The 57,671-nt window shown below is 47.4% G+C and carries 46 protein-coding genes; 6 read left to right on the top strand and 40 right to left on the bottom strand.

Annotation, left to right across the window (positions count from 1 at the left end; all coding sequences use genetic code 11):
* Window positions 1-605: 605 nt before the first annotated feature.
* From ACG2F4_RS15565 to ACG2F4_RS15480, 18 genes are all read right to left on the bottom strand, one after another.
* Window positions 606-1,622, bottom strand: a complete 1,017-nt coding sequence (locus ACG2F4_RS15565; RefSeq protein ID WP_395261807.1) for a RimK family alpha-L-glutamate ligase — start codon at window positions 1,620-1,622, stop codon at window positions 606-608.
* Window positions 1,623-1,849: 227 nt separating this feature from the next.
* The gene (locus tag ACG2F4_RS15560) at window positions 1,850-3,103 is read right to left on the bottom strand and encodes a sugar-transfer associated ATP-grasp domain-containing protein (protein ID WP_395261806.1); all 1,254 of its coding nucleotides are present in this window, start codon (window positions 3,101-3,103) and stop codon (window positions 1,850-1,852) included.
* Complete coding sequence (locus ACG2F4_RS15555; RefSeq protein ID WP_395261805.1) at window positions 3,066-4,175, bottom strand: sugar-transfer associated ATP-grasp domain-containing protein; 1,110 nt, start codon at window positions 4,173-4,175, stop codon at window positions 3,066-3,068. The genes ACG2F4_RS15560 and ACG2F4_RS15555 overlap by 38 nt, the downstream gene beginning before the upstream one ends.
* Window positions 4,176-4,194: 19 nt before the next feature.
* Window positions 4,195-5,325: a hypothetical protein gene (locus ACG2F4_RS15550; protein WP_395261804.1), complete on the bottom strand. Its 1,131-nt coding sequence runs from the start codon at window positions 5,323-5,325 to the stop codon at window positions 4,195-4,197.
* 16 nt (window positions 5,326-5,341) lie between these two features.
* A complete protein-coding gene (locus ACG2F4_RS15545) occupies window positions 5,342-6,595 on the bottom strand; it encodes an EpsG family protein (RefSeq protein WP_395261803.1) in 1,254 nt (417 codons plus the stop codon).
* Complete coding sequence (locus ACG2F4_RS15540) at window positions 6,592-7,728, bottom strand: glycosyltransferase (protein ID WP_395261802.1); 1,137 nt, start codon at window positions 7,726-7,728, stop codon at window positions 6,592-6,594. Before ACG2F4_RS15540 ends, ACG2F4_RS15545 begins: the two co-directional genes overlap by 4 nt.
* A gap of 119 nt (window positions 7,729-7,847) precedes the next feature.
* On the bottom strand, window positions 7,848-8,741 hold the full coding sequence (locus ACG2F4_RS15535) for a glycosyltransferase (RefSeq protein WP_395261801.1): 894 nt from the start codon (window positions 8,739-8,741) through the stop codon (window positions 7,848-7,850).
* Complete coding sequence (locus ACG2F4_RS15530) at window positions 8,731-9,564, bottom strand: glycosyltransferase family A protein (RefSeq protein ID WP_395261800.1); 834 nt, start codon at window positions 9,562-9,564, stop codon at window positions 8,731-8,733. Before ACG2F4_RS15530 ends, ACG2F4_RS15535 begins: the two co-directional genes overlap by 11 nt.
* Window positions 9,565-9,858: 294 nt before the next feature.
* Window positions 9,859-11,010, bottom strand: a complete 1,152-nt coding sequence (locus ACG2F4_RS15525) for a glycosyltransferase family 4 protein (protein WP_395261799.1) — start codon at window positions 11,008-11,010, stop codon at window positions 9,859-9,861.
* 44 nt (window positions 11,011-11,054) lie between these two features.
* Window positions 11,055-12,041, bottom strand: a complete 987-nt coding sequence (locus ACG2F4_RS15520) for a glycosyltransferase (RefSeq protein WP_395261798.1) — start codon at window positions 12,039-12,041, stop codon at window positions 11,055-11,057.
* 408 nt (window positions 12,042-12,449) lie between these two features.
* A complete protein-coding gene (locus tag ACG2F4_RS15515; RefSeq protein WP_395261797.1) occupies window positions 12,450-13,646 on the bottom strand; it encodes a glycosyltransferase family 4 protein in 1,197 nt (398 codons plus the stop codon).
* A gap of 255 nt (window positions 13,647-13,901) precedes the next feature.
* Window positions 13,902-15,203 (bottom strand): protoporphyrinogen/coproporphyrinogen oxidase, encoded by a 1,302-nt coding sequence (locus ACG2F4_RS15510; protein ID WP_395261796.1) that lies wholly within the window; start codon window positions 15,201-15,203, stop codon window positions 13,902-13,904.
* A gap of 24 nt (window positions 15,204-15,227) precedes the next feature.
* Entirely contained in the window at window positions 15,228-16,148 is a 921-nt protein-coding gene (locus ACG2F4_RS15505) for an NAD-dependent epimerase/dehydratase family protein (protein ID WP_395261795.1), read from the bottom strand.
* 44 nt (window positions 16,149-16,192) lie between these two features.
* A complete protein-coding gene (rfbC, locus tag ACG2F4_RS15500; protein WP_395261794.1) occupies window positions 16,193-16,750 on the bottom strand; it encodes a dTDP-4-dehydrorhamnose 3,5-epimerase in 558 nt (185 codons plus the stop codon).
* Window positions 16,751-17,522: 772 nt separating this feature from the next.
* Window positions 17,523-18,827: a protoporphyrinogen/coproporphyrinogen oxidase gene (locus tag ACG2F4_RS15495; RefSeq protein WP_395261793.1), complete on the bottom strand. Its 1,305-nt coding sequence runs from the start codon at window positions 18,825-18,827 to the stop codon at window positions 17,523-17,525.
* Between the two features lie 41 nt (window positions 18,828-18,868).
* Complete coding sequence (locus tag ACG2F4_RS15490) at window positions 18,869-20,140, bottom strand: methyltransferase domain-containing protein (RefSeq protein WP_395261808.1); 1,272 nt, start codon at window positions 20,138-20,140, stop codon at window positions 18,869-18,871.
* A gap of 322 nt (window positions 20,141-20,462) precedes the next feature.
* A complete protein-coding gene (gene rfbF, locus ACG2F4_RS15485; protein WP_395261792.1) occupies window positions 20,463-21,296 on the bottom strand; it encodes a glucose-1-phosphate cytidylyltransferase in 834 nt (277 codons plus the stop codon).
* An 84-nt stretch (window positions 21,297-21,380) separates the two neighbouring features.
* Window positions 21,381-22,412: an NAD-dependent epimerase/dehydratase family protein gene (locus tag ACG2F4_RS15480; protein ID WP_395261791.1), complete on the bottom strand. Its 1,032-nt coding sequence runs from the start codon at window positions 22,410-22,412 to the stop codon at window positions 21,381-21,383.
* Window positions 22,413-23,113: 701 nt separating this feature from the next.
* Between ACG2F4_RS15480 and ACG2F4_RS15475 the strand changes: the two genes are divergently transcribed.
* Window positions 23,114-24,805: a PQQ-dependent sugar dehydrogenase gene (locus tag ACG2F4_RS15475; RefSeq protein WP_395261790.1), complete on the top strand. Its 1,692-nt coding sequence runs from the start codon at window positions 23,114-23,116 to the stop codon at window positions 24,803-24,805.
* Window positions 24,806-25,055: 250 nt separating this feature from the next.
* On the opposite strand, the gene ACG2F4_RS15470 is transcribed toward ACG2F4_RS15475, so the two are convergent.
* From ACG2F4_RS15470 to ACG2F4_RS15445, 6 genes are all read right to left on the bottom strand, one after another.
* Window positions 25,056-25,850, bottom strand: a complete 795-nt coding sequence (locus tag ACG2F4_RS15470) for a sugar phosphate nucleotidyltransferase (protein ID WP_395261789.1) — start codon at window positions 25,848-25,850, stop codon at window positions 25,056-25,058.
* Between the two features lie 138 nt (window positions 25,851-25,988).
* The gene (locus ACG2F4_RS15465) at window positions 25,989-26,156 is read right to left on the bottom strand and encodes a hypothetical protein (protein WP_395261788.1); all 168 of its coding nucleotides are present in this window, start codon (window positions 26,154-26,156) and stop codon (window positions 25,989-25,991) included.
* 239 nt (window positions 26,157-26,395) lie between these two features.
* Window positions 26,396-28,192: an ABC transporter ATP-binding protein gene (locus ACG2F4_RS15460; RefSeq protein ID WP_395261787.1), complete on the bottom strand. Its 1,797-nt coding sequence runs from the start codon at window positions 28,190-28,192 to the stop codon at window positions 26,396-26,398.
* 289 nt (window positions 28,193-28,481) lie between these two features.
* Entirely contained in the window at window positions 28,482-29,882 is a 1,401-nt protein-coding gene (locus ACG2F4_RS15455; RefSeq protein WP_395261786.1) for a nucleotide sugar dehydrogenase, read from the bottom strand.
* The gene (gmd, locus tag ACG2F4_RS15450; RefSeq protein ID WP_395261785.1) at window positions 29,845-30,945 is read right to left on the bottom strand and encodes a GDP-mannose 4,6-dehydratase; all 1,101 of its coding nucleotides are present in this window, start codon (window positions 30,943-30,945) and stop codon (window positions 29,845-29,847) included. Before gmd ends, ACG2F4_RS15455 begins: the two co-directional genes overlap by 38 nt.
* Window positions 30,946-31,001: 56 nt before the next feature.
* Window positions 31,002-31,955: a GDP-L-fucose synthase family protein gene (locus ACG2F4_RS15445; protein WP_395261784.1), complete on the bottom strand. Its 954-nt coding sequence runs from the start codon at window positions 31,953-31,955 to the stop codon at window positions 31,002-31,004.
* A 584-nt stretch (window positions 31,956-32,539) separates the two neighbouring features.
* Between ACG2F4_RS15445 and ACG2F4_RS15440 the strand changes: the two genes are divergently transcribed.
* Window positions 32,540-33,523, top strand: coding sequence for a sigma-54-dependent transcriptional regulator (locus tag ACG2F4_RS15440; protein ID WP_395261783.1), 984 nt, complete (start codon window positions 32,540-32,542; stop codon window positions 33,521-33,523).
* 305 nt (window positions 33,524-33,828) lie between these two features.
* Window positions 33,829-35,241: a DUF5343 domain-containing protein gene (locus tag ACG2F4_RS15435; RefSeq protein WP_395261782.1), complete on the top strand. Its 1,413-nt coding sequence runs from the start codon at window positions 33,829-33,831 to the stop codon at window positions 35,239-35,241.
* Window positions 35,242-35,970: 729 nt separating this feature from the next.
* Here ACG2F4_RS15435 and ACG2F4_RS15430 read toward each other — a convergent pair.
* The 13 genes from ACG2F4_RS15430 to ACG2F4_RS15370 form a co-directional block, all read right to left on the bottom strand.
* Window positions 35,971-36,981 (bottom strand): sigma-54 interaction domain-containing protein, encoded by a 1,011-nt coding sequence (locus tag ACG2F4_RS15430; protein WP_395261781.1) that lies wholly within the window; start codon window positions 36,979-36,981, stop codon window positions 35,971-35,973.
* 1,169 nt (window positions 36,982-38,150) lie between these two features.
* Complete coding sequence (locus ACG2F4_RS15425; protein WP_395261780.1) at window positions 38,151-39,209, bottom strand: hypothetical protein; 1,059 nt, start codon at window positions 39,207-39,209, stop codon at window positions 38,151-38,153.
* 423 nt (window positions 39,210-39,632) lie between these two features.
* Window positions 39,633-40,388: a ribonuclease III gene (gene rnc, locus ACG2F4_RS15420; protein ID WP_395261779.1), complete on the bottom strand. Its 756-nt coding sequence runs from the start codon at window positions 40,386-40,388 to the stop codon at window positions 39,633-39,635.
* A 5-nt stretch (window positions 40,389-40,393) separates the two neighbouring features.
* The gene (fabF, locus tag ACG2F4_RS15415; RefSeq protein WP_395261778.1) at window positions 40,394-41,638 is read right to left on the bottom strand and encodes a beta-ketoacyl-ACP synthase II; all 1,245 of its coding nucleotides are present in this window, start codon (window positions 41,636-41,638) and stop codon (window positions 40,394-40,396) included.
* 24 nt (window positions 41,639-41,662) lie between these two features.
* Window positions 41,663-41,902, bottom strand: a complete 240-nt coding sequence (locus tag ACG2F4_RS15410; protein WP_395261777.1) for an acyl carrier protein — start codon at window positions 41,900-41,902, stop codon at window positions 41,663-41,665.
* 176 nt (window positions 41,903-42,078) lie between these two features.
* Entirely contained in the window at window positions 42,079-42,828 is a 750-nt protein-coding gene (gene fabG / locus ACG2F4_RS15405) for a 3-oxoacyl-[acyl-carrier-protein] reductase (protein WP_395261776.1), read from the bottom strand.
* Window positions 42,829-42,932: 104 nt separating this feature from the next.
* Window positions 42,933-43,820, bottom strand: coding sequence for an ACP S-malonyltransferase (gene fabD, locus ACG2F4_RS15400; RefSeq protein WP_395261775.1), 888 nt, complete (start codon window positions 43,818-43,820; stop codon window positions 42,933-42,935).
* 3 nt (window positions 43,821-43,823) lie between these two features.
* Window positions 43,824-44,816, bottom strand: a complete 993-nt coding sequence (locus ACG2F4_RS15395) for a beta-ketoacyl-ACP synthase III (protein WP_395261774.1) — start codon at window positions 44,814-44,816, stop codon at window positions 43,824-43,826.
* 15 nt (window positions 44,817-44,831) lie between these two features.
* Window positions 44,832-45,818 (bottom strand): phosphate acyltransferase PlsX, encoded by a 987-nt coding sequence (gene plsX / locus ACG2F4_RS15390; protein WP_395261773.1) that lies wholly within the window; start codon window positions 45,816-45,818, stop codon window positions 44,832-44,834.
* A gap of 25 nt (window positions 45,819-45,843) precedes the next feature.
* Window positions 45,844-46,023: a 50S ribosomal protein L32 gene (gene rpmF, locus ACG2F4_RS15385; protein ID WP_395261772.1), complete on the bottom strand. Its 180-nt coding sequence runs from the start codon at window positions 46,021-46,023 to the stop codon at window positions 45,844-45,846.
* Between the two features lie 19 nt (window positions 46,024-46,042).
* Entirely contained in the window at window positions 46,043-46,567 is a 525-nt protein-coding gene (locus ACG2F4_RS15380; RefSeq protein ID WP_395261771.1) for a YceD family protein, read from the bottom strand.
* 31 nt (window positions 46,568-46,598) lie between these two features.
* On the bottom strand, window positions 46,599-47,258 hold the full coding sequence (locus ACG2F4_RS15375; protein WP_395261770.1) for a deoxynucleoside kinase: 660 nt from the start codon (window positions 47,256-47,258) through the stop codon (window positions 46,599-46,601).
* A 197-nt stretch (window positions 47,259-47,455) separates the two neighbouring features.
* Window positions 47,456-48,739: a glucose-6-phosphate isomerase gene (locus ACG2F4_RS15370; RefSeq protein WP_395261769.1), complete on the bottom strand. Its 1,284-nt coding sequence runs from the start codon at window positions 48,737-48,739 to the stop codon at window positions 47,456-47,458.
* 255 nt (window positions 48,740-48,994) lie between these two features.
* Here ACG2F4_RS15370 and ACG2F4_RS15365 point away from each other — a divergent pair, with 255 nt between their 5' ends.
* From ACG2F4_RS15365 to ACG2F4_RS15355, 3 genes are read left to right on the top strand one after another with little or no spacing between them, the layout of a single operon-like run.
* The gene (locus ACG2F4_RS15365; RefSeq protein ID WP_395261768.1) at window positions 48,995-49,936 is read left to right on the top strand and encodes a polyprenyl synthetase family protein; all 942 of its coding nucleotides are present in this window, start codon (window positions 48,995-48,997) and stop codon (window positions 49,934-49,936) included.
* A gap of 10 nt (window positions 49,937-49,946) precedes the next feature.
* On the top strand, window positions 49,947-50,744 hold the full coding sequence (locus tag ACG2F4_RS15360; protein ID WP_395261767.1) for a UDP-2,3-diacylglucosamine diphosphatase: 798 nt from the start codon (window positions 49,947-49,949) through the stop codon (window positions 50,742-50,744).
* Window positions 50,737-53,097, top strand: a complete 2,361-nt coding sequence (locus ACG2F4_RS15355) for a penicillin-binding protein 1A (protein WP_395261766.1) — start codon at window positions 50,737-50,739, stop codon at window positions 53,095-53,097. The genes ACG2F4_RS15360 and ACG2F4_RS15355 overlap by 8 nt, the downstream gene beginning before the upstream one ends.
* 191 nt (window positions 53,098-53,288) lie before the next feature.
* On the opposite strand, the gene ACG2F4_RS15350 is transcribed toward ACG2F4_RS15355, so the two are convergent.
* The 3 genes from ACG2F4_RS15350 to ACG2F4_RS15340 all read right to left on the bottom strand — a co-directional run bounded on the left by ACG2F4_RS15350 (window position 53,289) and on the right by ACG2F4_RS15340 (window position 57,178).
* Window positions 53,289-53,708 (bottom strand): F0F1 ATP synthase subunit epsilon, encoded by a 420-nt coding sequence (locus ACG2F4_RS15350; protein WP_395261765.1) that lies wholly within the window; start codon window positions 53,706-53,708, stop codon window positions 53,289-53,291.
* 71 nt (window positions 53,709-53,779) lie between these two features.
* Entirely contained in the window at window positions 53,780-55,279 is a 1,500-nt protein-coding gene (gene atpD, locus ACG2F4_RS15345) for a F0F1 ATP synthase subunit beta (protein ID WP_395261764.1), read from the bottom strand.
* Between the two features lie 162 nt (window positions 55,280-55,441).
* Window positions 55,442-57,178: a Na/Pi cotransporter family protein gene (locus ACG2F4_RS15340; protein WP_395261763.1), complete on the bottom strand. Its 1,737-nt coding sequence runs from the start codon at window positions 57,176-57,178 to the stop codon at window positions 55,442-55,444.
* Window positions 57,179-57,671: the final 493 nt, after the last annotated feature.

Raw genomic sequence — 57,671 nt, 5'->3', positions numbered from 1 at the left:
AACTGCTGTTATAGAGCCATTCAAACAGTATCGAGAGCACACAAGAAGCTTATATAGAGTACGCTTGATAAAGTTCCGAATTTTCTAAGAAAGGGAGAAAACCTAAAGGAAGGGCCAACAATAATCAGGGTAACCCAAGCAATTAACCTGAGTTCTACATAGTGATCTCACCCAGAATGCCTGTTTCCCTTGAAATGGCAAGAAAACAGTCCCTCCTTGAGGAGGGTGGGGCAATCGTGTGGGTCTGGCGATTGGATCGGGAGGTTCAGGCCACTAACATAGAATAACACCCCTCCCGCCTTCGGCGGCGCTCCCCTGAAGGGGAGATTAAGCCCTGCCCCAAAAAATTAAGAAACAATGTTAAAGCTGGAAACTATATCGAACTCATGTTAATTATTGAGATTGGGCAGAACTTAGGTCTTTTGATGTTTAGTTGGGTATCCAAAAAACCACAAACATTTTATCCCCAAAAGGAGCGTTCATTTTTTCTTCACATAAAAAGAGGGACTTTGCAAAAGGGGTTTCGCAAAGCCCTCAAAAAATCCACCTCTGTTTTAAAATGTAGCTGGCTAAAAGTTTTGCAATTCCCTATTCAATCAACGTAATCAACCTGCATTTTTAACCAGGCTTTCAACCATCCATCCCTGGGCATCAAATCGACCTTGATGCCAGTTTAATTGCCGGTCCCAGTATCCTTCACAGTTGTAGTACACTTCTTTAACAAATCCGTAACTCAACTCGACTATAAAGGGACGGTTTTCCTTGTCATACACGTAATCGATCGCCAGACATTGACTTTGTACCTTTTCGGCAACCTCCTGCGACAGGCGGATGGTCTCCTCATCAAAATGTTTTTTTTCAAACAGCACATGGCCGCTTCCGGAAGCCCTGAAATCTCCCTCACGGACCAACCGTTTAATGGCAAAGGCCTTGCCGTCAATAACGATCACCCGGATATCATAATCATTGCCGGGAATAAAATCCTGGAAGTACACGTATCCCTTTTCAGGACCGATTATTCGAGCAAATTCCGTGGTTCTCGCTAATCGCAGTATCCCCTTGGTCACATCCCACCAGCTGGTTTTTCCCTTTCTGAATTTATACCAGCGGTCCTTGAGATTTGCCACTTTATCATACTGGCTAAATCCACGGGAAAAAGCCCGATGGACCAGCCTGGCAGCTTCAGACCGGTTATTCACCAATTTTACGTGGGCTGACCCGGCCCCTCTGCGGAGCTTAAACACCTTGGGAAAAGTCGTATTTTCGACCCAGTTCAGCGCCTCTTGCTTGTTGTAAAATACATAGGAGGGAACCGCCGGCGCCCCTATTGCTTCCAGCAGATATTTTTGTCCGACCTTGTCGTCAAAATGCCATCCGGTGTAAAAGTCAGGAAACACTTTTTTGCCGGCGGTTTGCAGCGCAAAAATCAGCTGTTTGGCAAAAAGTACATCTTCGGCCCTTGCCTGGTTGAAGTGCCACATAAGGGCATCGCAGTCTTCCACCTGCTCAATAATATCAGTGGAGTAACAGTTTACAATCTTGTAATTGATATCGTGTTCTTCGCAGTATTCGATCCATTTGGAACTGAAATCGTCTTGCTTTTGATGGATAGCTATTTTCATTCTATTGCTCCAACTACTGTAGATTTATTATTCTGATCATACGTACTCGTGGAGTTCATCGATATCCGCATGATAATTTGGAGAAATCTGTTGTTAAATCTGCGGTTCTTTTAACCTGGATTATTACACAATAATTTACAGTATCAATGAATATTGCTTGTGAACAATCCAGGTTAAATGTATTCAATGACTCTGTCCGGTGTTTATACTCGCAGTTCGGCGGTCTCTTACAGGTTCATACATTCCGGTTCGTCGAAAATGGGGCCGAACCGCGCTTCAATAGCCCAGAAAAACGGGTTGTTTGCATTCCACTCGATCAGTTTTGGTTCTCCTTCCGCGTCTACAAACACATCCCATCCAATTATCCTGGTATAGGGAAAATGGCAGTGAGCATCCCGGCAAAATGCGGTGATTTTTGGTATAAAGGGAAGATTCAGATCAGCATATCTTGTCCCGGTATCGGGATGCCTGTTGTTCACAGGTATTCCGTTCCCCTCATACGCTTTTGGTGATACGGTGCCGTCAGGATAGACAAAAATCCAGTTTCCTCCCTGGGAGGCATTGTCAACCCGGTTTCCACCAATGCCAAACCGAATAATAATAAACTTGATTTTTATCTCTCCATCTTGCGTTAGGTAACTCATAACTCGAAATGTATTGACGGAGTGAGGATATAGGCTGCTCATTTCCGGGTGCTGCTTAACCACGTTCTGGAATACCAGGTCGGCTCCAGGAGATAATTCCTGTAAATCTATCTCTTGGGGATCTTTAAACATTATTTCATTTCCACTCCGACCGCTAACGGGCTTTATAATGATTTCTCCAGGCTGGTCGCGTAATATCTGCAGCGCCTCATTCTTAGTTTTAAATCGACCCTCTTCATCAAAGTAGAGACCGTTAGCACGAACAACTATCGATTTTACAATTGAGCTATTAAATATTTTGTGATCTAAGGCCTTCGCTTCGCTAAAGCGCATATACTTTTCAGGATTCATCTTAGGCAACAGTTTAAAACGATAATACTCGTCGGGAATCCATCCTTCTTTGAACTCGCCCCTCAACTCGGTATACAGGGCCAGCCAGGGCCAATACGCCGGGCTATCAAAAACGTCTCGACAGTAGGTTTTAATGGTCTTTATCATCTTTTGATCAACTATCTGCTGCCCGTTTCGAGTAATCACCCTCTCCCTAATCTTCTTTGCTTCATCTCTTGACATCCTGTATCTCAGATATCCGGACCAAGATTTGTTGATCCGCTCAAGAAACATTTTCCCCCTGTACAAGGCTCTGGATGTTAAACTGTATTGTCTTTTCTTTTCCATTCTTATTCTATCACTTGTATATCCGTGTAATGACTCTCCTGATTGGGTCAGCATCAGCTCCTTCAGCGATGCGACAGGGAGGGTACCAATGCTACTCAATAGCCACTTCTGCCTAGTCCAATCATTGTAATGCCCAGTGGTTGGTTTTGCAATATTCAATTACTTCATCCGTAAATTCTCCGAAAAAGGGTTTTCCTCCATACTGGGAGAACCGGATGGTATGGCCTTGCGTGTTAATTTCAATGACCTTCCAATTGCCCTCTCTGTCGCGGGTAACATCCAGCCCAATAATTCTTGCGAAAAAAACATCTCCGGCCACATCCAGGCAGAACTGCTTCAGCTCCTCATGGGCGGGTACCTGGATGTCAAATGTATAGCCCGTATCCGGGTGTTCGGTATATTTAGTTCCATATTTATCAACCGCATACCTGTTTAAAAAACCATTTTCGCGGATTCTTGTATGGATCCCCCCCGAGGTCTCATTATCGAGTGAACCGCCTTTTCCCATGCGCAGTGCCATGCTGAGCACATGAGGGGTATTATCTTTTACTGATTTATAGATATAGACCCGGATAGTATTTAGCCCCACCGGATTAAATTTTTCAAAAAAATGATGTTGCAAAACTCGCTCCTGCACAACAAAATCCTGGCTTTCCCTGCACCTGTGAATTAGTTCCTCCGCACTTTTAACAATAAAAACATCCTGGCCTCCAAATGAATCTACGTTGGGCTTCATTACCACCGGGAATGAGAGTGTACCTGCCTTTTGGGACAGCTCGTCAAAATGAATCTCCTTTAAATCAGAATCCAGGTATCGACCCTCTATCCCGTGAAGAAAACTTTCAGGAAATGTTCCATCGGGAAACCAGCGGTTGTAAAAACTTTTATGGCTAAAAAAATGAGCTGACTCATTATCCATTAATGTAGGCTCGATATCGGATACAAAAATATCTTCGGGAACCATTCGTGCATCCGATTTTCCAGACATGTTGGCACATATTCTCAGTGTATCCAAATCAACATTTTTTCTGAACACCGCCCACCTGTTTTTATGTTCGGCTTCCACCTGTTCATCGCAGGCCGTTCGATAGGTTTCGTTGGCACTGAACACCCGTTCATGCCGTTGAGACCAAGACTTCTCCGCCCCCCGCTTCCTGGAATAATAAAATAGAAGATTCTTTAGCCGCTTTTTGATGGGCAGGTCTGTATTTGATAAAATCGTTTTTATCATTTTGCATCTCTTTTGTGGTTTAAACCCGCTGTTCAATCAATTTTCCCAGCTGAACTGAATTCATAAACTCTACATCTGGCCACCTTTCGGTGATTTCCCGGAGCAGCTTTTTCATCAGCACCAGGTTCTCGTCCCTGTTTTTTTCATCGATAAAGCCGATATAGTTTAACCGGTGAGAACAAATTATAGCCGGTTTCCCCAGTTTGAAGGCAACAGCAATATCCTTCAGGCATCGGTTTACCTGGGCTGCTTTATCCTTGAACAGGCTTGGTTCAAACATTGCATTTCGGGTTAAATATATTTGACCTTGGCTGTTTTGCTGTCCCAGATAGTGCGTATTAAGCTGAATTGTGCCGTCATAAAGCGGCTCCTTCATTTTTCTGCGTCCCTGGTAGTAGTGCACTCCCTTTTGGGATATGAGCTCGTCATAATCCGGACTCCAAATATGGTTGGGCGGAATAAAGGAGGCAGACCTGAATCCAAACAGGTCCTCAAACAGATCCAGGCCCTCTGCGACTATTGATAATTTTCCCCCCTTGTCGGCCGCAGATGAGTACCTCAAAGATTCGACATACCTGTTACCTCTTCCGGGCTCCCCTTTTGGAATACAGCCGGGCATTCCATGTTCAAAGCCAAACATGGCGTCCCTGTCCCGTTCCTGGAGAGCACTCATAAACATCGATACATTCAGGTGTTCCCTGCCGTGAGACTGGGGATAAAACAGGCCGGCTTCCATTCCCTGATTCCAGTAATCAAAGCAGTTTGAATGACCGGGATATTTTTGGAACGTCTCAGTCACAGGCTCATAAAAGTAATCACTGAATCCGGCGCTTTTAATACGTTCAAAATCGGGATTGGCCACAAGCACATTTGCAGTCAGAACCGCCGGGTTTCCGTGGCAATCCCGGAATTGGTTCAAGAGCTCAAACAGTAATTCCAGGTCCTTTTCGCTTGCCAGGCTGTCATAGCGTTCATAGGCGATTGTGTCTACCCTGTACCCGGCCTGCAGGCATTGCTCATATACCTCCCTGGAGGGCATCCTGATACTTCCCCAGTCATCTGATTCTATCACCACAATTTTCCTGTCGGTGCGCCATCCCGGAATATTGACCAGGTATCTGCCCGCGGTTTTTCGAATTTTCTTCAGCATTTCCATCCCGTTCCGCCTACAAAATCAAGGTTTTCAGTGCATCATTCAGTGAAATGTGGTCCCCGGTCAGAAACAGGGCGATGACCGGGTTTCCAAGAATAGCCGTGGCACTCATGGAGTAAAGTCCGATCCTGAACGCCACCACCACAAACAGTAACAGGGCCGGAGTCGCAAGCGCGATGAACCGTTTCATCACGACCTCATCTTTTCTGTTTTGAACATACAGTGTTATCAAAGCCATGGCGCAGAGATTTGCAATAGTGACATATCGCGACCCGGAGGGAATCAGGCTCAAAATATTTGCCGTACCATAGAACAGCAGGATAAACGAGAACATGTTCATCCACCTCCTGTTTTTCAGGAAAAAGTTTTTGCCCTTCAGGTATAATACGACCAGGAATCCCATTACCGACCATTTCAAGGCTACAGTATAAAATCTGGCATACCACACGGGACCTCCGCCGCCTTCCCCGCCCTGACCTTCTGATTCAACCAGATAGCTGTCTGTTCGTTCATAGAGTATCTCCGGGGCATAGGTTTGCATAAAATTATTTATGACGGTCAGGTTAATCTCTGAAATAAAAAATGTGGAGATAAAAAACAGGAAATACAGCGTCACCCGGTTCCCCAAAAAGATATACCCATACAGGAGTCCAACCGGAACGATAAATGAGAAGTGCATCAATATCGAGAGGGAAGCGACAGCAAGTCCCGACCTTTTCTCTTCAAACAGGTAGGGCAACAAGCCGTACAGAAATATGTGTGTGGCAGTCCACATCCGAAATCCGTTCATGTACCAGACCGGTACTATAAGTGCAAAACAGATCAACAGGAGATACGTAATCATGCGTATCTTCCCCTGCAGTTGCTCCAGTACGTACCAGATATTCCGGGAATAAAAGAAGCCAAAAATGGTTCCGAACACCAGGGTAAGCACCACCTGGCTGCCAGATACTCTTGAAACGACAAGGGCTATCAGCGTTCTGAAGATATCGAGCTCCCCGCTCTCCAGGTAGTAATCCAGGGCGCCGCTCAGCGACAGGCTCCTCTCGTGCAAAATTTGGACCTCTTCAACATAGCGGACGATATCACTGCCCTGGCTTTCTGTACCTATCGCAAAACAGAGACCGTAAAATGCCACAAATGCCCATAGTATATTCTTTCCCCAGCTGCTGCGATAATTTCTAAATGCAGAAACAAGCGCAAGCAGTGGCCAAACTAAAAACAGGATGGCGGAATAAAAGCCCGTTTTCCCTTCTGAATTATTCATACGCCTACCTTCTGTTGACATAAATCTAAAAAGTTGCGACACACGTTCTCTATCCTGAATTGGTCCATATCTCCAAATTCATACTTCCTGGTATAGTTTCCACTGAGGAATTCGTTAATTGCATTTTTATCAATATCGGAACTCGTTACAGAGAGCACCGGCCGGCCAGCCAGGTAGTAATCAATTAATTTGCTTGGACGCTGCAGAGAGGTGCTGTTTTCAAAGTTTACCAGGAAATCCATCGTTGAGAGCACTTTCAACAGTTCACTGCGGGGTATGTAATCACGAATTTCAATGGTCCCCGCACTCCGTTCAACATACGGCTCCACGAGGGATCTGCTCCTCGTATAGACAATGAACTTGTAGGGATGGCCAATACTGGTCAGGTAGTCCAGGAAAGCCCTGGGATCCCGCCCGCCCGGGATAAATCCACCGGCATAGGCAAAGGTTGGAACCGCGTGCTCGCGATACCGGACCGCCTCTGTTCCAGGGGCTTCAAACTGAAATCCCTGGGGAATCACCCTGATTTTGTCCCGGAATTCCGGGTAGTATCCCTCTTTGGCGTCTTCGATCGGCACGGTGATGAAATCCGCCTTGTTGCAGAAGTATTTTTCCACGTATTTGAAATAGAACATCTTGTTGAACGAGTCGAGCACAGCTCCCATATAGGGATCTCCACAGTCGGCCACCCAGGTGCCGGCCACCGGATCTTTTTCATCCCATGCCCAGGCCACCCCCCAGTGAATCGGGTGTGGAACCGCGATGGATATCAGCAGGTCGTATCCCGCCTCGTTCTTTAGTGCGCGTTTTACTTTAAACGCCAGCTCAATATTGGGATATTCAAACAACTGAAGAGCCCCCCTGCGCAACGCCCGTTTAAAAAGTGTGGTTATACCGTTCGTCCCGTTCATATCTATGTCGGGCAGCCGTTTATCTCCCAGGTCTTTAATGGTTACCCCGAACTCCTCTTCAAATGGAATGTGATATCTGTCATTTTTCAACGTCAACAACGTAACGTCATGCCCCTGCCGGGCGAACTCCTTCACAAGCTCCGTGGCCCGGAATGAGCGCGGCGAGTTCACCGGGTAAAACGAACTGCTGATAATAAGAATTTTTTTTTCATCTGAAAGCATGTTAAATCTTGATAATTAGATATTCTGAAAACTATAGCTCATTATTAGGCTTCTTTGTTTCAACCAGTCAGATTTTTAAGTAGATGGCACCATTTCGAACATTATGTATACTTGCTTTTTTATTCCCTGACTTTATGCGGATCTTTTAACTTAAATAGCAATAACAAATTCCCATATAGCTGAACCACCAGTTTGATAAAGTCGATGTATAGTACAACAAATCGTTCATATTTTTTTGAAATCTGTGGGTTCTTTCGAAAGAGTCTTTGGAAGGCTCCTTTCAAACTACTAAGCAACACTTTGAGTTGTCCACACTGATATTTTTCTCTTGTAATAATTGATCCCCAACAGATATGCCTATAATGTTTTTTTAATAATGCCCGCAGAGTTTTTCTGGCCGGATGCCTTATGATCACAGATTCACCGTATTGCATATCATATCCCTTGCCCACGCATCGTTTAGAAAATTCCCAATCACCACCTGATTTCAATGTTGAATCAAATTTTCCAGCTTTATAGAAGATCGATTTCTTAATAATTAAGTTTGCCGTACAGCTTTTCCCGTTGGGTACCCACTCTTTTTGACGAAAAGCAAAATGTTTATCATAGATATAAGCATGTTTTGCACCATCCTCTGCTAAAAAAACTTCGATTTCACCCCCAATCAGATCACAATTGGTATCCTCAAACATTTTTTTTGCATTACTCAGCCATTGTGTATCAGGAATACAATCTGAATCTGTAAATGCCAGTATACTTCCATTTGCCACGCTTGCACCTGTATTTCGGGCAGCATATGATCCAGGATTAGGCTCTTCAATAATTCTTGCATTCCTCGGTAGATTTAACCCGTCTGGTAATGGAACCGTGGAAGCATTATTAACTACCACAATCTCATATAATTCCTGATCGAGACTTTGTTTTTGTAATGCACTCAAACACAATTTCAGGGTTTCCCAATTATTGTAAACAGGAATTATTACAGAAAATTCAGGTGCTGATTTAGCTTTCATGGGGACCTTTATTCGTTTTTAAAATATAGATTACGGCAGAAATACGATGATAGAAATAAAAGAGCGGATTTACCTTATTTCTAATTAAATCAGGTACGATCTTCAGAGTCCCCAGTAGCGCCTTAACCAGTGCTAACGGACCGTTTAGCCGACAATCCACACCACCTGTTACCCATATCAGGCGTTTGTCATATTTGGGAATTTTTTTGACGGTATTTTCATACGGATGGTGCACGATATATTCAGGAAAATACCGCACCGTTAATCCCGCATCGATACAGTCTTGCACAAACAGGCGTTCATCCGAACCGATCAATAGCGGCTGTCCGGCACCAAACCGTTCATCAAAACGGATCTTTTTTTCTTTAATTTTCGGAATCCGAAATCCCATTTCTACCGTTCCCACCGAAGGCGCATCCTGGTAGGTAATGCTCTTCTCCGGGTACCGTTTATAAGGAGGCTCTCCCGGACCGGTTTGTATCTTAAACAGGGCAACATCCACCTCCGGATGCTCCTCAAATACCCTCTCCAGAGTCTCAAAATTATTCTTCGCATAGGTAACATCGTCATCCGCAAAAAGACCGATATCGCCATCAGCAAGTCGGATCGCGTTATTTCTAGACTTGGTAACACCCCTGCCGGGGATATGGGAAACCCGAATATCCTCTCGCTCAAGAAAGGAAGGCGTACGTCGGTACTGCTCATCGGTATACTGGTGTGAAACGATGTAATAAATCCCTTCCTGCTGTCCCAGGATCACTTTGTCCAGATTATAGATCCCAGAATCAATTGTAGAAATCAGTATGTTAATGGTTCGCTTCAATTTAGGTTCTCATTTCACTCTTTATGTTGGAACAGTAACTGTTGAGATACTCTGTCTTCAACAGTTACCTTGAATATCAGTATGGACCACCAGTTCATAAACATTCTATACAGATCCGTTTTCTACCAAAATACATTACCCTATTCTTGTAGAATGTGCGATCTCTGGACCATAACTCTCTTGAACTCCATGAGCACATTTTAAACAGGAATTATAATAGAAACTTGTGCCATGTATATCCTATTTTATTATTTTCTAGAGTAAGTTTATTCAGTCTGTTTATAAAACCTATTATTAAATTTCCTCGAAAATCCGATTTATCCTTTGCCGCATCACCTTATTGGTATACGACTTTTTAACCGTTGCTTGTGCTTCTTCTCCCAGCTGTTCCCGCAGTTCACTATCACAAATTAACCGCTCAATACACGCTTTTAGCTCATCGTTGGCATACTCAGGTACCAACAGTCCGTTTTTCCTATGCTGAATCACATCAGGTATGCCGGCATGAATAGTAGAGACTACCGGCTTTTTGAGGCACATCGCTTCCAGAATTGAGACAGGTGTTCCCTCCATATCTCCATTCGCGTCAGTTCGACTATTGAGCACAAAAATATCTGCTCCATTCAGCAAATCTCGGACCTGTTCCTGGGATACTCTTCCATAAAAGGTGATCTTGTCATTATGGCCTCGTTCCCTGGCCAGCGCTTTGGTTCGCTGAAGCTCTTCCCCATCTCCCGCAATATGCAGCTCAATATTTGGATAGTTGTCCGCCAGTTCCGAGAAAACTTTAACCAGGTCCGGAACCCCCTTCGTACTGGCGATTCTTCCGGAATGGACGATTCTGATTGCATCCGACGACCGCCCATTCTTTTGAATGACAAATTTTTGGGGATCGACCGAACACGGAATCACGTGTACCTTCTCCAGCCAGGGTTCCAGCTCCAGGTTTTCAATCATATGCCGGCTCACGATGATGATTCCCGAAGCGTATTCAAAAAGTTCGGGCAGCTTTTTTTTGTAGGATTCATTCTTCAACAGCCGGGAGGCATCGTGTCCGTGAAAGGTGACCACCAGCGGGATGTCGAACGCCCTGGCCAACCCCATGATCTCAACAGCATTTGGGCCAAAATGCGCGTGAATAGCACCGATATCCCCCTTTTTTAACAATTTACGGAGCCTCAGGTATGATCGGAATCCCATCTCAAAATCGGTATTCAGCCACGTCCGTATCGCTTTTCCTGCAACGCGGCCTATCCATGACTTCGGTCTTTTTACCAGGTGTTGATTAAATATGGAATAATCAAACCCGTGTGGATTCGTAAACTCCCGTGCCAGCAGGTGAACCTCAAAGTTCTGTGCCAGATCGCGGGCCTGCTGGTATACAAACGTCTCGCTGATCAAACAAAATGCGCGATTATATACTATTATCTTCTCTTTGGTTTCCATTATAATCCGTCTGTATTTACCAGTAAAAAGATGCTTTAATACTACTATGCCAATCTAAGACTATTAAGAATTTTGGATTTTAAAAGACTCAACGCCCTATATGGATGCAACAAATATCCCATCGATGGAACCAGTTGATTTGCATATTTCATTTGTGGGAAGTACCTGTATCCAAAAGCTCTATATATTTTCAGAAAAGCCTTTGATCTTTCTTTTTTTGATTCAATTTCGTTAGCATACATGTAAACATTCATCGCCGACTTTTTTAGTCCGATTTTCTTAATTAACTGCTTTTTATTTGGTGCCAGCGTCAATGCTAGATCCAATAATCGTTTTGCGTCATTTATCCAGTTATTAATGTGATCACTAGTCTGGCTAGTGATGGAGCCTTTATGTTTTCTGAAGCTCGCTTTTACATCCGGCACGTCCGCCCGTTCGCCTGCGGCCATGCATTTAAATTGGGCGGCCACATCAATATAGTGGTCATATTTGGGTTCGAATCCGCCCACCGATCGCAGTATCTCCGTATTAAACAGCGAGCTGCAGAAAAAGATATTGATTTCTCCGCGGTACCAGGACAAAATAAAATCATCCAGCTCGGCCCCGTCAGCCCTGTTCTCATTTTCCCTCAATATATTATCGTGCTGGTCTATCACCCGGCTCCCACTCATAATCAGTGCAAGCCCTTTTCGATATTCGGCGCCCTCCATACAGGTTTCAATAAAATCAACATCTATGCGATCGTCATCGTGGTACATGTGGAAATAGTCGCCCCGGGCTTTATCCAGCAAAAAATTCCAGTTCCCGTAGGCTCCCAGGTTCTCCTGCTGCTGGTAAAATTTTATCCGGGGATCGGAAAAAGAGCGGACAACTTCCGGAGTCTCATCGGTTGAACAGTTGTCAGAAACCAGTATTTCGATATTCTCATAGTTCTGCCTGGTGGCGCACTCCAGCGTTTGGCGCAAGTATTTATCTGCCCGGTTATAGGTCGGAATAGCGATCGTGATAAATGGCTTGCTGTATTTATTCATGTTCTCTCTTTTCTTTTATTTGTTAACCAAACTACAAAAGGTTCAGCGCAAAAAGTATTAATACTTTTTCATAAAACCGGCACCTCTCATCTCCGGATAAAATATCAATTGACCTGCTTAATATTTAACCGTATCCCCTAATGTTAATTACATTTAACTTACTGCTTTTAATAAAATTAAATAATCAAATAGAAGATCACATAATAATTTACGGATGGACAATTTTTCTACAGCAATACCCTATCAATAGTAACCGGGAGATTAAGCTGCATTTGCATTTTTTATCCCGGTACAGCGGAGTATAGACAATGATATACTGAACATTTTTTACCTCATAGAATTCTTGTATTCAACCAGCTTTAAAAATTTCAGCATGAATTCTCATAGCCATAATTCGGTCGGTCTTCCTCAAACTGATATACATTTTGATGCTTTTTCAACTCCCGAATCCAGACATATCCTTCTAAAGGATGAAAGAAATATCTCGTTATTATGCTCAGTTTCAACATAATATCGCGCTTCTTTTCCATACTTCCTGCGCAACTCATCATTGGAAAGAAGACGATTTAATGCCTCTTCAAGATCCAACAGGCCTTCAAGTCCCGTTCCTTTATGTTGACCGATAGTAATTCCATATCTCTCTACTAATCCCCCCCAATCTTCGTAGCTGAGTACCGGCGTCTCTAGAGCAAATGCCTCTAAAACCGATACAGGTGCTTCTTCATGTATAGAGGTGTTCACAAGTACCCAGGCCGAAGATAACAGTTTCAGTTTCTCCTCACCGGTTACATGACCCAGCATTTTTACATTTTCGGGGACTTCTCCAAGACTCCAGCCATTGTTCCCGTTAAAATGATTTTGTCCAAGCATGAGAAAATTAACATTAGGGAACTTTCTTGCTAATTCTATAAATACCCATGGGCGTTTTATCGGATCTAGGCGACCCAAAAAAATTACCGTTGGCTTGCGAGCTTTTTCAATTTCAACATATGTATAGTCCAATACAGATGGATTTGGAAGAACATATTCTGATTCCGGAAGACCATACACCGCCTCATTACTTTCTCTCATATATGGCATTTTGTTAGCAAGTTTAACCTTCGGTGGTTTAGGAAATTTACGGTTCGCATATTCAGAGAGTTGCTGTGTATTTTTTTCATAGATTCCAGCAGGCTTTACATCTTCTTTACCGGGAATCTTAAGCGACATTATCTTATCAACATCCTGTGGGGACCATGGATCCCTCACCCAAACTACAATAGGAGTAAATGGTAATGCATTGAATACACCTCTATAGCTAATTCTGTAATCAATAGTCAAAAGAATATCAATTCGACTGAAAAACATTTTACTAAAATTTTGTAATCGATTGCCATTTAAGGGCACGTAAGGGATATCTTGCGACACTTTTTTTTCACTTCCATTACCTATTTTATCAGCAGTTAGAAAACATACGTCGCAATAACTTTCGGGATGATTGCTCAGCACCTGGGCAGCTCTTTTAGCTGCCCAGCCAAACCCTCCGACCCGGCCGATACTTGTATCAAAAAATTCATTTGCAACGATACCAACTTTAAGAGGAATACCTAACTTGGTAAAACTCATATTATAAAAGATATTTTTTTTAGTATAAGTGTTTTGCAAAGTTGTTCTTTTAGTTATTTTCGTTTTCGCAGTAAGTATTTTTCACATTTACTAATTACAAACAACTGTATCGTGCATGATTAGTATGGTCAAACCCTCACTTCGCTCTTTAAAAATCTAAGTCAACTTTTCTACACAACAGACAAAGTTTTGATACTACATCATACAGAAATGTCTTATAACAAGGTTTTTTCTATATAGGATTAAACACGAAATTCAGTTCAACATTTGACTGGCCGCGTTCTCTCCGCTCCTGAACGCCTGGTCGGTCCAGATATAGCCCCAGTCTCCGTAGCGGCCGCAATAGCGTATCCCGATATCATCCAGGTAGCCGTGGACCGTCTCGAGGGCCTGCTGCCGGTCAAGATCAAAAATGACGTTGGCATAGGATATAAAGCCCGTGCTTTTATGAAGAATAGTATCCTCTTCGCTGATCAACCCGCACCGCTTGAGGTCGGCGATAACCGGCTCGATGCAATCTTCCGGCTTGCGGTCTACCGGCCGGTATTTGTCGGAAAAGTAGATCTCGGCCTGGATGCTTCCACAACCGTCCGGGACCGTATTTGGTGACATCAGGTGGGGAAAACTCAGCCGCGTAAAGATGATATCCGGGTCGTAGAAATAGGTCCATATCGCCTCGGTAAAGTCGTCGCGGTCGATCCCGATGTTCACCAAAATACAGCTCGTACAGGCCAGCTTTGCGCCGGCTTCGGCCACATCGGCGGGTACATCCTCAATGATATTGCCCGTCAGCTCCGGCAGCGGTATCGACGAAAGAACCTCATCATATTCGACGGTTTTTCCATTACCGAATCGAATCAGCTTATTTTTGGCATCAATACCCGTGACTTTGTGATTCAGCTTGATGTCGGCCAGTTCGGTAAATTTATCCAGGTAATGGGCGAATCCACCCTCTGTCGGGTACCTGAATTTGTCAATGTAGTGGACATCGGGCGTTGCCGGTTTTAACGCTCCTTCGAGTACCTCTTTCATATCGGGCTGATACAGGCGGGGGCCCAGCCAGTCGATATCCATATTTTCGGCCTCCACCGTGTGATACTTTTTGCCGTACACCATGGGAAAGGTTTCTGCGAAGGTTTCCCCGAACTTGGCATACAGCCACTCTTTGTAATTGGTGATATTCCCGTTGGATTTGTGCTTCGCCTCGATAAAGTCATCCAGTACCTCAACAATCAGGTCCTCAGGCAAACCGTACAGGTTGCACTGTGCCGGGTGCTTGATCCAGTGGCCCTGCCAGTAGTTATTCACTGAGGCCTTCACTGTTTCAAACTCCTGGTCCACGTTTTCAGCCAACAAGTCGCGGATGCGTTCATCCTCGGTAAATGAAATATGAGGTCCGTCGTCAAAAATAAAACCGTCTTCCATCTCGAACGATGCGGTGTGCCCCCCGATATATGAATTTTTGTCGTACATGCGGATCTCCTGATCCACCCCTTCCTGGCGCAGCCTGTAAGCGGCCCCGAAACCGGCCATTCCTGTTCCCAATATGCAAATCATATTATCGCTATTTTTAATTGTTTTTTATTGTGATGTTGCAACATTTAATTCCTTTTTCCACCATTCGATCGTGTCATCTATGCCGTCCTCGAGGTCAAAATGGGGAGTCCATCCCACCTCATCCCGAAGCCTGGTTATATCTGCAAGTACCACCGGGGAGTCAAATTTGCTCTCGACCGGTCCGTAGTGCAGCAGGTCTGTTCCATCCAGCTTTTCTCCCGCCAGGTCGACAATTTCGCGTAACTTGACGGCCCGCCCGGAACCGATGTTAACAGCGCCGGTTACCTCGCTTGCCAGCAGTGCCACCAGGGCATCCGCCACATCTGCAACATGGAGATAATCTCTCATCTGGTTGCCATGGGAGAAGTTTGCCTGCTTGTTCATCAACAGCGACCGGATGGCGTATGCCACAAGCCGATTTTCGGCCTCGTGGGGACCATAGACGAAAAATATTCTGCCGGTGACGTAGCTGAGTCCCGTTTTGGCGGAAAATTTTTCGAGGATGTTATGTACAGACGTTTTACACTCACCATAGATCGATTCGGGCTGTGTTGGGGTAATCCCTTCGCTGCAATACCCGTACTTCCAGTCGTACTCGGTACAACTCCCCCCGAAAACGATTCTCTCTCCCCCGTTTTCAGCAAACCTGCGCGCCAGGTGCAGCGTGGCTTCGACCCATTCAATATTATGCCCGGATGTCATTCGTTGTTTGGGATCGTCATACCAGGCCAGGTGTAGCAGCCCGGAAGCCTTCACACGCTCGCAAAGAGCGGCAACCTGGTAAGCATTCAGCAGGTCCACCGAATGCCAGGTAACATCGGCCCGGAGGTCCCTCGTGTTGTCTTTTGAAGTGACAGCGTGGACATCGTATCCGAGATCCTGAAGAAATGGGATGGTGTGGGTACCGATAAAACCGGTAGCCCCGGTAAGAATAATTTTTTTCATGATATTGCAATATTGGCGTTCAAAAAAATTGGCAGGCGTCTGTGTTATACTTCCACCGTTTTATTGTTCCTGGAATCATCGAAAAGCGGCCAGCTTCTGTCTTTTCTGGAAATCACCTCCGGTTCCGCCGGCCACTTGATATTAAATTCAGGATCATTCCACCGGATCCCCTTTTCCGCGCCGGGAGCGTAGAATTCGGACACCGGGTAGTATACCTCGGTATCATCTTCGAGGGTGAGAAAGCCGTGGGCAAAACCCTCCGGCACGTAGAGCATTCTGCGGTTATCCTGATTGAGTTCGACCCCGATCCATTTCTTAAAGGTTGGAGAATTCGGACGCATGTCGATGATCGCATCAAATATCGCCCCCTTTGTACATTTAATCAGCTTGGCCTCCTGGTGAGGTTCCTGCTGGTAGTGCATCCCTCTGAGTGTATGTTTTTTTTGACTGTATGAGGTATTTGCCTGGACCACCGGAAATTTGATTCCATTATTGGCAAACTCTTTTTCACAAAATGCCCTCGCAAAGAATCCCCGGGTATCAGCATATCTTTCCAGCTCGATTATGTATGCGTCCTTTAGATCCGTCTTTTTAAATAGCATGGTTTTGTCTGAGATAATTATAGTTTGGCTGTTCTGCATTCAGCTAATATGCCGATGCCAGTTTTAAAACAGATGTTTTATCTTTGACAGGGTTAGTCAACCCGTTTTGTCACTCTAAATGGTTTTTGCGAAGGTTACCGAGACGCCCACAAAGGCAATAGTTACCCCGTGGCCGGTCTCGGACCAACGCTACAAGTGCATGTGTGCCGAATTTCTTCGACGGCAAAAGCACATCTCTCTTGATGTATAGCCAGTCTCGTAAATTCGGTGTCTCAATATTTGCACTTGTCAATATGTTGAAGCCGTTGCCAAACCCCTTGGCTTTCAAAGCCTCTTGTACTGTTGAAGCGACCTTCTCGTCTCAATCCACCAATATTAAATCAAGAAGCGTGCCAGTTTTGCAACATTTTCTTAAATCGCCATTGAGAGCGATTAAACACATAATTTTATCTCGTGCCGGACTCTCACCATTAATTCGATTGTTGATTCCTTCTATCAGCAGAAAATGCACCGAGTAATTTTTACGCAAACATTGTGTAAAAATTACCCGGGGTTTTAAATCTATGCTGCTGAAGCGTTTGGCCCATTTCCCCCAGATCTTTTTATCCTATTGGATCAAGCCAAAAGGAACAGCTCTACTGGGAGGATCGCTTTTTTTTCTATTGAGGTTTCCAATCATCTTTCCCGGTTATTTTTTTTAAAGATTTAAAAACGAACAAAAAATTGCCGTCGGAAAGGTTAAAACCAGAATCAATGTGGCGTCAAGTTTTGTTCACGAGGGTATGCCGGCTGCCGCCTCTTCCCCGCTTTTGAACGCCTGGTCGGTCCATATGTAGCCCCAGTCTCCGTAGCGGCCGCAATAGCGTATCCCGATATCATCCAGGTAGCCGTGGACCGTCTCCAGGGCCTGCTGCCGGTCGAGGTCAAAAATGACGTTGGCATATTTGATGAACAGCGTGCTTTTATGGAGGATCGTATCCTCTTCGCTGATCAATCCACACCGCTTGAGGTCGGCGATAACCGGCTCGATGCAGTCTTCCGGCTTGCGGTCTACCGGCCGGTATTTGTCGGAAAAGTAGATCTCGGCCTGGATGCTTCCGCAGCCGGGGGGAACATTATTCGGCGACATCAGGTGGGGAAAGCTCAACCGCGTAAAGATAATATCCGGGTCATAGAAATAGGTCCAGACCGCCTCGGTAAAATCATCGCGATCCACCCCTATATTTACAATGATGCAGCTGGTACAAGCCAGCTGCTCTCCCGCCCTTGCCACATCCTCCGGAACGTCTTGTATAATATTTGTAACAAGTTCCGGCAGGGGTATGGATGAAAGAACCTCATCATATTCGACGGTTTTCCCGTTGGCGAAGCGGATTAGTTTATTTTTGGCATCAATACCCGTTACTTTGTGATTCAGTTTGATGTCGGCCAGCTCGGTAAACTTCTGCAGGTAATGGACAAATCCACCCTGCGTAGGGTACCGGAACTTGTCGACGTAGTGAACATCGGGCGTGGACTCCACCAGGGCGCCCTGCAACACCTCTTTCAGGTCGGGCTGGTAGAGGCGGGGCCCCAGCCAGTCTATATCCATCTTTTCGGCCTCAACCGTGTGGTATTTTTTTCCGTACACCATCGGGAACGTCTCTGCAAAGGTTTCACCGAATTTGGCGTAAAGCCACTCCTTGTAGTTACTGATCTGGCCATTGCTCCTGTACTTGGCTTCGACAAAATCGTCAATCACATCAACCACGAGGTCGGAAGGCAGCCCGTGAAGATTACACTGGGCCGGGTGCTTGATCCAGTGGCCCTTCCAGTAGTTGTTGACCGTGGCCTTGAGCGTCTCATACTCGTGATCGATATTTTCGGCAAATAGTTGTTGCAGCCGTTCGTCGTCGGTAAAGGAGATATGGGGACCGTCGTCAAAAATAAACCCGTCATCCGTTTCGTAGGAGGCGGTGTGTCCGCCGATGTACGGATTTTTATCGTACATGCATATTTCTCCCCCGACCCCCTCCTGCCGCAAACAATACGCAGCCCCGAAGCCGGCCATACCTGTACCCAAAATTCGAATCTTCATTCTCTCGATTTAATTTATCGCTATCTTGTTTGTGTACTGATTCAGTCAACAATATGAACGTGCGGGATCGGGATAATAAACTTTCCTCCCCAATCACGTATAAAACTGTTTTGATCGATTATCTCCTCTTTCAGGTTCCACGGCAGAATCATCAGGTAGTCGGGCTTGTCCTCCCTTACCGTTCCCACTTCCTTAACCGGGATGTGCGTGCCCGGGAGGAATTTCCCCGCTTTATTGGGGTTGCGATCCACGACATAGTCAATTATGTCGGTTCGCACCCCGCAATAGTTCAGCAGTGTATTTCCTTTGGCCGCCGCTCCATATCCGGCAATTCTCTTTCCCTCATTTTTGATTCGGATCAAGGTCTCCAACAGATCGCGTTTAAGCTGTTGGACATCCTGAGAAAAATGATAGTAGGTAGAGAGTTGATCGAGCCCGGCTGAAATCTCCTTGTCATGCAGGGCTCTAACCGATGGCTGCTGCTCATGAGAGCTGTTCTTGTGACAGGCGTAGATACGCAGCGATCCGCCATGGGTCGGTATCTCATCCACATCGAAAATGTTCATCCCGTGGTAATCAAATATGGTCCTGACCGCCAGGAACGAAAGGTAGGAAAAGTGCTCGTGGTAGATCGTATCAAACTCATTTTCCCGAATAAGATTTAACAAGTGAGGGAATTCCAGCGTGGCCACCCCTTCCGGTTTCAGCAGCGTTTTTATCCCGCCCACGAAACTATTTATATCCGGTACGTGTGCAAGTACGTTGTTGGCGACAATCAAATCGGCACGCCTGTTTTGAGATGCCAGCTCTTCCGCCAGTTCCTTGCTGAAAAACTCCACTAAGGTGGGGATCCCCTTCTCTATTGCGGCCTGGGCCACATTTTCTGCGGGCTCAATGCCAAGGATCGGGACATTTTTGCTGAGAAAGTTTTTCAGCAGGTAGCCGTCGTTGCTGGCCAGCTCCACCACAAAGGAATTCTCGGAAATGTTGAATCGATGGGTTACCATTTCAACATAGCGGCGGGCGTGCTCCAACCAGGAATCGGAGTAGGAAGAAAAATAGGCATAGTCGGAAAAGATCTCCTCGGGCGACTCATACACCTTTAACTGTACCAGGTAACAGGAAGAACAGACCATAGCCGTGAGTGGGAAAAACCGTTCCGCCTGGTCCAGCTCACTCGCTTTAAGATAGGAATTTGAAAGCGGAGACATCCCCAGATCTACAAAAATATCTGTAAGAGGTTCGTTACAAAATCGGCAGCGCGTGGTATGCGCTTTCCGTTCTACTCTATTTTTATTATTACTTTCAACCATTGATGCTTGCATGATGCTACTCCCGTTGATTTTATTTGGCAGTGTTTCATTTTGATAATTATTTCCTTTCAAGATTCAATAAATCGTTTTTTGTCATCACTTCAGATCCACTTATTGTTACTGTATTGCTAGAAGTTTTGATAAAGCAACGATTTTGAAAATGTATCTGCACCGGTGTGGTTATTGGTTAAATCGTGTATACTTAATTATCTGCAGGGCATAAAGCCCATTTTTATTTCATGTGACCGTGGCAAAATATTTCCCGCGATTTTAAAATCCCCGGGATCATGACACAGCCCAAACCCGGGCTTCCTTGATCCTTTTACTGATAGTTTTCAACCAGTTCGTCGATCACCGTATCATTCTCCAGTGCCTTCGGTTCATCCCATACTTTCCACGGCGGATTTTCTGTATTCCATATTCCGTCGAGCACCTTTTTATCGCGCAGGGTATCCATCGGGTGCCAAAAACTGTCGTGCTTGAAGGCCACCAGCTGTCGATCCCGGGCCAGGTTTCTCAGCGGATCATGCTCCCATACGGTCTCATCGCCCTTGATATAGTCAAAAACGCCCGGTTCCAGTACAAAAAAACCGCCGTTGATCCAGGCGCCCGCCCCGATCGGTTTCTCCTGGAAAGAGGTGATCTGCACGTCTCCCTCATCCAGCTTGAACACGCCAAAGCGACCGGGCTCCTGCACGGCCGTCAGCGTGGCCAGGCATCCCTCGCGCTTGTGGAATGCAACCAGTTCTTCGATATTCACATTGCTAACGCCGTCTCCGTAGGTCATGCAAAAGGTGTCGTCCCCCACATACTCCTGCACGCGCTTTAACCGTCCCCCGGTCATGGTTGACTCTCCCGTGTCAATAAGGGTGACCTTCCAGGGCTCCACATCATTTTGATGGATCTTCATGTCATTCTTTTTCATGTCGAAGGTCACATCCGAGCGATGTAAAAAATAATTGGCAAAGTAGTCTTTGATCATCGACCCTTTATAGCCGCAACAAATAATAAACTCGTTGATCCCGTAGTGGGAATAAATTTTCATGATATGCCAGAGTATCGGCTGCTCTCCGATCTCCACCATCGGCTTTGGCCTGATGTAGGTCTCTTCGCTCAACCTGGTTCCGTATCCTCCTGCTAAAATTACTGCTTTCATCCTGTGGCACCCTTGCTTTTTTGTTAGTATTGCGTTGTATTTTACTATTTTTTTGCCCGGTTCAGATCGTCTCTCCCCGGCAGCTCACACCCAAAACAGCTCTTCGTCAACCTGTTCGGTCTCCAGCAAAAAAGTCAGCTGCTTCAACCGCGTATACGGCCGGTCGTTGAACAGGTCCGGGTCCAGTTCAATTTTGGAAAACACCTCGTAGAGCTCCTCTGCCCCTCTCTTTGCATCATACTCACAGGAAAACCCCGGCAGGTTTTCGTTGATCTTGTCAAACGAAACCCGGTAGCTCCGGTTGTCTCCCCCGCTATCGCCAAACGTGACTTCACAGCCGGTAAACACCTCACCAACGATCTCGGCAATCTCTTTAACCCGGTAGTTTTCGCTGGTGTCTCCCACGTTGAATATCTGGTTGTGAACAGCCTCGCGCGGTGCATCCAGTGCGCAGCCAATCGCCTTGCAGATATCCCGGACGTGGACCAGCGGTCTCCAGGGCTGCCCGTCACTGATCATCTTTATGACCCCGGTCGTCCATGCCAGGCCCGACAGGTTGTTCAGCACAATGTCAAACCGCATGCGCGGCGAGGCCCCGTAGGCGGTGGCATTGCGTAAAAAAGTGGGCGAAAAGGTGTCATCTGCCAGCTTCGTCACATCGCGTTCGACCAGTGTTTTGCATTCGGCGTACGCCGTCTGCGGGTTGAGCTCAGACTCTTCCGTCTTGTAGCTGTCGTCTCCCACCCCGTACACGCTGCATGAGGAGGTGTATACAAACCGTTCAATCCCGGCCTGCTTGCACAGTTCCGCAATCCTTACACTCCCCTTGTGGTTGATCTTAAAGGTGATTTCGGGGTTTACCTGCCCCAGTGGGTCGTTCGACAGTTCAGCCATATGTACAACAGCATCGTAACCTTCAAGGTCTTCCAGCTGTATGTCTCGTAAATCTTTGTTTATGTAGGTTGGATAGGTCTCCGCACTCCCGTTCCCGTTATAGAGCCAGCCGGAACGATAAAAGCCAGTATCGAGGCCGGTAACCTGATGACCCCTGTCAATAAGATATGGACCCAATATTGAGCCTATGTACCCGTCTGTTCCTGTTACTAATACTTTCATTTATAATCTCTTTTGAATTTGAAATTTTCCTGATGATATAAAAGTTGGAAACGGTGGGGCACTCTTCGCTTCCCACCGCTGCTCCAACTCATGTTTGCCTCTCTATATACACTAAGCGAGTGCTCTCTCTTTGATGAACAGGCAATCGATCAAATTCAGCTCTACTCTCTTGAACTATTTGCCGATTGTTTTCTTTAAGCATTAACTCTCTCTTTCTGACTCTCTCTGCTTTATGATGTTTATGCTATTGCTCTCTCTGTAAATAGTTATTCAATAAGCGTGCCAGTTCGTCAATTTTTTATCTAATCCCCGTTCATTGTTTTTAAATCCGTATTTACAATTTAAGATCCTGTTTAAACGTCAATCTTCTGCATTGACCATATCGTCGATCGGGTAATTTTTACGCGGCTGTTGAGTAAAAATTACTCGACCCGCGGGGTCCTCCCATCAACGTTGCCGCGGAGTCTTTCGAATTACCCCTGCGTACCCGGCTCTTCCCGCTCCAGCATTGCTTTTTTCAGCATTTTGTTCATCTCATACGCTCTTGATAACAAGATTGGTATAACTATTGCTGATTATTTAATAGTAATAGTAGTAGAGAGAAAAACTGTTCTTAGAATTTTTTTTAACGGGTATACAATTCCCAGTTTTAATAAGGCGCCTAAACTAGGCTTCCGGCTACACTACATTCAAGAGGCATCATGAAAACAAAGAAAAACTATATTCTCGCATTTTCTGTATTTGGATTAATATTACTTTTCCTATTCAGTGGGTATATCATCGGGTATCACAATTTCCCTCCCTCCCAGTTACTCCGGAAAGTTGAAATAAAACTGATGGGCCACTACCTGGATCGCATCCAAAATCCAACATCGAAACCGGAATATTACGAATCAATTTTTCTACGTCTCGACAGTAGGGAGGCGAGCCTCCGGGAGCATCTTACCCGAAACGGCAGGGGAGGAGGACTCACCTCTTTTGGAGATGCGGTGCTGCTGTTGACCTATGACGGGCAAATTTTTGCCGCACGCTCGGCAGACAATATCCAAAAAACGGGTATCTCTGTGCCAGATAATGGATTTTTGGCATATAAACAGGCAGCCGAATCCGACCAGTTCAGCCACCTGAACCACAATTTTGGACTCTACCGGTATAACGATATCCTCTTTTACGAAGCGCCGGGCAACCGGGGGCTAGCCATCTCTTATACCGAATTTGACAGTACAGAAAACTGCTACCGCAACACGGTGGCCACCCTGCCTGTTGAACCTGGCACTCAATCTGTTGAACAGCTGTCCGCCCGTCCGGGAGACTGGGATATCATATACCGGGCGCAACCCTGCCTGCCTTTTAAAAATATAAACAACGCCCTGGAAGGGGGGTTGGCCGGGGGACGGATTGCATTCCGGGCGCCCTCCACCCTCTACCTGGGCAACGGCGATTACCACTGGGATGGAATGTATGCCCCAAAGGCCATTGCTCAGGACCCCGGCGTTGACTACGGGAAAATCATGAGTATAGACCTGCAGTCGCGAGAAAGCCGGATCATCGCTTCCGGCATCCGCAATCCACAGGGATTGGCCCTCGATAACGAAGGCACGCTGTGGGAGGTGGAACACGGACTGCGCGGAGGTGACGAGCTGAACCGTATTGAGGAGGGCAACAACTACGGCTGGCCTGTCGAAACCCTGGGCACACAGTATTCCAAGCTTCCCATACCCGGGGAGCAATCGCCCGGGCGCCATTCCCGGTTCGTAAAGCCGATCTTTTCCTGGATCCCGTCGGTGGCGATATCCAACCTGACCCTGACAGAGGGATTTCACGAGAGCTGGGACGGCGACCTGCTGATGGCCTCGCTCAAAAGCATGAGCTTGTTCAGAATTCGCATAGAAGAAAACCGTGTGATGTTTACCGAAAGAATTGAGATCGATGAACGCATACGATACGTACATCAACACACTGACGGGCGACTGGTATTGTGGACCGACAGCAGCAAGCTGATATTTCTTACCCCCCACCCGTACAGAGATCATTTTGTGACCGACTTTTTGGATAGCAAAAAATATGAACCCGGCCTGAAAAAAAGGCTTAAAATAACCATCGACGGCTGCCGGCAATGCCATTCCATTGATCCGGACAACCATGAACATGCGCCCAGCCTGGCGATGCTGTTTGATGCTGAAATTGGTTCTGCCAGCTATTCAGACTACTCTTCGGCCCTGGAGGCGAAAAAAGGTACCTGGAACCGTACAACACTGAAGGCGTTCCTGTCTGATCCCGAGACCTTTGCCCCCGGTACAACCATGCCCAGGCCCGGCATTAATGATGACACTGTCATGGAGGGAGTTATTGACTTTTTAGAAGCGGCCAGTACTAATGGTACAGGACTTTAACCCTTTTTGCCGCAAGCACAGTGGCCGGGGATCAAATTTTGTTTGGGACCGTAAGCTAATATTGATGTAAGGCAAGTGTGATTCTCCGTCCACCCAGTGGATTTATTCGCATAACCAGGAGTCGCTCAAAAAATTTTGGTGGCCCTTTCCCGTGGTAGAGATATTCCTTTTTGTGTGAGCAAAAGGAACCCAAAAGCGCCCACAGAGAAGAGAGTAGTTATCGGTTATTAGTTATGGGCAGTCCTGGCTATTACATCCCAATTTCGCCGCGCAACGCCCTTCTCAACCCGGAGAGGGTCCCGATATCGATATATTCCCCGTCTGTAAACGTTATCGAATCTATTGTCAAACCGCTATCCAGGGCATGCTTAAAGATATCTCCAATAAATATCTCTCTCCTCTTTTCGGATTTTAACCGTTTGATTACACCGGTATCCGCTGCGATCTCGTGTAGATATCTTGTAAAGGCGGGAGTCCATACAGCGATAGCCCAGGCATCGGTCAATTCCGGGTGGTCAGGTTTAATGACAATATCCTGCACCCGCCCCTGCTCGTCGGCTGCTACCAAATCGGCCCCGTGTGGGTTGGTGGCGCGGAACAATCCCAATACGACCTCCGCGCCTGTCTGTTGCTGCCTTTCCAGCAGGCTGACAAATGCACTTTTCGGCTTGAACAGAATATCAGGAAATCCGAGGAGGACCATGCTGTCTTTGGCGAACGGGTATGCAAGGTCGATTGTGTGATAGGTGCCCGGGGTCGGTTCTGTAACCAGATAGGCCAGCGGACAACCTGGTTCTGTGCCCATCCCCAGGTACTGGGGAATATCCCACTTCCCCTTGCGGATAATCATATACACCTGGTCGGCACCCGCTGCTGCACAGCTTTCAAGCAGACCGGCAGTCGCCACTTTTATCTCCGGACTTTTTCCCGATCTATGATCCTCCACACCGACCGGAAGGATCTCTTTGCTGCATGGAATCGGTGAAATACGTGAGGCGCCCCCGGCAGCGGGAATAATTCCCGTAATGCGTTTTTCTTCGACCATTGGAATAACGTTGGGTATCATTTAAAATCCAGGGATCTCTTCTGCTTTCCCGGACACCTTAAACAGCTCTTTAATTACACTGGGTTGAACCTTTTTAAAAAACTTGTAGCAGAAAAGCCCTCCGGTAAACTGCTGCAGTTATTGCAGTTGTGGCTCGTGCGTTGCAGGCAGAGGATCCGCATCTTCTGCAAGCCAGTCGCTCAGATCAGTATCCATGAGCTTCTCAAGTTCTATAATATCCAGCCTTAACAAATGGGTAATCAGCTCTTTGTGCTCATCTTTAAACTCAGGTTTTACCTTGAACATCCGGGTGACTTTTCAGTATTCTGGCAAGTGTGGTGGTGCCGCATTTTTGGGCACCAATAATCATAAAATTCACTCTCATGTCTGTATCTCCAGTTTTTTTCTTTTATCTCGTGTTGTTGCCGTCAATTTCAACACCTGCTAACCAATTGTTCAGGTGAATTACGTCTATACAGGTCTCCTTCGACAGGAGAATATCCTCCTCCCTAAATGACAATACCCCCGGGGCCGTGATTGAACTGTTACGCCTCCAGGGCCATTTCTCGAAAGAGCGTACTCTTTTCCACCAATTCATTATAGGTTCCCTCCTGCACGATTTCCCCCTCCTCCATGAGGTATAGCCGGTCGCAGTTCATTACGGTTGTCAACCGGTGGGCAATCATGATGATCGTTCGTTCCCCGATCAGGGATTCAATCGCCTTGGTGACCTGCTGCTCGGTGATGTTATCCAGCGCCGAGGTCGCCTCGTCCATCACCAGTACTTCCGGATTGTGATAAAGCGCCCGTGCGATGCCCACACGCTGCCGCTGCCCCCCGGAGAGACGGGCCCCGTGCTCCCCGATAATGGTGTCCAGCCCGTCGGGTAAATTTTTGAGCAACCGGCCGAGCTGAGCCGACTTTATCGCCCGGGCGATCTTTTCATCGTCAATTTCATGTTCCGGCAATCCAAAAGCGATATTACGGCGCAGCGTATCGTCTGCCAGGTATATGGATTGGGGGATATATCCAATATTCTGCTGCCATCCCGAAAGATTCTTGTGGATATCGGTGCCGTCAACGGTAATCGTCCCTTTTGTTGGTTCCATTAGTCCCAGCAGCAGATCCACGATTGTTGTTTTGCCGGCACCCGACTCCCCGACAAAGGCGATCGCCTTTCCTTTCGGAATAGTCACCGAAATGCCGTTCAGGGCCTGCTCGTCACTCCCCGGATAGCTGTAGTGCACATTTTTGACTTCAATATGATCCCTGAAATCTATTTTCGTTGCTTTTTCGCGGTCTTCCAGGAACTTCTGCGTCTCTTTCTCCAGCATTTTCAGGTCATCGTAGACGGGATCCAGGGAAGCAAGGTTGTACTGAAGCCCCGTGTACATGGAGCTGATGGATTGAATAGCCGGCATGAGTCGTACAGTGGCCATCGCAAAAAGCGTCAACGTCGGAATAATTGCGCTCATGGGCCGCCCCTGCACCACCATAAGAACGGAGATCAACATCATCCCGATTACGGCCGTGGTTTCCACTACGGGTCTCGGTATCTGTTTGATAAACCGGGTATAGGTGTTCAGCGTGGCACTTGCACGCGCCTCTTTACTGAACTGGTTCATAAATTCGGCCTCCCTGTTCAGGATACGGGCATCTTTAAGGCCGCTGATCCCTTCATAAATTGCCTTGATCATTTTACCCCGGTGTTCGAGTTCCTCCTCGCCGTACTGTTTCATCTTGTTCTGTGTAAAAAAGATAAAAGACCCGGCGCCGAGTCCCGACAACAGCAGCACCACAATCGTTATGAGAGGCTCGTAGTAGAACAGGAAACCAAGGATCGTGAGGGCCATGACCCCGTCTCTCCCGATTTTCAAAAAGCCCTGAATAATATTGTTTACGACAATATTGACCTCCCCATTCACATTCCGGACCAGCTCGGATGAGTTCCTGTTTAAGTGAAAGGTGTAGGGCGCCTGCATATAGGTATCCATCATCCGGCGGCTGACCAGGTATTTGCGATTAAATAAAAACCGGGATTCCACATACCCATAAAAAACGATATACGCGCTTTTAATAATGAACATAAGCACAAGTGCTACAGAACCGAATAAAAGCAGGTCCTGCGCATTCTCTATGCCCAGGTACATTAAAAGTGGACCCAGCAGCTCATACTCCAGCACGCGATCCGGCACGGCTACAATAGCCACAAAAGCCGGTATCATGCCGATGCCGGCAATTTCCAGAAGGGCCGCCACGAGCATCATGATAAAGAGTATCGTGATCTTGAGCTTGTCGCCCGGGGGCAGCATGTAAAATAGTTTTTTCAGGATTTGTCTCATTCTAATATTGTTTTTATGCTGTAGTTAATAGTTAAAGATTTTGCATAGCTCTCTTAAAATTGTTGCGAACAGCAGTTATTTACTGATGTTAACGCTACTCCTGATTCCCATACTTGTTGATAACATCGCATTTATAATTTGCTGCAGATCACGCAAACTCTGGTACTGTTCGGTCTTCTCTCTCGATGTTACTATAGCAGATCCATCCTGCCGGCGCTTTTTGCTCCGGTCTATCCTGCCCAGTACATTGTCCAGGTCGCAATGTACGGTAATGGGTTAAAACCCCGCATTATGCCTTCCATATTTGATCTTCGGCTTTCGGCTGAATCTCTTTCAGGGCATTTCGGGTATCCACAATGATATCGTTCCACTCCACCAGCTCCCGGTAATTGATGTCTGAGTGGTTTGTTGAAATAATGACCGCGTCAAAACCGGAAATGGTCTCCTTATTCCAGCCGACCGACTTCATTCCGGTCCATTCGTCGTGCTCCCTGGTCGGCCATATTTCCGGGATATAGTGATCATAATAGGAAACATTTGCCCCATATTCCTTAAGCAGGTCCATCAGCTTGAAGGTCGGGGATTCCCTCAGGTCATCCACATCGGGCTTGTAGGCCAGCCCGATAACCAGGATATCACTTCCGTTCACCGGCAGCTTATGGGCATTGAGCGCTTTAATCGTCCGCTCAATCACGTACCGGGGCATACTGGTGTTGATCTCCCCGGCAAGCTCAATAAAGCGCGTGTGCTGTTCATATTCGCGCGCCTTCCATGTCAGATAAAAGGGATCGATCGGGATGCAGTGTCCTCCCAAGCCAGGTCCCGGGGTGAATTTCATGAAGCCAAACGGCTTGGTGGCCGCCGCATCCAGCACCTCGTGAACATCGATGTCCATCTCCTGGAAGACGACCTTCAGCTCGTTGACCAGCGCAATGTTGACAGATCGGAAGATATTTTCCGTAAGTTTGACCGCTTCGGCCGTTTTATTGTCGGATACCGGAACTGTTTCCACAACAATCGCATCATATAACGTGGTGGCGATCTCCAGGGCCTCTGCTCCATCTGCGCCAACCACTTTCGGAATTTTAGCCGTATTAAAGTCGGGATTGCCCGGGTCTTCCCGCTCCGGGCTGTAGGCGACGAAAAAATCCTCTCCCGATTTCAGCCCGGAGCTTTTCTCCAGGATCGGTATAATCAGCTCGTCGGTCGTTCCGGGATACGAGGTAGACTCCAGGATAACAAGCTGTCCCCTGCGCAGATGTTTTGCAATACTTCGGGTGGTAGCTTCCACATATTGCATGTCCGGCTCCCGGTAGGCGTTCAACGGGGTGGGAACGCACATCAATATCGCATCCATGTCTGCGAGCTTCGCAAAATCGAGCGTGGCAGAACAGGTATCGGAGTTTGCCAGTTTTCCCATCATTTCGTACCCGAGATGCTTGATATACGGGGTACCTTCCCTTATATGATCGATTTTGCCGGAATCCACGTCAAAACCGGTCACGGGGAAGCCCACTTCGTGAAAAGTCCACAGCAGCGGCAGCCCCACATATCCCAGCCCGATGATCCCTACCTTTGCGGTTTTGAGCTCAATGCGTCTCAGCACATCCTCTTTAAGCGTAATAATATCATCGCGTTGGGTAACCTCAACGTCATTGTATGTATTTTGCAATTTTTGAATAGTCTTCATTGTTATTGTTAATTAAGTTAATTTTTTCCTGGTCTTCTTTGACCATCTCCTCAATAAGTTCGTCGAAGCTGTATTTGGGAGCCCATCCCAGTTCATTGCGTGCTTTACTGGCATCGCCTATCAGCAGGTCCACTTCCGTGGGACGAAAATAGCGTGGATCAATCTCAATAATCGTGTCACCGGTATCGGCATTGACCCCCTTTTCCTCGACCCCTTCACCAATCCACCGGATCGGAATTCCGGCATGGCGAAATGCCCGCTCACAAAACTCCCTTACGGTGTGGGTCTCCCCGGTGGCCAGCACATAATCCTGCGGGTCGTCCTGCTGCAGCATCAGGTACATCCCCTCTACATAATCTTTTGCATGTCCCCAGTCTCTCTTGGCTTCCAGGTTGCCAAGGTACATCTTTTCCTGGTGTCCGGCTGCAATGCGGACTGCGGCCCGCGTTATTTTGCGGGTGACAAAGGTTTCTCCCCGTTCCGGCGATTCGTGATTAAACAGGATGCCGTTCACGGCAAACATGTCGTACGCCTCCCGGTAGTTTATGGTGATCCAGCAGGCATACAGTTTGGCTACGGCATAGGGAGAGCGGGGATAAAACGGGGTCAACTCGTTTTGCGGAACCTCCTGTACCTTACCGTACAATTCGCTTGTGGAAGCCTGATAAAATTTTGTCTTGCCCGTCATTCCGAGGATCCGTATCGCTTCCAGCAGGCGCAGCACGCCCAGCGCATCGGTGTTGGCGGTATACTCGGGGGCATCAAACGATACCTGCACGTGACTCTGGGCTCCAAGGTTGTAAATCTCGTCTGGCTGCACATCCTGGATGATGCGGATTAAATTTGTGGAATCGGTGAGGTCCCCGTAATGCAGGTAAAACGGCAAACCCTTGGTATGGGGATCGTGGTAGAGATGATCTATTCGTCCCGTGTTAAAAGAGCTGGAGCGCCGTTTTATTCCATGCACTTCATACCCTTTGTTCAACAAAAATTCTGCCAGATAGGACCCGTCCTGCCCGGTTATACCGGTAATTAATGCCACTTTATTTGATTGTGCTCCCATAATGATCTCACTTTGTATTTTTTTATATCTACTACTAATTAATTCCAGATCCCGCGTCAGGTTTCAAGTTTAAGCTCTTTAAGCTGGTCCTCATGGTCAACGAACCAGCGGTAGGTGTCGGCAAGTCCCGCCTCCAGTTCTTTCCTGTGATGCCAGCCGGCCGCATGGATGCGCGAGACATCCAACAGCTTTCGGGGGGTACCGTCGGGCTTTGAAGTATCCCAGTTGATTGCCCCCCGGTGGCCGACAATATCCTGTACCAGTTCGGCCAAATCTCTGATCGGCAGATCCTTGCCGGTTCCTACATTGTACATCGGGGCGTCGAGATCTTCTTCCACTGCAAACAGGATCGCCCGCGCAAGATCTTCCACGTACAAAAATTCGCGGCGGGGCGAACCGGTTCCCCATAATTCCACCGGCTGATGGCCATTTTCCTTAGCCTCGTGAAATTTTCGGATCATCGCCGGTACAACGTGAGAGGTCTCCAGGTCAAAATTATCGCGCGGTCCATATAGATTAGTGGGCATCAACGCCACATAATCCCTGCCATATTGTTTTCGGAGCGCTTCACACAGCTTGATACCAGCAATCTTGGCCACGGCATACCACTGGTTGGTCGGTTCCAGCGGCCCCGTCAGCAGGCTCTCTTCCCGAAGGGGCTGATCGGCATGTTTGGGATAGATGCAAGAGCTTCCCAAAAACACCAGCTTGGGCACCTGGAAGGAATGAGCCGCATGAATAACATTATTTTGTATAGCCAGGTTGTCATATATAAACTGAAACGGGTACCGGTCATTGGCCAGTATCCCCCCGACCCTGGCCGCGGCAAGTACAATAACATCCGGCTGCTCCTGGTCCATGAAGCTACGCACCTCCGCCTGGTTCCTCAGGTCGAGTTCCGAACTGCTCCTTGTTATAATATTCCGATATCCCTGCGCTTTAAGCTGGCGCAGGACGGCCGATCCCACCATCCCGGTATGGCCGGCTATATAGATCTTGCTATTGCTCATGAATATCTCGCATTTGATGTAGCCTGTCTGATTAACTTCTTTTCTCCATGGTACCATAATATATTGTAAGGAGAACAGCGAAACGGGTTATCCGAAAAGAATAGCCACACTACGCTTCCCCTTCTAGTGTTACAAGAGTTGTGCCAATCCATTCACTGAGAGAAATCTCCAGGGACGAGGTGAGTCAAAAGTGAACTCACGCCTTGTAAATGCCTGTTACAGGGTCATTTTTCTCGAGCCGTAATTTTGGTAAAGAAAAAAGGTTGCAGAATAATTTGTACGGCTGGGTAATTTTTACACAACCGTATGCGTAAAAATTACCCGTTTTTTATATCTCCCCTATTTCGCCACCACGTGCCGGGTATATGATATCGGCGTAATACCCCGTTTCAAAGAGTCCTGACAGGGTTTTAAATTTTTTCCGTCCAGTTGGCACGCTTATTGATTTACTAATCATGGATTGTCGGGAAAAACAATTCAGATTTAAATATTCATCAACTAATTATCCATCACACAAAAAAATGACAATCACGGGTTCCCTTACACGGGTCTGTCGGTAATAATAAAACTGAGAGAATTTTTTAATGAAAACACTATCAGACAAACCACTTAACCTTACGCCTCCAACAAATGGAGCAGAAATAGAGACTGTAAATTTCTACAGTGAGATTATGCGGGATCTATATAAACATATTGTGGATCTGGCCCAGAGGGATAACAATATTATCATCGTGGGAGAACAGGGAACAGGGAAAAACCGTACGGCCAAAATGATTCATTCGCTGAGTTCTTTCTCAGAAGGGCCGTTTGGCAATTTATTCTGTAATACCCTTGAAGAGACTATCCAAGAGAAAATGAAAGAGCTGGAGAGCACGCTTGAGGGAGATACCTACCAAAGCAGCGAGGACTTTGGTATGGACTTCCTATCAGGAGGGACGCTATTCTTTAATTCTTTCTCCGAGCTGAGCCACCTAAATCAAAAAATACTGGTCAGGCTCGTGCATAATGCCCAGCAAATGGCCATGCAAACCGAGAAAGTGAGCGAGTTCAGAATTATTATTTCTGTGGAGCAATCCGCATATGCTGAGTTTTCAGAGCAGCCATTTTGGGACGATCTGCTGGAACAACTCAATCCCGTTATAATTGAACTTCCTCCCCTGCGGGAGCGATGCGAAGATATAACGCTGTTGATTGATCAGTTCTTGCTCGACTTCGCCTCCAAAAACGGTACGCCGGTTCACGCTATATCACCCCGTGCGGCCTATAAATGTATTTCATACCATTGGCCTGGCAACGTCAGGCAGCTTAAAAACACCATTGAACACGCGGCCACCGTAGTTCCGGCCGGAGAGGTTATTACCAGCGATCAACTGCCCTTTTCCATCAACTGGAAATCGCCATACACCCACATAAATAATGCGATGGAATACAACCAGAGCTTTTTACGGGCGGAAAAAATGCTGCTAAAAGAGATTGTAGAAATTTCCGATCTGTCGGAACAGGAACTACAAAAGAATGAATATGAGTTCCGCATTCCATTTAGGAATCGGAAAATATTTTTGTCGTAATTCAAACGAACGTATCTGGTGATATGCTTCAGCTGCAGGTACGCGTTGGCGTTGGCTATCTGTCGCTTCTTCGGGAGGTCGTTCCCTCCCCTTCCTGATGTTTTAATTGGGATTCAGCAGGCAGCTTGCCCTCGCATCTTTACCGACGAGAGAGCAATGCGTGATGCGAGTGGGAACACATTCTTAAATATCACAGAAACCATCAATGAGGAACAAGGCTTTGCGGGGGTTACAACCGCTATCGAGCGTAATACAAAAACATACATCAAAATTCGGCTTAACAACAGAGACAAACGAGGCACATTATGAACATCTTCGAAACATTCGTAACCAAATCAACTCAACTTGACGAGGCGCTTGAAAAAATACGCAAGCAAGACATTCCTGAATATTTTAACCAGGATTTCCTGGAACAGATCGATCTGAAACGGCCCAACTCCATCCACTACGTCATGCTGTTCAAAAAGCTGGGACTGGTTGATGAAAACGACGAACCGTTCCTGGAATTTTACTCCCAGTTTGTTGAGTCAGAAGATCGTTCGCGGGCCTTGATAGCTGAACTGGTAAAAAAGGCCTATGCCCGTTTGTATGAGCAGGACAAGGAGATCCACAAGCTGCCGAAAACAAAAATACACAACCTGTTCAGGCAGGTGATGGGCGATGAAAAGTCAAACACCTTCGTGCAGCTGGTAGCCGATACGTTTATCGCCTTGACAAAATATGCCGACTGGAACAGTTCGATAACCGTAGATCTGGACCGACACGAGTCGGTCGAACACTCGGGGGACATGGACGATAGTCCGGAGGAAGAGGATACCAGCAACAGTGTGGATACAGCTGTTGAACACCATATTTCAGATATTGACGAGGATCAACAAGAGGAAGAAACGGTCCTGGAGGAGGAACTGGCCGTAGTCGAGGCAAACGGGATAATTCCGGGAGAGACGGAAGACAACGGGGTTTCAGAGTGGTTCAAAAAACCTGCAAATGCACATGAGGAATTTCTGCTGGAACTGCTAAATGGAAATTCAGATCACCATTACCGTACGGATACCGAAGCCTCCACAAGGAACGGGCACTCCTCTTATTCCGTGAATGGAAAAGACCGTACGCATAACGGGGCTGCCGGCACAAAACCCAATTCCAAGGGCACCAAACCCAATACATATTATACAAAAGAAGAGCCCGGGGGAAACGCAGGCGTCTCTGAGAATGGAATTGAATTCGACTGGGGAGACCTGAGCCTTGAGGAGCCCTTCAACACAAACGGAGATGAAGTACCAGCTCAAAATGCAGAAGAAAGAGTCGATGACGGGAATACAACCATAGACCAAAGCTCAAAAAATTCGACAGATCAACCAGCCAGTGCCGACCATTTGGAAAATGAAACTATGGAAGATATTCAATTATTGTCGTCCCAAAAGAACGGGACAGGCAACATTGAGGAGGAATCGGACTTGCTAAAAAACGCCTTGATCAAGCGGGCCAACCTGCTTACCGAGCTTGGACGCTTTGAGGAAGCCGTCAACGCATTTGACGAGATCTTGAAATATGCCAAAACGGATATCAGCGTTGGGAAAGAGGAGATCACTGCTTCCATTTACCAGAAAGCACAGCTCCTGGAGAAGTTGAACCGGCTGGATGAAGCGGTACATACCTACGACGAGCTGATTCAGCAGTATTTTGTTCGTGTACCTGCGTCCGTTTCAAAGCGTTAATCCCGATCTCCCCACCTTATCCATAATTGTATCCTGCCGCCGGTTCCAGTAGCCCGCGGCAGGAAAATCATGTACTATTTTGATTCGCGGGAGCATGTGGGCGAATAATCTTTTGTCAGGAATTCACTGCTGAATACGTTCGGCATCCACACAAATTCAGTTTTGCCCTTTGCTTTTCGTAGATTTCCTTTTGTGCGAATAAAAAGTAACCGGAAGAATTGCTGTCTAACCCGTATTACCTCACGATAATTTATGTAAAGATCAGTACCCTGATGGCAGGCAGTATCTTACATCCTATTTTACCGATTTTTTATTGGGCAGGGTATAAAGCGCTGGGAGATTTGCCCTTCAGCTGCGTTAAAGGGAACATCACCTGCTCAAGATACAGCAGTACCTCTGCGCGGCCAAAATGTGCGGGGAGATCAGGGTTGATTAGCAACAGTTTCGTCAAAGTTCTGCCTATCCCATTACTCTTAAATTACTCCAGGTGACTTTGCAAAACATTCGAATCACCGTTCGGAGGCCGTTCTCCTCTCGCTTTATGTGCTTATAAGGTCGGTGGTACAACCCTCTCTCAACCAGGCATCAGGTTCTGCAAAGACCTCTCCAAAAGTATATTCAGGCAAGTATAACAAAAATGGCGAAATCTTAACCAAATGGGGCGGTAATACTCATGTTGTGATCTCGTATCGTCGGTCAGGAAATCCGCGGTGGGTTTGTTATGGGGTATTACTTATCAATTTTACTGCTGAGGGTTTTTCGGGTAAGTCCAAGTATGCGGGCCGCCTCGGTCTTGTTATTGTCGACCGTGGCCAGCGTCTGAAGAATCACCGCCCGTTCCACCTCTTGCATCGTCGTTCCCATCGGAACCTGCAGGAAGGAATCTTTGTCATCCTTCCTCGAGCTGCTGGTATTCTCAAAGAATCGATCGGGCAAAATAGAGGGTTCAATTTTTTCTTGTGGACTCAGTATCACGCAGCGCTCAACAATATTTTTCAGCTCGCGTACATTACCCGGCCACAGGTATTCTTTTAATATCCCGATACATTCATCGGTAAAATACATATCTGGGCAACTGTATTTTACCGTAAAATGATCTAAAAAATGATCCAGCAACACGGGCACATCATCAACCCTGCGACGCAAAGGGGGAATATAAAGCTCCAGTACATTGATCCTGTGATACAGATCCTCACGGAAGCTTTTGTCTTCCACTTTTTCAAGCAAAATTTTATTGGTGGCAGAAACGATTCGTACATCCACCGATATCTCTTGTTTTCCTCCCACACGCCTGAATGAATTTAATTCAACCGCCCTCAGTACTTTTACCTGCAGGGAGCTCGGCATATCGCCAATCTCATCCAGAAACAAGGTGCCGTTGTTCGCCTGCTCAAAACAGCCCTCTTTTACAGAGGTCGCGCCCGTGAAGGCCCCCTTTTCGTGACCAAACAGCTCGCTTTCAAACAGTTCGCCCGGAATGGCCCCACTGTTAATCGGCACGAACGGTCCGTCGTCTCGGGGACTGTACCGGTGTATAAGCCGTGCAATTACCTCTTTCCCCACTCCGCTTTCACCTGTTATGAGAACAGGAGCCTCTGAGGAGGCAAACTTCTTGACTTTATCCAGCATCTCCTTCATTTCGGGAGAATTGGTAATAAAAAGCGGGTGATCGGAGCTCTCTTGTTTCTGCTTGTCAAACTCCGATTCCTTGGGTTTTAGACGATCTTTAGTTTCCATCATAGCATCACCCCAATTGATTCTGTCAAAACAGGCTTTTTGGATACACTCATTTTTTTATCCAAAAGCCAATTAACACTCCTAATTATCTATAAACACTTATAAACCAAGTATTTAATTATAACATTTGTAACGAAAAGAAAAAATTAATGTGAGAATTTTAATGTTGGGTTAACATCCCTTAATCATTTACAGGCAGGAAGCATTTTACCAGGATTCCATTAAGGCTGTTCGAGGTAATTTATAAATTTCTCACGCTTCTGCAATCTGCACGCGCTGTTGTACGTACCCCGCCACCAAGGTCTTTCTCGTTTAATCCGTTCCATTCCGTCTGTGATATTATTTTTCTAGACACTCAATGCTGAACCAATAATTTATGTTGTATCAATGTCTCGATCAAATTAAATACCTTTAATCCCGATCACAGGAACTCGCATACCATCCATAACCCATAAAACCAGTGTCTTGCCAAATCCTGGATCTGGGTCTGTTCCTGGGAGAACGCGGACAACACCGATAAGGAGGTAGGCTGCAGGCTGTGTCCTGCCGGACAGTAGCATCGCTGCGAGAGTTCCTTGGAAGTTTTTGCCGGATTGGCAAAGTGACTACGAGCTCATGGGACCGGCCAAATTACGACAATTATTTGTATGGAACACACCAGCATCTACGATGGTCGTCTGCTGAAAGCCTTAAAGGAGTTTGGATACAAGAGGTCTGTGCACAAGCAAGACCATTCTTTATACGATTGTTACCACATAGGTATCACCCACCGTTATATTTATACCTATCACCTGAAAACAAACTACAAGATCGAGCAGTTGTAGAAGTTCCTAGAAAATGATTTGCTGAGTAAAATCTATTTTGAGGACTATGAGCAACTGAAGATCGATCTCACAGAGTATTTGTACTACTGTAACCGCGAGCAGCCCTACCAAGATGTCGGGAGACAGACTCCCGCTCAGTTTAACCAAAACTGTCAACAAATTACATAACTTTTACAACCCTGACATAAGTCCTATGCTTTTAAAAGGAAAAATACATCAATCTAAAAATTGTCTTTCAAGTGGAAAAATATTTCCCAAATATGGTAAAAGCTCCTTGCATTTTTACTGTACAACTCATCCTCCAACTGAAAGCACCCTGCACTTTTAGTGCAGGGTGCTTTCAGTTGGTCATTTAAAACGTTGTTTTAGAGCCAGTATGAATTTTAAAATCCTTTCTAATATGGATGACTTAGAGCGATCCTGAACCGTTTTCTTGATAAGTGTATCAATCACAAGAGCTTCATAATGATCAATTGATTGCTCATTATCAACTTGATATACATCACGAATGGCCGCCTTACCGTCTTTAAAGTTAGAAATAGCACAAGTGGAAATCTCATTTGAATAATCTTTTAAAAAATTAATGCCAAAGTTCTTTTTTAGCCATTCAAGATCAGCCCGATGTTTATTTTGAATAAATTTCTGAACTTCCGGTTTAAGTTTAGGCGGATAAGGAACAGGAGCATTAATCTCCTTAACTATATTAACAAAACTTTTAAGCTGATTCTCTTTATCCTGATATAAATTCACCTGTAGCTTTTCTAATAACAATATTTGTTGTATCGAGAGGGAAGTGTTTCTAAATTTGTCTGGCTTAGACAGCTTGTTAACATCTATACCAATTGCATTGCATAACGTTTCACATGAATCTACTCCTGGACGAAATTCAAGCACTTTAACAGGGCAGTATTTTTGCCACACTTCGATCACATTTTTGAAATTATAAAAAAATTCTTGAGGAGCAGTAATATACGAACGCCCTTTAATTATCTGCTGTTGAATAGACTTATACAACTCTTCCGGATTCCGCACAAATACATAGATTTTAATTTCTAGGGAAAACTTTTTAAGATAATCCAGGTAGTTTTTTATATACTCCTCTTTATCAATAAAAAGATATTCGGTAGAAATAATTTGATGTTCAAAATCAGCATGTAAATCATCTTCAAGTTTGGAAAAATACTGATCAACAATATGGCTCAACTTATCCTTATCCTTTGCTTTTAAACTCCTCGGCCATTCCTCAGTAGGTGCCTTGGTTGCAAAATATGACAAATGATGATTGAATTTCCCACCAGGATAATGAAAGCCCAATTTGTTAAGGTTTTTTCTATTGTTATGAAATGTGTTTTGTATTGAGGTAGTGCCAGTCTTAAATGAACCAATATGAAGATGTAAAGTTTTCATCAGAATTATTTTATAGGAATTTATAAAGTATACACTTTTTCTTATATAGGGTATTTAAATTACTTAGAGTATTATGAAGTATAGCATGTTATAAATTCTTGTAACATATTGCTAACAACGGTTAATAAGTATTATAAGCAATAGCAAATTTCGGATACCAAATTTCAGCAATTAATTAACTAACGTGAGTTCTATTAGACTTACTTTAAAGTACTCAATTCGGGATTACAAAAAACGTAACGGTTGGTCTTGTTGCCAGTAACGAGCAACTAAGAGGACTTTTATAAAATCTTCTGATTTGGTGGGAGGTGGATGTATCACCCCGAAAAACGGGAATGCAACTCCTCTGACCCAGAAGTCTGGAGTTTTTGTGATGGCCTCTTGATGTGACACCTGAATAACCCGGTAATCAATAACTAAATCCTAAACCGCTTCCAGCCTTTCCAGTGCCTCTTTGGCCGCCAGTTGTTCTGCCTCTTTCTTGCTTTTCCCTTTGCCTTTCCCGTACTCCTGGTTGTCAACGATGACCCGTATTTCAAACGTTTTGTTGTGACCGGGTCCCTCCTCGGCTACGACCTCATATTCCGGGATAGCCATTTTGTGGGCCTGGGCATATTCCAGCAGGATGCTCTTATGATTGTCGAGTGTGTTGATCACTTTTTGGAAGTCGACATACTCATGAATCACCCGTCCCACAAAATCAAACGTGGGGTTATAGCCTTGATCCATATACATGGCGCCTACCAGCGCCTCAAAAACATCCGCAAGTATGCTTTTGGAAAACTCTATACCCTGTCCCTGCGCCCGTTCTCCAAGTACCAGCAGTTCGCTGAGGTTAAGCTTTTTTGCATACGAGGCCAGCGCGTCGCCCTTTACCAGCTTGGCCCTGAGCTTGGTTAAAAAACCTTCATTTTTTTGAGGAAACTTCTGGTAAATAATTTCAGTAATAATAAGGTCAAGGACGGCATCTCCTAAAAATTCAAGGCGCTCATAGGAGTCGGAGGGAACATATTTTTCATCCGCCAGCACCGATCGGTGCCTCAAGGCCCTGACAAAAAGGTGGGCATCATCAATATCGGTATTGATGATCGATTTTAAATTTTCCAGTCGCTCTTCATGCTCAGAAGGGATCTCACGAGATGGGCTCTTTGTGAAATATGACCTGAGCTTTTTAAACATCAATATTAATCTTCAAACTTCTTAAAAACGAGCGTGGTATTATGGCCGCCAAAGCCAAAGGCGTTGTTTAACGCATACCTGATCTTACGGGGCTCTGCTTCGTTGACCGTGTAGTTTAAATCACAGTCGGGATCAGGAGTCTCATAGTTGATGGTTGGGGGCACCAGGTCGTGGTAGGTGGCAAGGAGTGTGGCCACCGATTCCATAGCTCCTGCCGCACCAAGAGAGTGACCCGTCATCGACTTCGTGGAGTTGTGGTTTATATTATACGCGTGATCTCCGAAGACCTTTTTAATGGAATTGGTTTCCGCCACATCCCCCAGCGGAGTTGATGTACCATGCATATTGATATGATCTACATCCCCGGGTGTGATGCCCGCCGAATCCAACGCCTTGGTAAGTGCGAGGATCACTCCTTCTCCATTGGGATCCGGGGCGGTCATGTGATAAGCATCGGCCGAGAAACCATATCCCACAATCTCCCCGTAAATCCGCGCATCCCGGGCTTTGGCGTGCTCGTATTCCTCGAGGATAAGTATGGCTGCCCCTTCACCCAGTACAAAACCGTCACGATCTTTGTCAAAGGGACGGGAAGCCGTTTCAGGAGAGTCGTTGCGGGTGGACATGGCGCGCATGGAATTGAAGCCCGCAACGCCAATTTGTGAGACGGGAGCTTCCGCTCCACCGGAAACAGCATAGTCGGCCTGTCCGTTTTTTATGGTATCATAGGCGAGACCAATATTGTGTGAGCCGGTGGCGCATGCCGAAACGGCACAGTAATTGGCCCCTTTGAGGCCATATTTTATGGATATCTGTCCGGCTACCATATCCGGTATGAGCTTGGGAATAAAAAATGGAGATACTCCCCTCGGCCCATGCTTGTGGTATTCTATCGACTGCTCGTAAAAGGTAACCATCCCGCCGATGCCGGTACCCACGATAACCGCAAAATTGTTTTTATCGACTTCATCGAGATCGAGTTTGCTATCTTCTATCGCCTCGTCGGTGGCGATGAGCGCGTACTGGCATACGCGGTCGAGCCGCCGAACCTCCTTGCGATCAAAATAGTCCTCCTCGTTATATCCATCGATTTGTGCGGCAAATTTTGTGGGAAAATCCTCGGTGTCGAAATGTTCAATGGTTCGGGCACCACTTTTGCCAGAGATCAGACCGTTCCAAAAATCAGGAGCGGTATTCCCAACTGGTGTAATGGCACCTAACCCGGTAATGACTACCCTGCGATCAGACATAAGAATAAGGAGTGGAGTGTAAAATTAGGAAACTTTGCCTTGCAGGTACTCAACGGCATCGCCTACGGTTGCAATATTTTCTGCATCTTCGTCAGGAATGCTGATGTCGAACTCTTTTTCGAATTCCATGATAAGCTCCACCGTGTCAAGAGAGTCGGCTCCGAGGTCGTTCGTGAAGTTGGCCTCGGCAGCTACTTCCGATTCATCCACACCGAGTTTATCAATGATAATCGATTTTACTTTTGATTCTACGTCTTGAGACATAACAATTTATTTTTTGCTTCGGTTAAAGGTTTAACTAATTAGGATCAATAACGATCGAATAATACAAGTTCTGAATATAAAAATACACTATTTGATAAATCTCAAACTCCAGCTCATCAACGCTAAAAAAAGACCTGTTTGAATCACTGATGAACCAAAATTTGGAATTCAGCCTGCTACATCGCCATTCCGCCATCGACGCGAAGTACTTCACCCGTGATGTACGAGCTCAGATCTGATGCCAGAAATGCCACCGCGTCGGCGACCTCTTCGGCTTCGCCGGCCCTGCCTAGCGGGGTGTCTGATTCAATATTCTGCAGCACCTTTTCACTGAGCTCCTCGGTCATTTCAGTCCGGATGTATCCGGGGGCCACCACATTGGCCCGGATGTTCCGGGACGCCAACTCCTTGGCATATGATTTGGTAAACCCGACGATGCCCGCTTTTGACGCCGCATAATTGCTCTGGCCGGCATTGCCCGCGAGTCCCACCACCGAACTGATATTGATAATGGACCCTCCCCTGTTGCGGATCATCGGCTTTGCAGCGGCCTTGCTGTAGTTAAATACACTTTTCAGATTCACATCGATAACCTGGTCCCACTGTTCTTCACTCATTCGCAGGATCAGGTTATCCATGGTGATACCGGCATTATTTACAAGAATATCGAGCTTGTCCCACTCCTCAATGATGCCGTCAATGACGTCTGCGGCCCTGGCACAGTCAACAGCGTCGGCCTGGATCGCTTTTGCCCGCTGCCCTTTTGCCTCGATCTCCTTTTTTACCTCTTCAGCGGCATCTCCGGAGCTGGTATACGTAATAGCGACATCGGCGCCATAGTCTGCAAGTGTTAAGGCGATGGAGCGACCAATGCCCCTGCTTCCGCCTGTTATCAAAACCGTTTTATCTTTTAGGGTAAGAGTCATATTGCTTTTAATTCAATCCGCTATTTAAAATCACAATTAACAAGCATCAAATTTCAAACAAATCCAAATTTGATTTTATCGCTGTATTCCACCGCAGATCTGCCTTATTGATAACCGTCAATCTCCACATCGCTGAGCGTGCGTTTAACCAGGCCCTGCAGTACTTTTCCCGGTCCCACTTCGATAAAGGTTTTGGCGCCATCATCGTGCATATTCTGCAATGTCTGCGTCCATCGCACCGGATTCAGCAGCTGGTTCAGGAGGTTGGAGCGGATCTGCTCCGGCTCGGTAGTCGGCTGCGCGGTGTAGTTGCTGTATATCGGGCATTCCGGTTTCTGCACCTCCAGTTGCTCAAGCTCCTGTTTCAGCCCGTCATAAGCCGGCTGCATCAGGGATGAGTGGAATGCCCCGCTTACCGGCAACACCTTTGCCAGACGACAGCCCCGGTCTTTTGCCAGCGAAACGGCTTGTTCCACCGCTTCAAGATCGCCGGAAATTACAAGCTGGCCCGGACAGTTGTAATTGGCAGCGATCACTTCTTTACCGACCTGGTCGGCAGCTTCTGCGCAAATCTCTTCGACAACCTCATCTTCCATGCCTATGACAGCAGCCATCGTGCCGGGGTTTTGCTCTCCCGCCTGCTGCATCAGCCGGCCCCGCTTGCGCACGATATTCAAGGCATCTTCAAAAGCGACTGCTCCGGACGCCACCAGCGCCGAAAATTCGCCCAGGCTGTGCCCGGCAACCATATCGGGGGCTGCATCGATCGTTTTATAAAGTCCCACCGAGTGAAGGAAAATAGCCGGTTGCGTAAATTCAGTCTGCTTAAGCGTTTCTTCCGGGCCTTCAAACATGATCGATTTCAGATCGATACCCAGGATTTCATTCGCCAGGTCAACAAGCTCCGCAAAACGGGTGTTCGAATCATAGTGATCCTTTCCCATTCCTACCGATTGTGATCCCTGACCGGGAAACAGGTACGCTGTGCTCATATTCTATACTCCCCACTTTACATATACGGCACCCCATGTGTACCCGCCGCCGAAGGCTGCCAGTACCAGGTTGTCGCCGTGTTCAAGTTCGTCTTTCCAGTCGTACAGGCAAAGCGGAATGGTGGCCGCCGTCGTATTTCCATACTTGTCGATATTGATCATCACCTTGTCTTCGCTCAAACCCATTCGCCGTGCGGTGGCATCGATAATCCGCTTGTTGGCCTGGTGCGGAACGAGCCAGGCCACATCCTCGGCATCAAGGTCATTCTTTTCCATGATTTCCAGGGAGACATCCGCCATTCCCTCAGTGGCTTTCTTGAATACGGTTCGGCCATCCTGTTTTATGAAATGCTGACCCTGCGCCACCGTCTGCTCGCTGGCGGGATTTAAGCTCCCTCCTGCAGGCTGGTAAAGGGCACAATCGGTATCCCCCTCAGTGTATTGGATAGAATCGATAATGCCCGTCTCATCGTCAGAGGGTTCCAGCAGGACAGCTCCGGCACCATCGCCGAACAGGATACAGGTAGACCGGTCGGTGTAATCGACGATAGAACTCATTTTGTCAGCACCGATAACCAACACCTTTTCGGCCCTACCGGATTCGATCAGGCTGGCTCCGCTTGTCAATGCGAACAGAAAGCCGGAACACGCCGCCGAAAGATCATACCCGAAAGCGTTTTCGGCACCGATATAATCCTGTACCAGGCAGGCCGTAGCCGGGAAAAGGTAGTCGGGGGTGACGGTTGCCACGATAATCGCATCCACCTCGTCGGCTGAAATCCCCCGGACCTCCAGCGCTTCTTTTGCGGCCTCTGCAGCCATGTAGGCTGTGGCTTTGTCGTCATCGTCGAGAATACGCCGCTCCCTGATTCCGGTTCGCGTTCTTATCCATTCATCATTGGTCTCAACCATCTCTTCAAGATCATGATTGGTGAGACGGGTTTCAGGCAAGTAATGTCCTACCGAGGTTATCTTCGAACGCTTTAGTTCAGCCATGAAATACTTTTAGGATTAACTGTTGAGAGATGCGATAATCTTTTCATTGATATTGTTTTCAACGCACTTTACCGCGTTGAAAATCATGTTTTTGACGGCCAGGGCCGAACTGCCCCCGTGTCCCACCATGCTTACACCATTGACTCCCAGAAACGGGACTCCGCCAACGTTTTCGGGATTAAACATGGAAAGGGAAGATTGAAGCAGTTCGGTGGGTGGGCTCTGCGGCTTGCCTCGCTCAGCTTCTTTCTTAAGCTGAGATTCTATAATCTTGTTCACCGCGCGGGGTATGGATTCCCCGAATTTCAACAGGACGTTACCGACAAAACCGTCGCACACATACACGTCGGCAGCGGCATTAAAGATATCGCCGCCTTCAATGTTGCCGACAAATTCAGGCAAGGGCTCCAACAGTTTATACGCCTCTTTAACCACCTCGGTCCCCTTCTCCTTCTCCTCCCCGATATTAATAAGCCCAATTTTGGGATCGCTGATCTTCATCACTTCACTCGCGTAAATCGCTCCCATTTGGGCAAACTGGAAATACATTTCGGGCCTTACCTCCAGGTTCGCTCCTGCATCCAGCAGCAAGCGAAAGCCTTTGATGGTCGGAAACGTAGCTGCAATCGTGGGACGGGTAACCCCTTCAAGTTTTCCCAGGATAAATGTTGATGCAGCCAGCAGGGCACCGGTATTTCCGGCACTGACAAACCCGTTGCACTGGCCCGCCTTCTGCATTCCCAGACCGGCGACGATTGAGGAATTCCTCTTGCTTTTTACCGCCTGTGCCGGAGACTCATCCATCCCGATAATCTCGGGGGCATTTTGTACGGAGATCTTATCTCCGTCATACCCGTGTTTGTCCAACTCCTTCCGTACCATATCTTCCGGGCCGAGCAGAACAACATGAAGTGAATCTCGCTCTTCTACCGCTTCCATGGCTCCCCTTACCGGGCTTTCCGGGTAATGATCCCCCCCCGCAGCATCAACAGCTATAATCATGTAATTACGATTAGATCTGGAGTGATTATTGCTCTACATTTAGTACCTGCCGCCCGCGGTAATAACCGCATTCCGGGCAAACGTGGTGATAACGGTGGTAGGCGCCACAGTTGGAACATTCCGCCAGGGTTGGTTCGGTCACTTTGTGGTGAGAGCGCCGTTTATTTCTACGCGATTTGGATGTTCTACGCTTTGGATGTGCCATTTATCTAATAATGTTTTCGTTAGTTGTCTTTAAGTTTCTTCAGTTTTTCCCAGCGGGGATCGGCCAGTTCGGAATCCTCTTCCTCCTCTTTCAGGTCTCCAAACGACTTTTCCTGGAAATCGCGGGGATTTCCCTGCTCATCCAGGTATTTAGGATGTAATTTTTTTATGGGAATATTGAGCAAAATCGTGTCGCGGACTTCCTCTTCAATATTCAATGTGTTTGAACTGAAGTTGAACCGTCGAACAGCTCCTTCTTCGGTCTCGGTCTCTTCCTTCACATCTACTTTAAAGAGCACTTCATAGTCCGCTTTTATGGGATATTCAAAGGGCTCCAGCGAACGGTCGCAAACAAGTTCGATATCGGAATCGACCGTAAAATCGACGCGGATAAAATGGAGCGTCCGGTAGAAGGACAGATCTATACTCCCTCCCAAAAAGGGGTAATCGCCCAGATCCAGATCTTCACGGTCGAGCCCGAGCGTGCGTTCGCTGGAGCCTTCCGGAATTTCAACAATTTTGAACTCTAGTTTTTCCTTATCCACAATAGCTGGCAAAGTTATGAATTATTGCCTTTTACTGCAATTCATTAAACAACCCAAACATCCGCTGCTCAACAAGCTCGATAACCCTCCCCAGATCTTCCTGGTCATTCACAAAATCGATGTCATCAGTGTCTATAATAAGCTTTTCGTGTGGGTACTCATCGATCCAGTCTTCATATAAACGATTCAGCCGTTCCAGATATTCGATCCGAATAGAGCTCTCGTAATCGCGTCCCCGTGCCTGGATCTGCTGTACCAGAGTCGGAACCTGCGCGCGCAGGTAAACCAGCAGGTCGGGTGGACGAAGGTAGCTTGTCATCTCATGGAACAGAACCTGGTAGTTATTGAAATCACGGTCGCTCATCAGTCCCATGTCATGCAGGTTTTTGGCAAATATTTCCACATCTTCGTAGATGGTACGGTCCTGAACAAAGTTTTTGCCCTGGTCGATCATTTTTTTATGATGGCGAAACCGGCTGGACAAAAAATAGATCTGCAGGTTAAAACTCCACCGGCGCATGTCATCATAAAAATCCGACAAATAGGGGTTGTTGTCGACCGACTCAAAAAATGCTTCCCAGTCAAAATGCCTGGAGAGCAGCTGCGTCAGCGAAGATTTGCCCGCACCGATATTCCCCGCAATGGCAATAAATTTCAGCTTGTCATTGCCGAATTTCGCTTCCTCAGTCATGAATTAAACCTCTTTAGCATATTTATATTTAGCAGGAAGTCATAGTAATTATTAAACAGCCTCGTTGGGGTGGTTGCAGGTTACACGTTGCAGGTTGAAGGTTGAAGGTTGAGGTTGTCTACTAACCTGTAACCTGTAACCTTCAACCTTCAACCTGCAACATTTAACATTCAACCTGCAACCTGCAACACCTCCCACTATTTGCCCAGGAGTTTATACATGGCACTTTTGTAATCCTCCACGCCGGGCTGATTAAAGGGATTTACCCCGAGACTGTAACAATAGATAGCCGTGACGACCTCCAGCAGATAGATAAATGCACCGATATTCCGGGCATTGAGCTTATCCATAATCAGTTTTATGCAGGGAACGTCTCCCCGGGTATGAGCTTCAATGGTTCCCTCCAGGGCTTTGCTGTTTATATCGTGAAACGTCTTGCCCGCCAGGTATTCGAGTCCATCGATATTTTTATCTGACGATTCAATCGTTTTGCTTACTCCCGCATTTTTAACGACGAGAAACGTTTCGAGCAAATTCCGTTTTCCCTGCTGGATCAGTTGGCCCAGGGAGTGCAGATCGGTGGAATATGTGGAAACGGTGGGAAACAGCCCCTCTCCATCCTTCGCTTCGCTCTCGGCCAGCAGCTGCTGCATCCAGCGGCCCATGTACTGCAGCTCCGGTTCAAACGATGTGATCACCTCAATATCCTTACCGCTTTTGTACAGCGCGTAACGGGCGGCGGCATAACGGATGGCATCGACCGGATCTTCCTCGATTTCCCTGTATTTAGAAACCGCCCCGTAAACCAGGGCTTTGATGTCGATGCCCGCCGCTGCAACAGGCAGAAGGCCCACCGGCGTCAATACCGAAAAGCGCCCGCCCACCCCATCGGGAATCACGAACTTGTGGTAACCGTACTCATCCACCAGCGGATTCAGCACCCCGCCCTGCCGGCTGGTCGTACAGATTATGCGATCTTCCGGCTGGTCATACTGCTCGTGTATCCACTTCCGGAGTACCCGGAAGGAAAGGGCGGTCTCCAGCGTACTGCCCGACTTCGAAATCACATTTACATACACGCTCTTGGGGTCTCCCTCTTCGTTGGGTTGCTCCAGGTACTCAATCAACTGGTTCAGGTATTTACCGCTGATGTGGTGGCCGGCAAAGATCACTTCCGGCCCGTCGCTGCCAAAAAAACCGGTAAGGGCATCGATAACCGCACGAGCCCCCAAGTATGACCCCCCGATTCCACAGGCAACAAACACATCGGCATCCGCACGGATCTGGCCGGCCAGCGTTTCGATCTGCTCCAGCTCCGCATCATTGGGATCGGACAGCAGGGTGCGCCAACCCAGCATTTCGGCTCCTTCTCCCCGGCCGGACTGCACCAGTTCAAAACTTTCCTTCGCCCGGCCCACAGCTTCGTCAAATTCGTTGTCTGAGAGGAATGACCGAGCCTTCGCAATATCAATATTCAACATGAGAACCTTTCGTAAATAGTTAAATTAGTGTCGTTTCAGAGGCAAAATATATTCGCCAACAGACCGCTCAAAATTTATTATACTCACAACTTCAAAGCGAGGAGTATAAAACCTTAATATTCTTTAAATTTCAAGCTAATTTAAGTGATGAATTTTTCAAGCTACTTAAATTCCTAAATGATTGAAACACAATTAGATCAGGCAACATCGTTCAAGCGGCGAGGCAGAAAAACACTGGCTGAAATAACCAGCCCTGTGTCTAAACCGCTCAGTGAATTTCGCTCTTTTTACAAAAAGGCGCTCCGAACCGATGTGTTCTTACTCGACAAGATAGTGGATTATCTGCTCCGACAGAAAGGAAAAGAGATCCGCCCCACGCTTGTATTCATGTCGGCACGCCTGTTCGGTGAGGTAAATGAGCGCAGCTACGTGGCCGCTACGATGATAGAGCTGCTCCACACCGCCACCCTCATCCATGACGATGTAGTCGATGAGGCCGATACCCGGCGCGGTTTTCTGAGTATCAACAAGGTGTGGAAGAACAAAGCGGGAGTACTGCTGGGAGATTTCCTCCTCTCGAAGGGATTGCTGATTGCGCTGGACAACGATGAATTCAAACTGTTGAAAGTACTCTCAGAAGCGGTAAAAAGCATGAGTGAAGGCGAGTTGCGCCAGTTTAAGGCCGCCCGACTTTTCAACATGACAGAGGAGTATTATTTCAAGGTGATCTCCGAGAAAACCGCCAGCCTTATTGCCTCTTGTTGCGAGTGCGGTGCGATCTCCACGAGCGAGGATCCCGAAATGCACCAGAAAATGCACGATATCGGGATGTGCGTAGGCACCGCCTTCCAGATACGGGATGACCTATTTGATTACGGTATCGACGACGTGGGCAAGCCGCGCCGAAACGATATCAAGGAGCGCAAGGTTACCCTCCCGCTGATCAAGGCGCTGGAAAACGCCTCACTGGCCGAACGGACCCGCATCCGTTACCTCATGCGCAAGCGCAAAAAGAAGGATCAGGAGATTGAAGATATTGTCTCCTTTGTACACGAAAAAGGCGGTATTGAATACGCCCGTGCCATCATGGATAATTACGCCTCGCGTGCTGTAGACAAGCTCTCCACCCTGCCGGAAAGTCCCGACCGCGATGCCTTCCGGGACCTGATCCAGTTCATTGTCAAACGAAAGCGGTAGACCCGGCATAATGCAACCGCCTGAAACCGCCGCACGACCCCTGTTGTTCCTTTCAGATGTCCACCTGGGAGGCTTTGCGGAAAATGAAAACCGGGAGCTGGAGCGGCAGCTGATTCGCCTCATCGACCACTGCCAGTCCAACGGGATAAAAATATTTATCCTCGGCGATCTTTTTGACTATTGGATGGAGTTCCCGGGCCACGTCCCTGAACTGGGTAAAAAAGTCAACGAGCGGTTTAGAGAATATAACAACGAGCTTGGGCCGACCTTGTATATAACGGGAAATCACGACAACTGGACCCGGTCCTATTTTGAGGAGATCGGTTTTACGCTGGAACCGGAATACAAGACGCTGAAGATCCGGGGCCGGAACCTGCTGTTGCTCCATGGCGACGGCATCCCGAACGAGAGTGGTGAGCTGCTTCGCCCTCCCCTGCACCGGCTGTTGCGGAACAAAACGTTCATCTCTTTTTATCAAACCCTGCTGGCGCCCCGGGCGGGGTTGTGGGTGATGAAATGGTTTTCACGGCTTAACCGACGCTTTGGCTCTCTCCGGGAAGATGAGAGCACCTTGAATCGTTGGGGCAGGCAGAACTTGAAGACGACCAACACGGACATAATCATCTGCGGTCACGATCATTTGCCCCGGAAAAAAGAATTTAACTTCGGAACCTTTTTAAATTTGGGTACTTTCTATAAACACAGAACGATGGCGTTATATAATAACGAAGGCTTAAATATCGTTGTCTGGAACGACGCATCAAGACAACTGAATAATTTTTATACGGCAGAAAACCAACATGAGTGATTCGAGTTACAACGGCGATGAAATGGATCGATATTTTAATGATCCGGAATATCGCCGAAAAATTATTGAGGAGCGAAAACAACAACAGGCGGAAGACCAGGACGGTCCCGGAAACAAAACATCCATAGCCCGCCAAAAAATTGTGCGTGCGGCGGCCATACTGTTCTCCGTGCTTTTCCTCGTGGGTGCCGCGTTCACCTACTACCTTTTCCAGGGATTGCCCTCTATCGACCAGCTGGAAAATCCAGACACAGCGATCGCTTCCCTGGTCAAAAGCCGTGACGGGGTTGTTCTGGACAAGTATTTCACCGAAAACCGGCGCTGGGTACCGCTGGAAGAGATCTCCCCCCATGTAGTTAACGCCCTCGTTGCCGTAGAAGATCACCGTTTTTATGACCACTGGGGAATCGACATGGTCCGGACGTTGGCCATCCCCTACCACCTTGTTCGCGCCGGTTTGGGGATTGGCGACATCCAGGGCGGATCCACCCTGACCCAGCAGTTGGCAAGAAACCTCTACAAAAAAATTGGCCGTGAGTTTTCCGTTATCCGGAAGCTGCGCGAGATGATAACGGCGATCCAGCTTGAACAGAACTATACCAAGCGCGAAATCATCGAGATGTACCTCAACACGGTGGAATACAGCAACAGCGCCATGGGTATTGAAGTGGCGGCCGAAACCCACTATGGCAAAACCGCCAAAGATCTTACTATCTCCGAGGCCGCTACCCTGGTGGGTTCGGTCAATGCCGTGTACGCCTACAACCCGCGGTTATTTCCTGAGCGGTCTCAGCAGCGCAGGAACACGGTGCTTTTTCAAATGATGAAACGTGACTTTATCAGCCAGGAGGTATTCAATAAACTTTCTGAAGAACCGATCTCCCTGAATTATCATCCCCCCTCAAAGTCGGGACGTGAGAGCCGCTATTTCGGGGAATATATTCGCCAGCAGATAATGGACTGGACCCGGGAAAACGGGTATGACCTTTACACAGACGGCCTAACCATCCACACCACGATCGATTCGCGCCTGCAGATGCATGCCGAGCAGGCCCTGAAGCAGAAGCTTGATTCGCTGCAGACAATTTTTGTGGATGAGTGGACCTCCCCCGGTGGCGATTATATGGATATCTACTGGAAGAGATATCCCAAATTCCTGCAGGATTTTATCCGCGAGACCGACCGTTATAAAAATGCCTTTTCAAAACTGAATACCAACCAGGAATCGGTGGTCTTTGAAACCCTGATGGCCGACAGCGCTTTTGTGGATTCCGTCAAGCGGGTAAGCACGCGCCTGCAGGCCGGTTTTGTTTCCATAAATCCCAATAACGGAAATATTTTGACCTGGGTGGGCGGCTATGATTACGGAAATGTGCAGTTTGATCACGTATATCAGTCAAAACGGCAGGCGGGTTCCACGTTCAAGCCGTTTGTTTACGCCGTTGCCATTGACAACGGGTATCGGCCATACCACAAATTTTTGAAATACCCGACCAAATTTTATGACCGCTCGGGTCGCGTTTGGGCTCCGAAAGATCCCTCTGTGCCGGCAGGTCCTGAAATGCTACCCCTGCGCCAGGGGTTGGCCCGCAGCCTGAACAATGTTACGGTGCGGCTGCTGCCGGAGATCTCAGGCCATCCCAACACCAACAAGCTGGAAGACCTGGAGTCTGGCGCCCAAAAAATAAAATCGATGGCTCAAAATATGGGAATAGATATGTCCGGTGTCGAGGCATACCCCTCCATTGCCCTGGGTACGGCCCGGGTATCGCTGCTTGACCTTGTCAGTGCCTATACGACTTTTGCCCACCAAGGCGTTCATTTTAAACCTATCGCCATCACCCGTATTGAGGACAAGGAAGGAAATATACTGGAAGAATATCATTCCAATTATCCTGAAGAAGTGATCAGTCCCGAAACGGCCTATATCATGATTGATATGATGCGGGGCGTTATCCGTGGGGGCGACTGGGGATATGGAACGGGCGTGCGCCTGCGAAACAGCTATGGAGTAACCCAGGATGTCGCCGGCAAAACCGGTACCAGCCAGGACGCTGCAGACAACTGGTTTGTCGCCATGATGCCCCACATAGTCATGGGTGCATGGGTGGGCGGAGAGGATCGAAAAATCCGGTTCCGGAACGACATCAGTTACAGTATCGGTCAGGGTGCGCGTACAGCCCTGCCCATTGTAGGAACCTTTATTAACGCTGCCAAGAATGATCCCGAAGTCAACTGGAGCTACGAGGCGTTTGAGCCGCCCGCCGGGTTTAGTGAATCGCTACTCTATAATTCGGATGAAACGAATATCCAGCCCGTCAAAGGGGAGAAGAAGGGACGTATCGGCTGGTAGGTGACAGGTTGCAGTTTGCAGATTGCAGATTGCAGGTGCTGGAATTTGAGCAATATTATCTTTAACGGGCTATCCGAATTGGACGCGGCTGAAGTGGAGGTATAGGATTTTTTGCCACGCAGCCAGGATCAACAAAAAAAGGAGCCCCCGTTGCGGAAGCTCCTTTAGATAAGCTTTTTAGCACCTGAAAGCTACTGCGTTGTAACCGAAAAATTGGCGGCCAGTTTAATTCGGTTTTCAGCTCGTTCCAGCGCTTTTCGGGCCCGCTCTTTGTCGATGGAATCCTTATCCGACTCAAGGCGTTCTTTTGCCCGTTCCTTGGCAGCCCTGGCACGCTCTATATCAATCTTGTCAACAGGTTCAGCCGCTTCAGCCAGGAGAGTTAGCTTGTTGTCGTGTACCTCAACGAATCCCCCGCTTACCGCAAAATATTGTTCCCCGCCGTCAGCTTTACGGACCAGGATACGGCCGGTTTTGAGTGTGGAGATGATGCTGGCATGCAGCGTCTTAATCTCAAAACTACCTAATGCACCAGGCACCTGTACGCCGGTCACCTGATCATCGAACACTGAGCCTTCAGGCGTTAGAATTTGTGCTTCAAAATTATTCATATCAAAATCAAAAGATGGAATTTAAATAAAACCTCCGGGCTTTTGACAACCCGGAGGTTTGGAATTTTGTTCTATTCAGCGGCTTCTGCTTCGGCTTCTTCGAGCAGGCGCTCACCTTTCTCTTCGGCTTCCTCGATGGTGCCAACGAGGTGAAACGCATTTTCCGGCAGGTGATCGAGTTCACCATTCAGAATTTTCTTGAAGCCTTTTACCGTGTCTTCAATATTCATGTATTTCCCCGGTTGGCCGGTAAACTGCTCGGCCACGAAGAACGGCTGACTGAGGAAACGCTGCACGCGACGTGCGCGGGCAACGGTTGTCTTGTCTTCGTCCGAAAGCTCATCCATACCCAAGATGGCGATAATATCCTGCAGATCCTTGTACTTTTGCAGAATTTCGATAACACGCTGGGCGGTATCGTAATGTTCTTCTCCAACAATTTTGGGATCCAGAATTCGCGAAGAGGAATCCAGCGGATCCACCGCAGGATAGATACCAATCTGCGTAAGCGCGCGGCTCAGTACGGTTGTCGCATCAAGGTGAGCAAACGTTGTTGCGGGTGCGGGGTCTGTCAGGTCATCGGCCGGTACATATACCGCCTGTACGGAAGTAATAGACCCATTCTTGGTAGAGGTAATCCGCTCCTGCAGGTCGCCCATCTCAGTAGCCAGCGTCGGCTGATATCCCACCGCTGACGGCATTCGTCCCAGCAGAGCCGATACTTCGGAGCCCGCCTGGGTAAACCGGAAGATGTTGTCAATAAAGAAAAGGATATCGCGGGAAACTTCATCCCTGAAATACTCGGCAATAGTCAATCCCGAAAGTGCAACACGGGCGCGTGCCCCGGGCGGTTCGTTCATCTGCCCGAACACGAAACTGGCCTTGGAATCCTTCAGCTTTTCCATGTCCACCTTATCCAGGTCCCAATTGCCCTCTTCCATCGACTCGTTAAATTCTTTCCCGTAATCGATAATTCCGGCCTCGAGCATCTCGCGCATCAGGTCATTTCCCTCGCGCGTACGCTCCCCAACCCCGGCAAATACCGAGAGTCCGCCGTGCCCTTTGGCCACGTTGTTAATCAATTCCTGGATGAGAACCGTCTTCCCCACACCAGCACCTCCGAACAGGCCGGTCTTCCCCCCTTTGGCATACGGGCATAGAAGATCAATAACCTTGATCCCGGTCTCGAGCATCTCCGTCGAGGTCGCAAGATCTTCAAAGCTCGGGGCTGATCGGTGAATAGGGTACCGCTTATCTCCCTTGGGAGGCTCAAGCCCGTCGATGGGCTCTCCCACAAGGTTGAAAAGTCGTCCTTTGATATCTTCGCCAACCGGCATCGAGATAGGATCACCCGTGTCAACGACTTCCATCTCTCGCACCAGACCATCCGTACTGTCCATTGCGATGGTACGCACGCGATTTTCACCGAGATGTTGTGCTACTTCCAGGTACAATTTCGATCCATCTTCACGATCAATATACAGGGCGTTTAGAACCGGGGGAATCTCTCCCTGATCAAAGTCTACGTCGACGACCGGCCCAATAACTTGTGCAACGGTTCCTTTATTCATTTACTTATCAATTGTTGATATGGTTAAAATTTTAAAAAAGCTTCTCTGTCTTTCGGTGTTAACTCTTCTTACCGGGGTAAGGGCAAGAATGTATCTGTCCATCTGAAGCGGCGAAAGTTAGTAGTTTTAGCCCGCAAAGGCAAAGAGCGAAAATGATAATCTTTACAGCTGGTCGAAATCTGTTCCGGCACTGATGCGCGCGTTTGCCGACCGGGGCGTGCCAACATACCGCTTGCTGCTCTCATCTTCCGAAATATCGGCCAGCAGCAAGCTGCGCAGGCTCAGCAGGATCATCCGGCAAGACTGGGTAAACAGCCGGTTTGCCATCAGCAGGCTGGTTGCTTTGACATCATCAAGCGCTCCTCTTCGTATCGCCTCGGAGCTCTCACGTATAAACAGGCGATCCTGCTCCTCAACTTTAATAAATGTACTGTTTAAAGTTTTTGAAATTTCTGTTGTATTTTTCTCAGGTTCCTTAAAGAGAGCATCGAGAGCCAGGATAAACTCCACGAGCCGCGACTGAAACTGCGCTGGTGCATTGCCGAGAAAAGAACTCTCCGCCAGGGAAAACTCGTCGAGTTCACTTTTAATATCCTTCAAGTTTTTAGCCGCATTCATTATACTCCGGCTTGAACGGAGGTAATGATCCAGCAGCTTCGACTCCTCGTTCTCCAGCTCAGCAGCAGATATCCGGGCGTAGTAATCAAATATTTCTCCGTGCAGCTGTTTCAAACGAAGATAGAACTCACCGATTGACCCCGTAAATGCGTGATCCGCCGGTGACGGGGTGGTATGCTGAAGCGGTGGACATTTCTCCAGCTCGTACAGCTTGACGAGGAAGTTCCGTGACTCCTTGTATTGATGGAGGATCTCCTTGTTGAACGCCGTCAACGCCGCATCAGAAACTTCCGGAGGAGTATTCTGTATGTAGTGCGTGAACGTATGCACCGGTTCCGGAAACAGGCGGTCCACCAGGCTCGCGACCGATGAGATCAGAGGTATAAACAGGACCAGCCCGATCAAGTTAAAAAGGGTGTGGAACAGGGCGATACCCAGCACAACCTGCTGGCGCCATCCGAGTCCAACTTCAATAACCCAAACCAGCGGTGACAACAGCAGCAGGGCTGCCACCGCGGTTAACACATTAAAAAGAAGGTGTACGCAGGCCACTTTCTTTTTAATCTGGATCCCACCCAGGGCCCCTAATATTACGGTTACGGTCGTTCCCACATTAGCGCCGATGACCATGGCCGCCCCGGCCCTGAATTCGATCATCTCCGTACTTATGGCGGCCAGCACAATGGCGATAGTGGCTGAGCTGGACTGCATCAGGGCGGTCAGCAGAACTCCGGCAAAAACAAAAAGCCACATCCCCACCCCCGCTATCACCTCGATGTCAAACAGGGTGGTAAGCTGCTCAACGCCTCCCTTCATATAGTCCAGCCCGTGAAAAAGCAGGCCGAACCCAAGCAGCAGCTTGCTTGTGCTCCGCAGGCGCGGCTTTTCCGTGGAGAAAATAAATCCGATTCCTCCCAGCGCAATAATCGGCAGGGCGATGCTTTCGATACTTATCTTAAAGCCGAAAAAAGCTACAATCCAGGCCGTGATCGTGGTTCCGATGTTGGCCCCCAGCACCACTCCTACTGCGTTCTGCAGCGTCATAACTCCGGCTCCGACAAATGCCAGCACCATCAGCATGATGGCGGAGCTGCTCTGCAGCAGAGAGGTGGTGGAGAGCCCCGTCAATACCGCGCGGGCGGTCGTGCTGGTGTAGCGCCGGACAAACTGCTTGAATGAACGGCCGGCCAGCGCTTTTATCGCATCTTCCATCAGGTATATCCCGAACAGGAACAGCCCCAGGCCAGCCAGCAGAACCCATATGTCAGATAAAGACAGCAATATCGTCAGGTTATTGAGTTATATTCGGATCTTCCATTTAATGCTTCACTCCTAACGTGCAAGCAGCTTTATATTAATTATGAAGGTATGAAATAAAACCCGATTTATATCCGGGAGATTCCTGTTTTCCGAGGGCAATTGACAATATGGAATCGACAGCCACCTTTCAATGCCTTTTTTATCTGGCTGACGCGGATTAACCTCGCCGATATATTTTCTTTTCAGCAAGGCGTTGGATGGAAATAGCCGTGCAAGCGTGCTTGCTCACGTTAAAAAATGAAGACGCCGCTGAAGAGCACCTTGCGCAGACTGCACGCACAGTTAATACTAGGGGCCTATGCAGAACCAGAACCTGCTATTTTGTTGGGAGGTAGTTGTACTACCTCCCTTTGTGACCTTTAACCCGGATTATTCACGAAGTAGAACAAATTACGGCTTAAGCCAATGATATTATGATATCCAGCGGAAGTACCCGGTAGCTCAAATTTGGGTA

The organism is Halalkalibaculum sp. DA3122 (assembly GCF_043951865.1).
Classification (GTDB): Bacteria; Bacteroidota; Rhodothermia; order Balneolales; family Balneolaceae; genus JAMQKA01.
Note: the sequence above shows the minus strand (reverse complement) of the source record. Positions and strands in the feature narration are given on the sequence as shown.

What these genes read in the sequence shown, in the direction of transcription:
- ACG2F4_RS15565 (WP_395261807.1), bottom strand. Translation starts at nt 1,622, where the DNA reads ATGAAAATAGCTATCCATCAAAAGCAAGACGATTTCAGTTCCAAATGG.
- ACG2F4_RS15555 (WP_395261805.1), bottom strand. Translation starts at nt 4,175, where the DNA reads ATGATAAAAACGATTTTATCAAATACAGACCTGCCCATCAAAAAGCGG.
- ACG2F4_RS15550 (WP_395261804.1), bottom strand. Translation starts at nt 5,325, where the DNA reads ATGCTGAAGAAAATTCGAAAAACCGCGGGCAGATACCTGGTCAATATT.
- ACG2F4_RS15545 (WP_395261803.1), bottom strand. Translation starts at nt 6,595, where the DNA reads ATGAATAATTCAGAAGGGAAAACGGGCTTTTATTCCGCCATCCTGTTT.
- ACG2F4_RS15540 (WP_395261802.1), bottom strand. Translation starts at nt 7,728, where the DNA reads ATGCTTTCAGATGAAAAAAAAATTCTTATTATCAGCAGTTCGTTTTAC.
- ACG2F4_RS15535 (WP_395261801.1), bottom strand. Translation starts at nt 8,741, where the DNA reads ATGAAAGCTAAATCAGCACCTGAATTTTCTGTAATAATTCCTGTTTAC.
- ACG2F4_RS15525 (WP_395261799.1), bottom strand. Translation starts at nt 11,010, where the DNA reads ATGGAAACCAAAGAGAAGATAATAGTATATAATCGCGCATTTTGTTTG.
- ACG2F4_RS15520 (WP_395261798.1), bottom strand. Translation starts at nt 12,041, where the DNA reads ATGAATAAATACAGCAAGCCATTTATCACGATCGCTATTCCGACCTAT.
- ACG2F4_RS15515 (WP_395261797.1), bottom strand. Translation starts at nt 13,646, where the DNA reads ATGAGTTTTACCAAGTTAGGTATTCCTCTTAAAGTTGGTATCGTTGCA.
- ACG2F4_RS15510 (WP_395261796.1), bottom strand. Translation starts at nt 15,203, where the DNA reads ATGATTTGCATATTGGGAACAGGAATGGCCGGTTTCGGGGCCGCTTAC.
- ACG2F4_RS15505 (WP_395261795.1), bottom strand. Translation starts at nt 16,148, where the DNA reads ATGAAAAAAATTATTCTTACCGGGGCTACCGGTTTTATCGGTACCCAC.
- rfbC (WP_395261794.1), bottom strand. Translation starts at nt 16,750, where the DNA reads ATGCTATTTAAAAAGACGGATCTAAAGGACGCATACATAATCGAGCTG.
- ACG2F4_RS15495 (WP_395261793.1), bottom strand. Translation starts at nt 18,827, where the DNA reads ATGAAGATTCGAATTTTGGGTACAGGTATGGCCGGCTTCGGGGCTGCG.
- ACG2F4_RS15490 (WP_395261808.1), bottom strand. Translation starts at nt 20,140, where the DNA reads ATGGTTGAAAGTAATAATAAAAATAGAGTAGAACGGAAAGCGCATACC.
- rfbF (WP_395261792.1), bottom strand. Translation starts at nt 21,296, where the DNA reads ATGAAAGCAGTAATTTTAGCAGGAGGATACGGAACCAGGTTGAGCGAA.
- ACG2F4_RS15480 (WP_395261791.1), bottom strand. Translation starts at nt 22,412, where the DNA reads ATGAAAGTATTAGTAACAGGAACAGACGGGTACATAGGCTCAATATTG.
- ACG2F4_RS15475 (WP_395261790.1), top strand. Translation starts at nt 23,114, where the DNA reads ATGAAAACAAAGAAAAACTATATTCTCGCATTTTCTGTATTTGGATTA.
- ACG2F4_RS15470 (WP_395261789.1), bottom strand. Translation starts at nt 25,850, where the DNA reads ATGGTCGAAGAAAAACGCATTACGGGAATTATTCCCGCTGCCGGGGGC.
- ACG2F4_RS15465 (WP_395261788.1), bottom strand. Translation starts at nt 26,156, where the DNA reads ATGTTCAAGGTAAAACCTGAGTTTAAAGATGAGCACAAAGAGCTGATT.
- ACG2F4_RS15460 (WP_395261787.1), bottom strand. Translation starts at nt 28,192, where the DNA reads ATGAGACAAATCCTGAAAAAACTATTTTACATGCTGCCCCCGGGCGAC.
- ACG2F4_RS15455 (WP_395261786.1), bottom strand. Translation starts at nt 29,882, where the DNA reads ATGAAGACTATTCAAAAATTGCAAAATACATACAATGACGTTGAGGTT.
- gmd (WP_395261785.1), bottom strand. Translation starts at nt 30,945, where the DNA reads ATGGGAGCACAATCAAATAAAGTGGCATTAATTACCGGTATAACCGGG.
- ACG2F4_RS15445 (WP_395261784.1), bottom strand. Translation starts at nt 31,955, where the DNA reads ATGAGCAATAGCAAGATCTATATAGCCGGCCATACCGGGATGGTGGGA.
- ACG2F4_RS15440 (WP_395261783.1), top strand. Translation starts at nt 32,540, where the DNA reads ATGAAAACACTATCAGACAAACCACTTAACCTTACGCCTCCAACAAAT.
- ACG2F4_RS15435 (WP_395261782.1), top strand. Translation starts at nt 33,829, where the DNA reads ATGAACATCTTCGAAACATTCGTAACCAAATCAACTCAACTTGACGAG.
- ACG2F4_RS15430 (WP_395261781.1), bottom strand. Translation starts at nt 36,981, where the DNA reads ATGATGGAAACTAAAGATCGTCTAAAACCCAAGGAATCGGAGTTTGAC.
- ACG2F4_RS15425 (WP_395261780.1), bottom strand. Translation starts at nt 39,209, where the DNA reads ATGAAAACTTTACATCTTCATATTGGTTCATTTAAGACTGGCACTACC.
- rnc (WP_395261779.1), bottom strand. Translation starts at nt 40,388, where the DNA reads ATGTTTAAAAAGCTCAGGTCATATTTCACAAAGAGCCCATCTCGTGAG.
- fabF (WP_395261778.1), bottom strand. Translation starts at nt 41,638, where the DNA reads ATGTCTGATCGCAGGGTAGTCATTACCGGGTTAGGTGCCATTACACCA.
- ACG2F4_RS15410 (WP_395261777.1), bottom strand. Translation starts at nt 41,902, where the DNA reads ATGTCTCAAGACGTAGAATCAAAAGTAAAATCGATTATCATTGATAAA.
- fabG (WP_395261776.1), bottom strand. Translation starts at nt 42,828, where the DNA reads ATGACTCTTACCCTAAAAGATAAAACGGTTTTGATAACAGGCGGAAGC.
- fabD (WP_395261775.1), bottom strand. Translation starts at nt 43,820, where the DNA reads ATGAGCACAGCGTACCTGTTTCCCGGTCAGGGATCACAATCGGTAGGA.
- ACG2F4_RS15395 (WP_395261774.1), bottom strand. Translation starts at nt 44,816, where the DNA reads ATGGCTGAACTAAAGCGTTCGAAGATAACCTCGGTAGGACATTACTTG.
- plsX (WP_395261773.1), bottom strand. Translation starts at nt 45,818, where the DNA reads ATGATTATAGCTGTTGATGCTGCGGGGGGGGATCATTACCCGGAAAGC.
- rpmF (WP_395261772.1), bottom strand. Translation starts at nt 46,023, where the DNA reads ATGGCACATCCAAAGCGTAGAACATCCAAATCGCGTAGAAATAAACGG.
- ACG2F4_RS15375 (WP_395261770.1), bottom strand. Translation starts at nt 47,258, where the DNA reads ATGACTGAGGAAGCGAAATTCGGCAATGACAAGCTGAAATTTATTGCC.
- ACG2F4_RS15370 (WP_395261769.1), bottom strand. Translation starts at nt 48,739, where the DNA reads ATGTTGAATATTGATATTGCGAAGGCTCGGTCATTCCTCTCAGACAAC.
- ACG2F4_RS15360 (WP_395261767.1), top strand. Translation starts at nt 49,947, where the DNA reads ATGCAACCGCCTGAAACCGCCGCACGACCCCTGTTGTTCCTTTCAGAT.
- ACG2F4_RS15355 (WP_395261766.1), top strand. Translation starts at nt 50,737, where the DNA reads ATGAGTGATTCGAGTTACAACGGCGATGAAATGGATCGATATTTTAAT.
- ACG2F4_RS15350 (WP_395261765.1), bottom strand. Translation starts at nt 53,708, where the DNA reads ATGAATAATTTTGAAGCACAAATTCTAACGCCTGAAGGCTCAGTGTTC.
- atpD (WP_395261764.1), bottom strand. Translation starts at nt 55,279, where the DNA reads ATGAATAAAGGAACCGTTGCACAAGTTATTGGGCCGGTCGTCGACGTA.